Origin of the sequence: Nostocoides jenkinsii Ben 74 (assembly GCF_001046875.1) — a bacterium.
GTDB classification, from domain to species: Bacteria; Actinomycetota; Actinomycetes; order Actinomycetales; family Dermatophilaceae; genus Nostocoides_A; species Nostocoides_A jenkinsii.
This window is the reverse complement of the sequence record NZ_HF571038.1, coordinates 1,162,454-1,203,230: the sequence shown is the minus strand read 5'-3', so window position 1 is coordinate 1,203,230 and position 40,777 is coordinate 1,162,454. Positions and strand designations below refer to the sequence as shown.

36 protein-coding genes are annotated in these 40,777 nt (G+C 68.4%); 30 read left to right on the top strand and 6 right to left on the bottom strand.

The window, feature by feature from the left end:
* Positions 1 to 70 precede the first annotated feature (70 nt).
* The 5 genes from BN13_RS05520 to BN13_RS05500 all read left to right on the top strand — a co-directional run bounded on the left by BN13_RS05520 (position 71) and on the right by BN13_RS05500 (position 5,667).
* A complete protein-coding gene (locus BN13_RS05520; protein WP_048545106.1) occupies positions 71 to 1,765 on the top strand; it encodes a CTP synthase in 1,695 nt (564 codons plus the stop codon).
* The gene (locus BN13_RS05515) at positions 1,762 to 2,439 is read left to right on the top strand and encodes an NUDIX domain-containing protein (RefSeq protein WP_048545104.1); all 678 of its coding nucleotides are present in this window, start codon (positions 1,762 to 1,764) and stop codon (positions 2,437 to 2,439) included. The genes BN13_RS05520 and BN13_RS05515 overlap by 4 nt, the downstream gene beginning before the upstream one ends.
* Positions 2,440 to 3,152: 713 nt before the next feature.
* The gene (locus BN13_RS05510; protein ID WP_084733585.1) at positions 3,153 to 3,872 is read left to right on the top strand and encodes an ABC transporter ATP-binding protein; all 720 of its coding nucleotides are present in this window, start codon (positions 3,153 to 3,155) and stop codon (positions 3,870 to 3,872) included.
* Positions 3,869 to 5,056: a DUF7224 domain-containing protein gene (locus tag BN13_RS05505; RefSeq protein WP_048545102.1), complete on the top strand. Its 1,188-nt coding sequence runs from the start codon at positions 3,869 to 3,871 to the stop codon at positions 5,054 to 5,056. The genes BN13_RS05510 and BN13_RS05505 overlap by 4 nt, the downstream gene beginning before the upstream one ends.
* Complete coding sequence (locus tag BN13_RS05500; RefSeq protein WP_157038456.1) at positions 5,053 to 5,667, top strand: hypothetical protein; 615 nt, start codon at positions 5,053 to 5,055, stop codon at positions 5,665 to 5,667. Before BN13_RS05505 ends, BN13_RS05500 begins: the two co-directional genes overlap by 4 nt.
* Here BN13_RS05500 and cax read toward each other — a convergent pair.
* Together cax and BN13_RS05490 are read right to left on the bottom strand one after the other, a co-directional pair.
* The gene (gene cax / locus BN13_RS05495; protein ID WP_201329055.1) at positions 5,639 to 6,733 is read right to left on the bottom strand and encodes a calcium/proton exchanger; all 1,095 of its coding nucleotides are present in this window, start codon (positions 6,731 to 6,733) and stop codon (positions 5,639 to 5,641) included. The two genes, BN13_RS05500 and cax, sit on opposite strands and share 29 nt — an antisense overlap.
* A 123-nt stretch (positions 6,734 to 6,856) precedes the next feature.
* Positions 6,857 to 7,363 (bottom strand): hypothetical protein, encoded by a 507-nt coding sequence (locus BN13_RS05490; RefSeq protein ID WP_048545096.1) that lies wholly within the window; start codon positions 7,361 to 7,363, stop codon positions 6,857 to 6,859.
* A gap of 148 nt (positions 7,364 to 7,511) precedes the next feature.
* Between BN13_RS05490 and aspS the strand changes: the two genes are divergently transcribed.
* Genes aspS through BN13_RS05470 form a run of 4 tightly spaced genes read left to right on the top strand, consistent with a single transcriptional unit; the run spans position 7,512 to position 11,115 of the window.
* Positions 7,512 to 9,314, top strand: a complete 1,803-nt coding sequence (gene aspS / locus BN13_RS05485; RefSeq protein ID WP_048545094.1) for an aspartate--tRNA ligase — start codon at positions 7,512 to 7,514, stop codon at positions 9,312 to 9,314.
* A gap of 6 nt (positions 9,315 to 9,320) precedes the next feature.
* Positions 9,321 to 9,722, top strand: a complete 402-nt coding sequence (locus BN13_RS05480; protein ID WP_048545092.1) for a YchJ family protein — start codon at positions 9,321 to 9,323, stop codon at positions 9,720 to 9,722.
* Positions 9,719 to 10,201 (top strand): NUDIX domain-containing protein, encoded by a 483-nt coding sequence (locus BN13_RS05475; protein ID WP_048545091.1) that lies wholly within the window; start codon positions 9,719 to 9,721, stop codon positions 10,199 to 10,201. The genes BN13_RS05480 and BN13_RS05475 overlap by 4 nt, the downstream gene beginning before the upstream one ends.
* Positions 10,198 to 11,115 carry a phosphotransferase family protein gene (locus BN13_RS05470; protein ID WP_048545088.1) on the top strand — a complete coding sequence of 306 codons (918 nt, stop codon included), beginning with the start codon at positions 10,198 to 10,200 and terminating at the stop codon, positions 11,113 to 11,115. The genes BN13_RS05475 and BN13_RS05470 overlap by 4 nt, the downstream gene beginning before the upstream one ends.
* A 76-nt stretch (positions 11,116 to 11,191) precedes the next feature.
* Here the strand turns inward: BN13_RS05470 and BN13_RS05465 are convergent, their stop codons facing one another.
* Positions 11,192 to 13,384 carry an MMPL family transporter gene (locus BN13_RS05465; RefSeq protein WP_048545087.1) on the bottom strand — a complete coding sequence of 731 codons (2,193 nt, stop codon included), beginning with the start codon at positions 13,382 to 13,384 and terminating at the stop codon, positions 11,192 to 11,194.
* 33 nt (positions 13,385 to 13,417) lie between these two features.
* Here BN13_RS05465 and BN13_RS05460 point away from each other — a divergent pair, with 33 nt between their 5' ends.
* The 12 genes from BN13_RS05460 (at position 13,418) to aroB (ending at position 26,177) form a co-directional block, all read left to right on the top strand.
* Positions 13,418 to 14,653, top strand: a complete 1,236-nt coding sequence (locus tag BN13_RS05460; protein ID WP_048545084.1) for a DUF480 domain-containing protein — start codon at positions 13,418 to 13,420, stop codon at positions 14,651 to 14,653.
* Positions 14,650 to 16,035, top strand: a complete 1,386-nt coding sequence (locus BN13_RS05455) for a replication-associated recombination protein A (protein WP_048545081.1) — start codon at positions 14,650 to 14,652, stop codon at positions 16,033 to 16,035. The genes BN13_RS05460 and BN13_RS05455 overlap by 4 nt, the downstream gene beginning before the upstream one ends.
* A 102-nt stretch (positions 16,036 to 16,137) precedes the next feature.
* Positions 16,138 to 16,983, top strand: a complete 846-nt coding sequence (locus BN13_RS05450; protein WP_048545079.1) for a L,D-transpeptidase family protein — start codon at positions 16,138 to 16,140, stop codon at positions 16,981 to 16,983.
* 67 nt (positions 16,984 to 17,050) lie between these two features.
* Entirely contained in the window at positions 17,051 to 17,446 is a 396-nt protein-coding gene (locus BN13_RS05445; RefSeq protein ID WP_321162894.1) for a DUF948 domain-containing protein, read from the top strand.
* Between the two features lie 3 nt (positions 17,447 to 17,449).
* The gene (locus BN13_RS05440) at positions 17,450 to 17,803 is read left to right on the top strand and encodes a hypothetical protein (RefSeq protein WP_048545077.1); all 354 of its coding nucleotides are present in this window, start codon (positions 17,450 to 17,452) and stop codon (positions 17,801 to 17,803) included.
* Between the two features lie 106 nt (positions 17,804 to 17,909).
* Positions 17,910 to 20,606 (top strand): alanine--tRNA ligase, encoded by a 2,697-nt coding sequence (gene alaS, locus BN13_RS05435; protein WP_048545075.1) that lies wholly within the window; start codon positions 17,910 to 17,912, stop codon positions 20,604 to 20,606.
* Positions 20,607 to 20,650: 44 nt separating this feature from the next.
* Positions 20,651 to 21,115, top strand: coding sequence for a Holliday junction resolvase RuvX (gene ruvX, locus BN13_RS05430; protein WP_235433948.1), 465 nt, complete (start codon positions 20,651 to 20,653; stop codon positions 21,113 to 21,115).
* A gap of 1 nt (position 21,116) precedes the next feature.
* On the top strand, positions 21,117 to 22,259 hold the full coding sequence (gene mltG, locus BN13_RS05425) for an endolytic transglycosylase MltG (RefSeq protein ID WP_053079728.1): 1,143 nt from the start codon (positions 21,117 to 21,119) through the stop codon (positions 22,257 to 22,259).
* A 14-nt stretch (positions 22,260 to 22,273) separates the two neighbouring features.
* Complete coding sequence (locus tag BN13_RS05420) at positions 22,274 to 23,128, top strand: shikimate dehydrogenase (RefSeq protein ID WP_048545073.1); 855 nt, start codon at positions 22,274 to 22,276, stop codon at positions 23,126 to 23,128.
* Between the two features lie 222 nt (positions 23,129 to 23,350).
* Positions 23,351 to 24,577: a chorismate synthase gene (aroC, locus tag BN13_RS05415; RefSeq protein WP_048545071.1), complete on the top strand. Its 1,227-nt coding sequence runs from the start codon at positions 23,351 to 23,353 to the stop codon at positions 24,575 to 24,577.
* Entirely contained in the window at positions 24,574 to 25,089 is a 516-nt protein-coding gene (locus BN13_RS05410; RefSeq protein WP_048548905.1) for a shikimate kinase, read from the top strand. Before aroC ends, BN13_RS05410 begins: the two co-directional genes overlap by 4 nt.
* On the top strand, positions 25,086 to 26,177 hold the full coding sequence (aroB, locus tag BN13_RS05405; RefSeq protein WP_235433947.1) for a 3-dehydroquinate synthase: 1,092 nt from the start codon (positions 25,086 to 25,088) through the stop codon (positions 26,175 to 26,177). The genes BN13_RS05410 and aroB overlap by 4 nt, the downstream gene beginning before the upstream one ends.
* Positions 26,178 to 26,289: 112 nt before the next feature.
* Here the strand turns inward: aroB and BN13_RS05400 are convergent, their stop codons facing one another.
* A complete protein-coding gene (locus BN13_RS05400) occupies positions 26,290 to 27,855 on the bottom strand; it encodes an FMN-binding glutamate synthase family protein (RefSeq protein ID WP_048545068.1) in 1,566 nt (521 codons plus the stop codon).
* A 39-nt stretch (positions 27,856 to 27,894) separates the two neighbouring features.
* Entirely contained in the window at positions 27,895 to 29,397 is a 1,503-nt protein-coding gene (locus BN13_RS05395) for a WS/DGAT/MGAT family O-acyltransferase (protein ID WP_201329053.1), read from the bottom strand.
* 124 nt (positions 29,398 to 29,521) lie between these two features.
* On the opposite strand from BN13_RS05395, the gene efp reads away from it, so the two are divergent.
* Genes efp through BN13_RS05375 form a run of 4 tightly spaced genes read left to right on the top strand, consistent with a single transcriptional unit; the run spans position 29,522 to position 33,531 of the window.
* Positions 29,522 to 30,082, top strand: a complete 561-nt coding sequence (gene efp / locus BN13_RS05390; RefSeq protein WP_048545064.1) for an elongation factor P — start codon at positions 29,522 to 29,524, stop codon at positions 30,080 to 30,082.
* 22 nt (positions 30,083 to 30,104) lie between these two features.
* On the top strand, positions 30,105 to 30,518 hold the full coding sequence (gene nusB / locus BN13_RS05385) for a transcription antitermination factor NusB (RefSeq protein ID WP_048545062.1): 414 nt from the start codon (positions 30,105 to 30,107) through the stop codon (positions 30,516 to 30,518).
* A complete protein-coding gene (locus BN13_RS05380) occupies positions 30,515 to 31,654 on the top strand; it encodes a GNAT family N-acetyltransferase (protein ID WP_048545060.1) in 1,140 nt (379 codons plus the stop codon). Before nusB ends, BN13_RS05380 begins: the two co-directional genes overlap by 4 nt.
* Before the next feature lie 11 nt (positions 31,655 to 31,665).
* Positions 31,666 to 33,531 carry a Type 1 glutamine amidotransferase-like domain-containing protein gene (locus tag BN13_RS05375; RefSeq protein ID WP_048545058.1) on the top strand — a complete coding sequence of 622 codons (1,866 nt, stop codon included), beginning with the start codon at positions 31,666 to 31,668 and terminating at the stop codon, positions 33,529 to 33,531.
* Positions 33,532 to 33,539: 8 nt separating this feature from the next.
* On the opposite strand, the gene BN13_RS05370 is transcribed toward BN13_RS05375, so the two are convergent.
* Positions 33,540 to 35,447, bottom strand: a complete 1,908-nt coding sequence (locus BN13_RS05370; protein ID WP_157038455.1) for a hypothetical protein — start codon at positions 35,445 to 35,447, stop codon at positions 33,540 to 33,542.
* Between the two features lie 214 nt (positions 35,448 to 35,661).
* Here BN13_RS05370 and pyrR point away from each other — a divergent pair, with 214 nt between their 5' ends.
* The 5 genes from pyrR to carB form a co-directional block, all read left to right on the top strand.
* The gene (gene pyrR / locus BN13_RS05365; RefSeq protein WP_048545055.1) at positions 35,662 to 36,252 is read left to right on the top strand and encodes a bifunctional pyr operon transcriptional regulator/uracil phosphoribosyltransferase PyrR; all 591 of its coding nucleotides are present in this window, start codon (positions 35,662 to 35,664) and stop codon (positions 36,250 to 36,252) included.
* Complete coding sequence (locus BN13_RS05360) at positions 36,249 to 37,202, top strand: aspartate carbamoyltransferase catalytic subunit (RefSeq protein WP_048545053.1); 954 nt, start codon at positions 36,249 to 36,251, stop codon at positions 37,200 to 37,202. Before pyrR ends, BN13_RS05360 begins: the two co-directional genes overlap by 4 nt.
* On the top strand, positions 37,199 to 38,491 hold the full coding sequence (locus tag BN13_RS05355) for a dihydroorotase (protein ID WP_048545051.1): 1,293 nt from the start codon (positions 37,199 to 37,201) through the stop codon (positions 38,489 to 38,491). Before BN13_RS05360 ends, BN13_RS05355 begins: the two co-directional genes overlap by 4 nt.
* Positions 38,488 to 39,660, top strand: coding sequence for a glutamine-hydrolyzing carbamoyl-phosphate synthase small subunit (carA, locus tag BN13_RS05350; protein ID WP_048545048.1), 1,173 nt, complete (start codon positions 38,488 to 38,490; stop codon positions 39,658 to 39,660). Before BN13_RS05355 ends, carA begins: the two co-directional genes overlap by 4 nt.
* Positions 39,660 to 40,777: carbamoyl-phosphate synthase large subunit (gene carB / locus BN13_RS05345; protein WP_048545046.1), on the top strand; the 1,118-nt coding region annotated here is incomplete at its 3' end. The genes carA and carB, both read left to right, overlap by 1 nt.

Here is a 40,777-nt window from a genome sequence, read left to right as displayed (position 1 = left end):
GCGCGCAGACGGCGCGCCGGTGGCTGGAGAGGTACCGACAACTCGCGCCGGTGACGTACAGTTGAAGCCCGTGGCGGCTGCGACGAAACACATCTTTGTGACCGGAGGCGTGGCCTCATCCCTCGGCAAGGGCCTGACGGCCTCGAGCCTCGGCAACCTGCTCCGCGCGCGCGGGCTGCGGGTCACGATGCAGAAGCTCGATCCGTATCTCAACGTCGATCCCGGGACGATGAACCCGTTCCAGCACGGCGAGGTGTTCGTGACCGAGGACGGCGCCGAGACCGACCTCGACATCGGCCACTACGAGCGCTTCCTCGATGTCAATCTCAGCGCCGCCGCCAATGTCACCACCGGACAGGTCTACAGCGAGGTCATCGCCAAGGAGCGTCGCGGCGAGTATCTCGGCGACACCGTCCAGGTCATCCCGCACATCACCAACGAGATCACCCGGCGGATGCGGGCGCAAGCGGCCGGCTCGCCGGGGGTCGGCGACGCCGAGGCACCCGACGTCATCATCACCGAGATCGGTGGAACCGTTGGCGACATCGAGTCGCTGCCCTTCCTCGAGGCCGCCCGCCAGGTTCGGCACGAGATCGGCCGGGAGAACTCGATGTTCCTCCACGTCTCCCTCGTGCCCTACCTCGCGCCGAGCGGGGAGCTGAAGACGAAGCCGACGCAGCACTCGGTGGCGGCGCTGCGGCAGGTCGGCCTCCAGCCCGATGCCCTCGTCCTGCGCGCCGACCGGGAGATCCCCGACGGCATCAAGCGGAAAATCTCGCTCATGTGCGATGTCGACCTCGACGCCGTCGCGGCCTGCGTGGACGCTCCATCGATCTATGACATCCCCCGCGTCCTGCACCGTGAGGGCCTCGACGCCTATGTCATCCGCCGCCTCGGTCTCAACTTCCGGGACGTCGCCTGGAGTAAGTGGGACGAGCTGCTGCGCCGCGTCCACCACCCGGCCCACCATGTCGAGGTCGCCCTCGTCGGCAAGTACATCGACCTGCCGGACGCCTATCTGTCGGTGACCGAGGCTCTGCGCGCGGCCGGCTTCCACCACGACGCCAAGGTTGCGATCCGCTGGGTGGCCTCCGACACCTGCGAGTCCGAGGCCGGTGCCGCCAAGGCGCTCGGGGGCGTGGACGCGGTCCTCGTGCCCGGCGGCTTCGGGGTGCGCGGGATCGAAGGCAAGCTCGGGGCGCTGCGCTGGGCCCGGGAACGCCAGGTCCCCACGCTCGGCATCTGCCTCGGCCTCCAGTGCATGGTCATCGAATACGCCCGCACCGTCGCCGGCATCGCCGGCGCGAGCTCGAGCGAGTTCGAGCCGACCACGCCGGCCCCGGTCATCGCGACGATGGAGGAGCAGAAGGCCTTCGTCGAGGGCGCCGGCGATCTTGGTGGAACGATGCGGCTCGGCACCTATGAGGCGGTGCTCGCTGACGGCTCGGTTGTCGCCGAGGCGTATGGCGCCACTCGGGTCGATGAGCGCCACCGGCACCGTTATGAGGTCAACAATGCCTACCGGGAGCAGATCGCCGCGGCCGGCCTCGTCTTCAGTGGGACCTCGCCGAACGGGACGCTCGTGGAGTTCGCCGAGCTGCCTCGGGAAGTCCATCCCTATTACGTGGCGACGCAGGCGCACCCGGAGTTCAAGTCGCGCCCGCACCGGGCCCACCCGCTGTTCGCCGGCCTCGTCGCCGCTGCCTTGGACGCCCAGCGCGCCTCTCGACTGGTCGAGGTGGAGCCGGTCCCGGCCCACGCATGACCGCCGGACCCACGGGGCCGGATCCGCTGCCTGCGGTGATCGCCGATGTCATCGACCCGGCGCGCGTGCTCGCCGCCGAGACCGTCTATCACGGGCTGGTCTGGGATGTCCGCCGTGACCAGGTCGACCTCGGCCACGAGGTCGTCGCCCGCGATCTGATCGAGCATCCCGGTGCGGTGGCCGTTGTCGCCCTCGACGACACCGGCCGGATTGTGCTCGTCCAGCAGTACCGGCATCCGATCGGGATGCGGGACTGGGAGATTCCCGCCGGCCTGCTTGATCTCGACGGTGAGCCGCCGGTGGTTGCCGCCGCGCGGGAACTCGGTGAGGAGGCGGACCTGCGCGCCGACCGGTGGGATCTGCTGATCGACTATGTCACCTCGCCCGGCTACACCTCCGAGGCGATCCGCATCTTCCTGGCGCGCGACCTCAACGAGATCCCCGAAGGCGAGCGGCACCATCGCACCGGCGAGGAGCGGGACATGCCACGGGCTTGGGTGAGCCTCGACGATGCCTTCGCCGCGGCCACCAGCGGGAAGCTGGTCAATCCCCATACCCTCGTCGGCATTTTCGCCGCGCACGCGGCGCGGGCCGCCGATTGGACCACCCTGCGGCCGGCCGACAGCCCGTGGCTGCTCTGGGAGCGGCTTCGACGGCCTTCACGGTGCGGGTGAATTTTCGGCCGTGCCGCTTGTCGAGGCATAGGGACAACGACATGGCGGCGTGGGACTCCGGACGACAACGGTTGTGCGAGAACTCCGATCGTCACCGCCAGTCGCACGCCCACCACCAGCAACGCGCCGGTCAACCACGTCGTTACCGGAGGTCACAGCCCCACGAGGCCACTCTGCCGAGGCCCTGGCTCTCGTTCCGGTTGCAGATCTGCAGCCACAGTGTAGTCTCAATTGTGTCCACACAACTGTTAAGGAGAGACCCGTGCTCAAGCCCCCCCCCAACTCACGTCTGACGTCGTTCGCTAGAATCGGTGCCGTCGTGCTCGGCTGCTTACTGGCGTCATCCCCCGCCTGGTCTGAAGGCACATTCACCAGTCCGATCGAACACGCCAATAACGGTTTCGGCTCGCGGACGTGGACAGATCTCAACACGGACGGCGCAACCAATCGTGCTCGAATCACGGCGTGTACAAGTGTGGCCTCGATCGGAATTTACAAAGACCACCAATGGCCTATCCCGGACGAGAAGGTTGGAGGCGTGAGTAAGACGTGTGACTCGTGGGTGTCATACTCTGCCGGTACGAGGGGCGATATACACTTCACCATCAAAAGTGGGGCGGGAACAACCGGCACCTTCTATGGAACAGCGAAGGTCGAATACTGACCGGATGTGGCCGCATCGTTGCCCATTCTGCACATAGGCGCCTGATACGATGATCATGACGCTTCACTCCGTCACATTTCAGCGTGGTCGCAGAGTAATTCTTGACGACCTGACGTGGTCGCTCCCAGCGACGGGGCGGACGTTGCTCCTTGGCCGCAATGGTGCTGGGAAGACGACAACGTTGCGCCTACTTTCGGGGGCCATTGCGCCGAAGCGGGGGACGGTGAAAATCGACGGACATGACGCTGGCCCGAAGGAGTTGCGTCGACGGGTGGCGATGATGCCGCAGCACATCTCCAGCATGCCCCGGCTGAACGTAGTGGAACAGGTCGCCTTCGCTGCGTGGCTGAGTGGCCGGAGCGAGAGTTCGGCACGGTCAGCCGCCGTAAAGGCGATTGCCCAGGTCGACTTGAGCGAGAAGGGGCAAATGGATCCGGCCAGGCTGTCCGGTGGCGAACTCCGTCGGGTGGGCCTTGCGGAGGCACTCGCCCGCCCGTCGGAGCTACTTCTGTTGGACGAACCCACTGCCGGCCTCGATCCGACGCAACGGGCTCGCTTCCGGGACGTTGTTCTCAGCCTGGATCGGCCCACAGTCATCTCGACACACCAATTGGACGACGTCGATCAGCTTGTTGCCTCGGTGGTGGTGCTTGATGGTGGTCGCATCGTCTTCGACGGGCCCGTGGACGACTTCCTCCGCCGCGGCCAGGGCCCCGATGTGGCCCGCATGGCGGAGTCGGCCTTCACGTCGTTGACGAGTACCCTGTGAGTTTCCTGCGTGCGCTGCGTTGGTCGACCGGTTGGCTCTTCATTCCGCTCATTGCGGCGGCGACCTATGCCGGTTCCGTCGCGCAGCGCGAGTTCTTCGGGGATTACCCACTGGTCGCCCTGTCGCAGGCGGCAGTTTCCTTGGTTGTGGTCGCGCCGGTGTTTGCGGGCTGGGCCGCGTGGGACGCTGCGAGGGCGCGTCCATGGCTCGATGCCACGTTCGGGGGCGCTCATCGTGGCAAAGCACTCGGGAGGCTGATCGTTCCGGGGGTGGTCAGCGCCCTTGTGGTCGGACTTCTCGTCCTGGTCGACGTCACGGGATCGCCGCGTGGGCAGATCGCGGCCATGCTTGCGCTTGCACTCCTCTTGACGCAGGCAACTGCCGCCGCCTTCGGTGCCGCGATTGGGTCTCTGGCCTCGGGCTTGGTGGCGGTCCCCATCGCGGTGGGCTCGACGTATGCGGCCGCCGCGCTCGCCGTCGCCGACCCATCGAGCTTTCTAGGCCGGACGGTCGTGACAGGTATCGCGTCCCCGTGTTGCGACAACACTCAGCAGATCAGTGCCACCGACTTGACCCTGTGCCTGACTGTCTGCGTCGTTCTCCTGGCCGGTAGCTTGCGCGCCTGCATGGCGCAGCCTGAGGCGCCCGGCCGTTTGCTCACGTTGGCGGCGTCGCTCGCGGTGGCGCTGTTATTGGCGGCTATCGGGCAAACTTTCGTCGTCAAGGAGGGTCAGTTGACGGCTCGAGTCACTCACACCGCTTGTCAGCGGCTTCAGGGTCTCCAGATCTGTGTCTGGCCCGAGCACCGCCACCAACTTTCACAGGCCGCAGCCGGAATTACCCAAGTTCGGCAAGCCGCAGACTCGTTGGGAATTCATCTTCCCGATGCTTGGAGCGAGGACCCCCGCGCTGACGTGATGACATTCACGTGGCGGAATCAAGCCACCGCCGACCAGCTTCGATATGCCCTCGCAATCAGTGTTTCGCAGGGCGTCGGCTGCGCGGCGACGGATTATGAACGCCCGCTTGCGGCCGCGTTGACCCAGAAGATGGACCCCAACGCCGATGTGGGGGATCTCACCCAAGACGCGGAGATTTCCGACTTGCTGACCACGTTGCGAGGAATGTCCGCGACAGAGCAGGCGCAATGGGCCAGACAGACAATTCGGGCCTGTCACGCATGAGCCTTTATGGCGCTTCGCGGGGCGTGCGGTGGCTCGCCGTGGGTTCCGTGCTGGCCGCTATCGTTCCGGCGACAACCCACCTCGGGGTCAATGTGCCCGTGATCGTCGGGGATGGGAGCAGCGTCATCACGTGGTCCACATTCGCGCCCTATCTCTTGGCGCTGGCTTTCGCGAGGGCTTTGTCTGGTCGCCGCACACACCTCAGCGAATACGCCGTGCGGCGCATCGGACTCCGTGATGCTGCGGTGCTCCTTGGTGTGAATCTCATCGTCCTTGGCGGCACCCTAACCGTTCCCGAAGGTGACCTGACCGTTCCGCGCAACACGGCCTTTCTCACCGGATTGACCTCGGTTGTGCTGGGCCTTGCGTCACCCTCTGCCGCGTCCGCTGCCCTCACCGGGGTGACGCTCGCAATGGTGACCTACGGCCGCTACGCTCCGTGGGGCGACTACATCCGAGTTGTCCAAGCACCACCCTCACTGCCCACGGCGTTGGCCGCGGCGCTGGGTGCGCTCACCATCGGGGCACTGTGCCTGGTCCCTGACGTCGGTCTGTCGCGGTCGGAGTTGTGGATACGCCGGTTCAGCCCCACCAGAAGGACGCGGCGATAACGGCATACACCGCGATCAGTGAGACCCCCTCGGCCCAGGTCGACTCGCCGTCGAAGGTGATGAACGCGGTGAGGATGACCGCGATGACGAGGGAGATCACCAGCATCGGCGAGAACACGAGCGTCAGCGCGGTGAACCCGAACACGTGCGACAGGATCACGAGGGCTGGGGCCAGCACCAGGGCGATCTGCATGGGGGAGTTGATGACGACGGAGAAGGCGTACTCCGATCGTCCTGCGGCGGCGAGCTGAACCCCGACGACGTTCTCGATCGCGTTGCCGGCGATGGCCACGACGACAAGGCCGGCGAAGGCCTCGGAGATGTTCAGGGCGGTCATCGCCGGTTCGAGGGCCGCGACGAACCAGTCCGAGACGAAGGCGGCGAGGACCGCGGCGAGCGCGAGCAGGCCGACGGCCAGCCAGACCGGCCAACGCGGCTGCTCCTGCTGCATGTCGACCGTCTCCGCCTCGGATTCGGCACCGCGCTTGAGCGAGGCCGGCAGCGTCACCGCGAAGACGAGCAGCAGGATGACCGAGGTGAAGATCGAGAACGCGCTCTCGTGTTTGCTGACCGGGACGTGGACATAGTGGGCGATGCTCGGGACGACCATGGCCGCCACCGACAGCACCATCAGCACGATGATCGACTGGGCGCGCTTGGAGTCGAGATTCTGCGGTCCGTGCTTGAGCCCGCCGACGACGAACGCGAGTCCGAGGACGAGCAGAAGGTTGGCGAGGATCGATCCCACGAGCGCGGCCTGGACGACGCCGACCAGTCCCGCCTTGAGCGCGAACAGTGCGATGAAGAGTTCGGGGAGGTTGCCGAGGGCAGACTGGAGGACGCCGGTGGCTCCGGGTCCGAACCGGTCGCCGAGCTGCTCGACCGAGCGCCCGACCAGCGAGGCGAGCATCGTCACCGCGACGGCCGCGAAGACGAAGGGGAGAATCTCTCCAGCGCCCCGGTAATGCGTCAGGGCGGCGAGGACCACGGCGAGCGCCCCACCACCGAGGATGACGTAGTCGGAACGGACGAAGGTCGGGCCAGCGGCCGCCTCGGTGTGAGTCACGGCCACATCCTGGCACCGGCCCGCCCTTGGCGCCGGAGCGGCATCCGGTCATTCCTCACCGGCCGGCTGCCGTCCCCACGGTGGGAACCGGCCGGCGACACGGTCCGGTGAACGGCCTCAGCTCTAGGCGAGGAAGCCGCGAGCCTGGGTCCCAGTATCGACGAGGTGGTCGCCGACCCGGTCCAGCGCCCCCGCCACGCTGCCGAGGACGCCGGCGATGGTCGCCATCGACTGGGCGAGCTCGCCGAGAGCGGACGTCGACCGGCTCATCTCGCGGGACGCCTCCTCCAGTCGGCTTGCCGGGCCGTCCATGAGCGGGACCTTGTGAGCGGCTTCGGCGGCGGACGCGATCATGGCGATTCCCTTGGTCAACGAGTCAACGATCTCGTTCAAGGCCCCGGCAGCACCGCAGAGGGCTCCCTTCGCGCCGGTGGCGCCGTCGTTGCCGATCAGGGCGACGGCCGCGCCCTTTGCCTCCTGTCCGGCGCCATTCATCGACGTGCTCAGTGACCCGATGAACTCGGGCAGCTTGCCGAGATTGGCGATGACGTCACGATTCTTGGCGACGACCTCGACCACATCGGCCAGTTGCGAGGTGTCCAGGTTGCCGAACAGATCTGCCAGGTTCATGGCGGGCATCGTAGAGCGGGCCGGGGGCGGACGCGGCCAGCAGCCGACGCGGAAAGCCGGATGAAGCCGCCCGCCGATCCGGGGATAATGGACGGGTCCGCCGGCCGGCGCCGGCGGCATACGCCACCTCCACCGAAGGAAGAACTCCGTGCTTCGCACCCACCAGGCCGGTGCCCTCCGGGCCGACCACATCGACGACCTCGTCACGCTCACCGGATGGGTGGCCAAGCGGCGGGATCACGGGGGAGTGGCTTTCATCGATCTGCGGGACGCCTCGGGCGTGGTCCAGGTCGTTGCCCGCGACGAGGTGCTGACCGGGGCCGCACACGACCTGCGCAGCGAATACTGCATCAAGGTCGTCGGCACTGTGATCGCCCGCGGCGAGAAGAATGTCAACCCCGACCTGGCGACTGGCGCCATCGAGGTCGTCGCGAGCGAGATCACCGTGCTGGGTCCCAGCGAGCCGCTGCCCTTCCAGATCGACGAGCGGCTCACGGTCGGTGAGGAAGCGCGACTGAAGTACCGCTATCTCGACCTGCGCCGGCCGGGCGCGCACAACGCCGGGCACGGCATACGGCTGCGCTCCAAGGTCAGCCAGGCCGCGCGAAAGGTGTTGGGGGAGCGTGACTTCGTCGAGATCGAGACCCCGACGCTGACGCGCTCGACCCCCGAAGGTGCTCGCGACTTCCTCGTGCCCGCGCGCCTCGCGCCGGGGTCCTGGTATGCCCTGCCGCAGAGCCCGCAGTTGTTCAAGCAGCTTCTCATGGTGGCCGGGATGGAGCGCTACTACCAGATCGCGCGCTGCTATCGCGATGAGGACTTCCGCGCCGACCGGCAGCCGGAGTTCACTCAGCTCGACATCGAGATGTCCTTCGTCACCCAGGACGACATCATCGAGCTCGGCGAGGCGCTGGCGGTCGAGATTTGGAAGCTCATTGATGTCGAGTTGCCGACGCCTTTCCCGCGGCTGACGTATGCCGAGGCGATGGCGCGCTATGGCTCGGACAAGCCTGACTTGCGCTTCGGTGTCGAGCTGACCGAGTGCACGGACTTCTTCAAGGACACCACCTTCCGCGTCTTCCAGGCGCCCTATGTCGGTGCCGTCGTCATGCCCGGTGGGGCGTCCCAGCCGCGCAAGGTGCTCGACGGCTGGCAGGAGTTCGCCAAGCAGCGCGGACACAAGGGACTGGCCTACGTCCTGGTCCAGGAGGACGGCACGCTCACCGGGCCGGTGGCCAAGAACCTCACCGAGACCGAGACTGCGGGTCTCGCCGCCCATGTCGGTGCCGCCCCCGGCGACTGCATCTTCTTCGCGGCCGGCCCGGCCAAGGCCGCCCGCAGCCTGCTCGGCGCGACGCGTCTCGAGATCGGCAAGCGGGCCGGGCTGATCGACGAGAACGCGTGGTCCTTCCTGTGGGTCGTCGACGCGCCGCTCTTCGAGCCGACCGCTGACGCCGAGGCGGCGGGCGATGTCGCCGTCGGCGCGGGCGCCTGGACCGCTGTGCACCACGCCTTCACCAGCCCGAAGGACGAATTCCTCGACACCTTCGACACCGACCCCGGCCCCGCGCTGGCCTATGCCTACGACATGGTCTGCAATGGCAACGAGATCGGCGGTGGCTCGATTCGTATCAACCGCAAGGACATTCAAGAGCGCGTCTTCGCGGTGATGGGACTGAGCCAGGAGCAGGCGCAGGAGAAATTCGGCTTCCTGCTCGACGCCTTCAAGTTCGGCGCCCCGCCGCACGGCGGCATCGCGTTCGGCTGGGACCGGATCGTCATGCTGCTCGGCGGCTATGCCTCGATCCGCGATGTCATCGCCTTCCCGAAGTCCGGCGGCGGTTTCGACCCGCTGACCGAGGCGCCCGCGGCGATCTCCCCGGAGCAGCGCAAGGAAGCGGGCATCGACGCCAAGCCAGCCGCTCCCAAGGCTGATTCAGCCGGGGCCTGAACGCCGTTGTCCCTCAGCTCGATCGCGACGCCCGGTGCGTGCCCCTGTGGCACGGGCCGGGCGTTCGCGTCGTGCTGCGCGCCCTACGTCGTGGACGGCCTCGCGCCGCCGACGGCCGAGGCGACGATGCGCTCGCGGTATGCCGCCTACGCCCTCGGCGTGCCCGACCACCTCTTCCGCACCTGGCATCCGCAGACGCGGCCGGCCGAGGTGTCCGTCCCGGATGAGACCAGGTGGACAGGCCTGGACGTGCTCGCCGTGGTGGGTGGCGGCGCCGACGACGCCACCGGGGTCGTGGAGTTCGCGGCGCACTGGAGATCCGGTGATCAGCAGGGCGTCCTGCGCGAACGCAGCACTTTTGCTCGTCGCGGCGGCCGCTGGGTCTATGTCGACGGCGTCACCTCGTGAGCCCAGTCAGGCCACGGACCAGCGCCGGCCTCCTGCCGGTCCGGCTGGGTGCGGACGGGGCCATCGAGGTGCTGATCGCCCACATGGGCGGGCCGCTGTGGGCGCGCAAGGACGACCGGGCATGGAGCATCGTCAAGGGTGAGTTCGATCCCGCGGCCGAGGAGCCGCGGGCTGCGGCCGAGCGAGAGTGGCGCGAGGAGACGGGATCCGCCGTCCCGGAGGGGCAGGTGTTCGAACTCGGCACGGTCAAGCAGTCCGGCGGCAAGACCGTGCACGCCTTCGCTGTGCTCGTGGTTGGCGATATTGACGTGGACGTGGCTGCCGGAGATCAGGTGACGATGGAGTGGCCGCCCCGCTCCGGGCGCACGATCACTTTCCCGGAGATCGATCGCGTCGAGTGGTGCGTGGCCGAGGTTGCGGCCCGTCGGCTGGTGGCCGCTCAAGCCGGCTTCCTCGACCGGCTCGATCTGTCCTCGTGAAGCTGCCCCGGCGCACTGACTTCGATCTGGATGCCGTTCTCGCGGAACTGGATCCGAACCTCGACGGTGCCCGGCTGAGCGAGCTCGGGGAGGGTTGGGACAACATCGCGTATGCCGTGCATCCCCCTTCCGGGGGCCAGCAGCTGCTGCTGCGGGTCAGCAAATTCGCCGAAGACACGGAGCGCTTCGACACCACGACCAAGGACGCCGACCTGCTGCGGTTCGTCGCGCGGCGCTCACCGCTGGTGACCAACACCGTCCGCGCAGTCGATCCTCACGCCGGGATGTTGCTCCTGACGATGGTCCCGGGGATCGGTGCGGGAACAGCGCCGATCCGGGACCGTCCGGCCTTGGCCGAGTCGCTCGGCACTCTTCTCGCCCGCCTGCACAGGTCACGGGTCCCCAACGGACTCGTCGACGCCGCCACCCCGGCAGAGAGCTGGCGAGTCTCCACCGCCACGGCCTTCGCGCGAGTGACCGACCGATTTGGGGACGCTGACAGGTGCCTGATCGAGTCCTTCCTGACGGGCCCGGCACCGGATCGACCCCGGCATACGGTGTTCTGCCACAACGATCTCGGCGCAGAGCATCTCATCGTGGACCCCGAGAGCGGGGCGCTCTCCGGCGTCATCGACTGGAGTGACGCGGTCCACGACGACCCCGCTCGGGACTTCGCCCTGGTCTGGGCAGACCTTGGGTGGGAGATCGTCGAAGGGGCGCTCGCGGCATACGTCCGGCGTGGGGGAGTCGTGGATCCGGGACTGGTCGCGCGTGCTCGGTGGTTCGCCGCCCACTCCCTCGCGGCGACCCTGGCCGACGAGGCGGCCCGGAATGACCCGGCACTCGCCGGCAGCCTTGTCAGATTCCGTCGGGTACTCCAGGGCGGACGCAATAACCTGCCGCGGACGCAATAGCTTTTGCGTCCGCGGCAGGTTATTGCGTCCGCGGAGAGGGTGCGGCAGGTTATTGCGTCCGCGTAGAGGGTGCGGATTAGCCGGTGATGCCCCACCGGCGGTGCAACCGACGCATCGGTGCAGGGGCCCACCAATTCGCCTGTCCGAGAACGTACATCGTGGCCGGGACCAGCAGCATGCGCACGATGGTGGCGTCCAGGGCGATGGCCAGCGCCAACCCGAACCCCATCTGCTTCATCACCAGCAACTGGGCTGAGGCGAACCCGCCGAACACGATCACCATCAGCAGCGCCGCCGAGGTAATGATCCGGCCGGAGCGTTGCAAGCCGAGCGTGACGGCTTCGGTGGTCGACAGTCCCTGCTCGTGCAACTCCACGATGCGGGCGAGCAGGAACACCTCGTAGTCCATGGAGAGCCCGAACCCGAAGGCCGCCAGCAGCAGCGGCAGCGTGCTCTCGACGGCGCCAACCGAGCTGAAGCCCAGCAGGCCTTGGAGGTGGCCGTCTTGGAACACCCATACGACCACCCCGACGGTTGCCCCCAGCGACAGGAGGTTCATCAGCAGCGCCTTGATGGGTATGACGATGGACCCGGTCATCAGGAACAGCAGCGCCATCGTTGTCAGCCCGACGAGGGCAATCGCCGCCGGTGCGCGTGCCCGGATCGCGTCCTGATAGTCCGCGATGCCGGAGGCCTGGCCGGTGATCCAGTTCGGGAAGGGTGCTCGGTCCGTGCGGAGCGAGTGCGCCGCCGCCCTGCTGGCCGGGCCGCTGCCGCCGTCGCCGGTGTAGATGGCGACGGTCACCACGCCGCCGGGGCGCGCGACCACCGATCCGATCCGGGTGACGCCGGGGATCTGCCGCCCCGCCGTCCAGGCCCGCACCTGCGCAACGGGAGCCTTCGTGACCAGCGTCAACTCGGCGCCGGCGATGCCGGGGTAGTGCGCCTGGGTGCGCTCCACGAACACGCGCTCCGGTGTGCCCGTCGGCAGCAAGGCCGCTCCGGAGGAGGTGAGCCGGAGGTCTAGGGCCGGCAGGGCCATCGTTACCAGTGCCGCGCCCAGGAGGGCAATGACGACCCACGGGCGGGCGTGCACGCGGGTCGCCAACTGCGCGAACACTCCCGAGTCGCCGGTTACCTCAGTACGCCGCGCCCGCAGGATGCGCCGAGCCCCGAGCACGCAAAGTGCGGGGATGAGGGTCAGAGCGACCAGCAGTGCCACCACGACGATCGAGACTCCGGCCGCGGCCAGCGCCCGGACGAAGGGGACGTCGAAGACCAGCAGACCCGACAGCGAAATGGCCACGATCAGGCCCGAGAAGAGCACCGTGCGTCCCGCCCGATCCACCGCGAGACCGATCGCCCGGATCGCGTCCTCCCGGGTGATCTCGCGTGCCGGGCCCACCTCGGGCGCGATTCCCGGGGGGCGGGACGCGGCATACTCCTCCCGGAATCGACTGACGAGAAGAAGCCCGTAGTCGATGCACAGACCAAGCCCCAGCACCGTCACGACGTTGACCACGGTGGCGTCCAGGTCGAGCAGGTGGCTGAATCCCAGCAAGCATCCGAGAGCCCCGGCGATTGAGGCGACGGCGCCCACGACGGGAATCCCGGCGGCCACGAACCCGCCGAAGACGACGATCATGACCAGGAAACTCAGCGGCAGGGCGATGCCCTCACCGCGCTGCCCATCGATCTTGATCTGCTCCACGATGCGGTCCACCAGCGCCCGAATGCTTCCGCGCTGCGAGTCGTGTGCCCCGCTCGCGCGCACGAGTTCGTCGAACACCGCGTCGATGCGGTCGTGGGTCTCGTCCTCCGACGAGCGGCTGAGCCCCTGCTTCAGCAGGACGATCGTGGCGAAGCCACCGGAGTACTGACTGCGGTCGGCGAACATCGCCTGCGCGCCGGCGGAGTCGAGTCCGCTGGGAACGACATACGGATTCGCGGCGCGCTCCACCCCGGGGATCGCCAGGAGCTCAGTCACCGCCGTGCGGGCAGCAGCCGCGACGCGCGGTGCGGCCGGGTCGATGCCGGCCACCAGCAGCGTGTAGCTCCCGCCCAGGCCCTGCTCCCGAGTGGTGCCCCGCAGCAGGTCGCGGCCGATCAGATTTTCCCCGGGTGCCTCGATGTCACTGGCGTGCAGCCGCGGAAACAAGCCCTCCCCGACCACGCCGGTGGCGGCGAGGAAGGCAAGCGTCACCGCGACGAACCACACCCCGACGACAACGCGGGCGTGGCGACCGACCCAGCTGCCCCAGCCTCGCACGGACCGAGCCTAGGGCGTCGTAAGGTCGAGCACATGGACGGTGACTCTGCGGGTCTGCCCGTGCTCGACGCGGCCGAGCAGCGCATCCTCGGGGCGTTGCTGGAGAAGCAGGTGACCGTGCCGGCGAGTTATCCCCTCTCCCTCAACGCCCTCCAGACGGCCTGCAACCAGGCCACCAGCCGCGATCCGGTCACGGACTACGCCACCAACGACATTGAGGCCGTATGCCGCGCGCTCAAGGACCGCTCGCTGGTGCGGTTCGTCTGGGCGGGCACGGGCGCGCGGGTGGTCAAGTTCCATCAGCGCCTCGAGGAGGCGCTGGGCCTGGCCCCCGACGAACGCGCCCTCATCACCCTACTGCTCTTGCGCGGGGCCCAGGCCCCGGGTGAGCTGAAGACCCGGGCGGAGCGACTGCACTCCTTCGCCGATCGCGGGGAGGTCGAGGCCGTGCTGACCCGGTTGGCCGACCGACCGGCCCCCCTGGTGCGCGAACTCCCGCGCCGCCCCGGCCAGCATGACTCGCGGTGGATCCACCTCCTGGGGCCGGTCGCCACCGGCGACACGCCCGGCCCCGCCGAGCCGACAGTCGACCGCAACGCCGTCCTCGGCGATGGCCCTTCCGCGCGGGACAACCGGGTGCGTGCGGCCTACGACGCCTGCGCCCAGGCCTATGCCGAGGGCACCGCGCGGGACCTGCGCGACCAGCCGTTCGACCGGTGGTTGCTGGAGCGGATCGCCGCCGCCGCGGACGGCCCCGTCGTCGACATCGGCTCGGGGCCGGGGCACGTGGCCGCCCATCTGGCCGATTGCGGCGCCGAGGTCAGCGGTGTCGATCTGTCCACCGCGATGGTGGCGGTCGCGAGGGCCCGCTATCCGCAGATCGGCTTCGACGTCGGGGACTTCTCCCGGCTCCTGCGCCCGCCGCATGCCTCGGCCTGGGGTGCGGTCACGGCGTGGTACGCCTTTGTCCACCTGGCCGAGTCGGAGTTGGCCGACACCCTGGCCGGGCTGGCCCGGATCATCGCCCCGGATGGGGTCATCGCTTTCGCCGTCCACATCGGCGCGGAGATCCGGCATGAGCGGGAGGTATTCGGGGTCCCCGTGGACCTTGACGTCGTCCTGCATGATCGCCACGTCGCCCTCGAGGCGACCCGGCAGGCCGGGCTGACCGACATCGAGTCGTATCTCCGCTCCCCGATGCCGGGGGAGGTGCCCACCGACCGGCTGTATGTCCTCGCGCGGCCGGGCACCGACCGGGGGAACGCGTGAGCGGGCTCGACCTCTTCGGCGCTGCCGCCGCCGACGATGCGCCCAGTGAAGCCACCCTGCCGCCGCTGGCGGTGCGGATGCGGCCACGAAGCCTTGCCGAGGTCCGGGGACAGGCCGATGTGCTCCGGGTTGGTTCGCCCCTGCGTCGCCTCATCGAGGGCAGCGGCGGGCGGGCCGGCCCGATCTCGGCCATCCTGTGGGGCCCACCGGGGACTGGCAAGACGACGCTCGCCCACCTCGTGGCCAGCGCGGCCGGCCGGGAGTTCATCGAGTTATCCGCCATCACCGCCGGAGTCAAGGACGTCCGGGCGGTCATGGAGCAGGCCGCCCGCAACCGTGATCTCTACGACCGGCAGACCGTGCTCTTTCTCGATGAGATCCACCGCTTCACTAAGGCTCAACAGGATGCGTTGTTGCCGGGCGTCGAGAACCGCCAGGTCATCCTCGTCGCTGCCACGACCGAGAATCCGTCCTTCTCGGTCATCGCCCCGCTCCTGTCACGGTCGGTGCTGATCACGCTGACATCGTTGTCCGACAACGACATTCGCGAGGTGATCGAGGCGGCGGTGACGTCCGAGGGCGGGCTGGCCGCGGCATACACCTTGGGGGAGGAGGCCCGCGAGCATCTGGTGCGGGTCAGCGGTGGTGACGCCAGGCGGGCCTTGACCGCTTTGGAAGCCGCGGCCGGCGTGGCCGAGGATCTGCGGGGTGTCCGCGGGGACGACGCCCCCACCGAGATCACGCTCGCTGCCGTTGAGCAGGCGATGGCCCAGGCGGCGGTGCGCTACGACCGCACCGGTGACCAGCACTATGACGTCGCCTCGGCGCTGATCAAGTCAATGCGCGGGTCTGATGTCGACGCCGCGCTGCACTACCTCGCCCGCATGTTGGAGGCAGGGGAGGACCCCCGCTTCATCGCCCGCCGCATCGTGATCGCCGCCTCCGAGGACGTGGGGATGGCCGACCCGACCGCGCTGCAGACGGCGGTCGCCGCGCTGCACGCCGTAGCGCAGATCGGCATGCCCGAGGCCAGGATCATCCTCGCCCAGGCCGTCGTCCACAACGCGCTCGCCCCCAAATCCAATGCCGCCTATGTGGGCATCAATGCCGCCATCGCCGACATCCGTGCTGGCAAGGGGAGTGCTGTCCCGGCGCATCTGCGCGGCAGTGGGTATGCCGGAGCCGACCGCCTCGGTCATGGCGCCGGCTATGTCTACGCTCACGACGAGCCGGATGCTGTTGCCGCGCAGCAATATCTGCCGGACGACCTCCATGGCCGCACGGACTACTACCGCCCGACGGACCGCGGCTTCGAGACGCGGCTACAGACGCGCTGGGAGTGGCTCAAAGCCCGGTTGGGCCGCGGCGCTCCCACTGACTGAGCCGTCAATTCTCGCTGTCGGACAACCAAACGCGGCCCCGACGCGTCGGTAGTCTTGACGGGCCCGACAACCGGGCTTGGGGGACAACTGAGGGAGATCACGATGAAGTCCGTGCGAATCGGCGCCATCCTGGCCGCCACCATCGCGGTGGTGGGGGCCGCCGGGGCCAGTAGCGCCACCGCGCAAGATGCCGCCCGAGACACCGCCCACGTCACCGCCCAAGCCAAGCCGAGGCCGGGCATCGCCGCGGCCGTCGGACCCGACTTGGTCGCTCCGCCGGCCGGCGCGACCGCGCGCGATGACGAGGCCGATCCCAAGGTCCGGAAGGCCCAAGAGATCCTGACGAAGTTCGGCATCCCGACCGGCGCGGTCGACGGGCACTTCGGCGGCGAGACCGCGCGGGGACTCTGCGCGTTCCGCCGCATCGCCGGAATCGGCACCACCCGCGCCCCGCTCGATGCGCGCACGCTCACCACGCTCAAGGCCTACGACGCCAAATACCGGAATCTGCGGGAGATCCCGGCCGAGACCTATGCGGGCAAGAGCACCTACTTGGTCGCGCATCAGACCTGCCAGGTCCTGTTCTATGTCGAGGGCAAGCAGTATCGCCGGGTCTTCGCCAGCTCGATGGGGGTTTACGGGCACGGCACGCCCAATGGCTCCTACAGCCTCGGCAACACCCTCAAGGGGTGGTACTGCAGCACGCTGTATCCGGAGTCCTGCACCAACCACTCCGAGGGCTGGTTCGCCTCCGTCTCGCGCTACGGCAATATGTACAACCCGCGGCAGGTAGTCGGCGCGATCTACGTCCACGGCTCGACCTCCGTGCCGCCGTACCCGGCCAGCCACGGCTGCATCCGCACGACGGTCAAGGATGCGGACTGGATGTACAAGTACGTCGGCACGAACGCGCGCGCACCGATCTTCGTCACAGGCAAGTTCGCCTGACCCGCCCCCGCCTGACCAACCACGGCCCTACCCGGGCACAACACTGCGCGCCGGGTAGGGTCGGCCCATGCTTTCGGACGTGACGCTCGGCGATATCGCCCTGCTCATCCTCGCGATCTCGGTCGCCTATCTCGTCTATCGGATCGGCGCTCTCGTCGGGAAGGCGGGCAAGATCCTGGATGAGACCCAGGTGTCGTTGCGCACGACCACCGACAATGTGCAGCCGACCCTGGTCAAGCTGACCGACACGGTCAGCCTCACCAATGACCAACTCGCCCGCGTCGACGGCATCACCAGCAATGTCGGCGCGATGACGACCAATGCGAGTGCGTTGACCAGCCTTTTTGCGGCGACGCTCGGTCAGCCGCTGGTCAAGGTGGCCGCGCTGTCGTATGGCGTGCGTGCCGCCCTCGCCGGTGCCAAGGACGGCGATCTCACCCCCGGCAAGCACCGGAAGGATTGAGCCGTGCGCCGCCGCCTTCTTCTTGCCGTCGCCGTGACCGGCACGGCCGCCCTCGCCTATGCGGCCTACCGCATTGGCTCGGCGTATGACCGTGACGACCCGATCGCCGGTCTCGCCGCCTTCGCGCGTACCGCCAAGGCGGGCGCCGCCGAGCGCGAGCGCGACCTGCGTGACGCCCTCGGGATGGAGGCGACCGCTGCCGCCCAGGGGACGACTGCCGCACAGGGGACGACTGCCGCGGGGGGGACCACGCGGCATACGGTCGAGGCGCGCAGCCTGGACGTCGACGAAGCCCGCGCCCTCCTGCGCGACCCCGCGGGTCCGGACCCGCGCCGGCTGGACGACGACGCGCGCTGAGCGGCCCGGAGCGGCGTCCCGGAACATCTGCCCCGGATAACCGGGAGAAGCGCTGCCGACCGCTCACCTAAACTTGACTTTCCAACTTCGAGACGAGTGTGCACTGATGGAAACCGCTGAGATCCGGCGACGCTGGCTGTCCTTCTTCGAGAGCAAGGGCCATCTCGTGGTGCCCTCGGCTCCGTTGCTCCACGACGACCCGAACCTGCTTTTCGTCAACGCCGGCATGGTGCCCTTCAAGCCCTACTTCCTCGGGCAGGAGACACCGCCGTCCCTGCGCGCGACCTCGGTGCAAAAATGCGTGCGCACCCAGGACATCGAGGAAGTCGGCAAGACCTCGCGCCACGGCACCTTCTTCCAGATGAATGGCAACTTCTCGTTCGGGGACTACTTCAAAGAGGGGGCGATCCAGTTCGCGTGGGAGCTGGTGACGTCTTCGGTTGAGTCGGGCGGGTTCGGCCTGGACGGCGAGAAGTTGTGGGCGACGGTCTACGAGGACGACGACGAGGCGATCGAGCTGTGGCGTGGCCTCACGGGCATACCGATGGAGCGCATCGTGCGCCGCGGCAAGGCCGACAACTATTGGCACATGGGTGTCCCGGGTCCGGGCGGTCCGTGCTCGGAGATCTACTACGACCGCGGCCCGGCCTATGGCCCCGAGGGTGGCCCGGCGGTTGACGAAGACCGGTTCATGGAGTTCTGGAATCTCGTCTTCATGCAATACGAGCTGTCGGCGGTCCGCTCCAAGGAAGACTTCGACGTCGCCGGCGAACTGCCGAAGAAGAATATCGACACCGGGATGGGGCTCGAGCGCATCGCCTCGATCCTGCAGGGCGTCGACAATATGTACGAGATCGATGAGGTCAAGCCGGTCCTGACCCGGGCGGCCGAGATGACCGGCAAGGCCTATGGCATCCACTCCGGCCACTCCGCGGGCGAGTCCCACCCCGACGACGTGCGGTTGCGGGTGGTCGCCGACCACGTTCGGTCCTCGCTGATGCTCATCGGGGACGGCGTCACCCCCGGCAACGAGGGCCGCGGTTATGTCCTGCGCCGGATGTTGCGTCGCGCGGTCCGCTCGATGCGCCTGCTCGGGTATGACGATCCCTGCCTCCCTGAGCTCCTCCCGGTCTCGCTGGAGCGGATGAAGCAGTCCTATCCGGAACTGGAATCGGGCTTCGGCCGGATCAGCGCGATTGCGTACGCCGAGGAGGAGGCGTTCCGGCGCACCCTCGCGGCGGGCACGACCATCCTGGACACGGCGGTGACGCGGACCAAGTCCAGCGGCGCGACAACGCTGTCGGGCAGCGATGCGTTCGCCCTGCACGACACCTACGGGTTCCCGATCGACCTCACGCTGGAGATGGCGCAGGAGCAGGGGCTCGAGGTCGACCGCGACGGATTCACGCGGTTGATGACCGAGCAGCGCCAGCGCGCCAAGGCGGACGCGAAGGCGAAGAAGTCCGGGCACGGCGACACCACGGCATACCGGGGGATCGCGGACGGGATCGGCCGCGACGTTGAGTTCACGGGCTACAGCGAGGTCGTCTCGGAGGGCCGGGTCGCGGGCCTGCTGGTCGACGGCCACGCGGTGGGGTCGGCGACGCCGGGCACCGAGATCGAGTTGGTCTTGGACCGGACGCCGTTCTATGCCGAGGGCGGTGGCCAACTCGCGGACGCGGGCCGGATCGTGCTCGACACGGGCGCGGTCGTGGAGGTCCGCGACGTGCAGAAGCCGATCAACGGTCTGATCGTGCACCGCGGTGTCGTGCTGGAGGGCGAGATTGCCGCGGGGGCGGTCGCGCAGGCGCAGGTGGACATCGCTCGACGCAAGGCGATCTCGCGCGCGCACACGGCAACGCACATGGTGCACAAGGCGATTCGCGAGGCGCTCGGCGAGACCGCGACGCAGGCGGGCTCGGAAAATGCGCCGGGCCGGTTCCGGTTCGACTTCAACGCCTCGGCTCAGGTGCCGGTCTCGGTGCTACGCGATGTTGAGGCGCGCGTCAACGCGGTGCTTCTCGACGACCTACCGGTTCAGGCGGACGTCATGACCCAGGTGGAGGCGCGCGAGGCCGGCGCGATGGCGTTGTTCGGGGAGAAGTATGGCGATGCCGTGCGCGTTATCTCCGTCGGTGACTGGGCGCGGGAACTGTGCGGCGGCACGCACGCCGAGCGCACGACCCAGCTGGGCACCGTCACCTTGCTCGGGGAGTCCTCGATCGGCTCCGGCGTTCGCCGGGTGGAGGCGTTGGTCGGGACCGACGCGCATGCCTTCTTAGCGCGCGAGCACGCGATCGTCGGCCAGCTCACCGAGATGATCAAGGCCCGACCCGAAGAGTTGCCCGAGCGCATCTCCGGGATGCTGGCGCGCATCCGCGACGCCGAGCGCGAGATCGACAAGATGCGCGCCGAGGCGCTGCGCGCGGCGGCCGGCTCGCTGACCGACACCGCGAAGGATCTCGCCGGGATCACCTTTGTCGGCCACCACGCCGCCGGGGCGAGCGGGGACGAGGCGCGCACGATGGCGCTGGACACCCGCGGGAAGCTCGGCACCGAGCGGCCGGCGGTCGTGGCGATCGCGGCGGACGCCGGCGGGAAGCCGGCACTGGTCATCGCGACCAACGAGGCCGCGCGGGCGCTGGGCGTCAAGGCGGGCGCGCTCGTGCGCGTCGGCGCGCAGATTCTCGGTGGCGGAGGCGGCGGCAAGGACGACATCGCCCAGGGTGGTGGCCAGGACGCGAGCCAGATCGGCGCGGCGCTCGCCGCGATCGAAGCGGCCGTGGCCGGAGCGGCCCGCTGACCACGATCCGGCCGGGCGTTCGGCTCGGCATCGACGTCGGATCCGTGCGGGTCGGGCTCGCCGCGTGCGACCCGCACGGCATCCTGGCGTATCCGGTCGCCACGCTCGCCCGGGCCGGCGACGGTGACAGTGAGGTGCCCGCGGACCTGCGGGAGATCGGGCATACGGCTGCGGAGCTCGGCGCCATCGAGATCGTCGTCGGGCTGCCGCGCTCGCTTGACGGCAGCGAAGGTCCCGCGGCGGCGAGCGCCCGCGGTTATGCTCAGCAGGTTGCGCGTGTGTGCGCCCCGGTGCCGGTGCGGCTCGTCGACGAGCGGCTGACCACTGTGGATGCCCACCGCGGACTTCGGTCCAGCGGCGTCTCCGGACGCGGTCAGCGCCGAGTCGTCGATCAGGCGGCCGCGGTCCTGATCCTACAAAGCGCCCTGGATGCGGAGCGAGCGACCGGGCGGCCCCCAGGCCTCGCGGCCACGGCAGGTCGGCGCAAGCCGCGACGGAAAGGCAGTTGAGATGCAGCAGCACCTCGAAGAGGAGATCTTCGGGTCCGGCGACACTCCCGGCGGCCCGCACGAGCCCAACCGCCGCACCATGCAGAGCTTCGCCGCCCTGATCGTGAGCCTGGCCGTCCTCGTGGGGGGCGGGTTCGCGGCATACCACTTCATTGGCCCGGCGATCGAGAAGTTCGTCGCCACCGACGACTTCCCGGGCCCGGGCACGGGCTCCGTCGACTTCGAGGTGGCCTCCGGCGCTTCGGGATCGGAGATCGGCGCAGCCCTTGTCAAGGCCGGTGTCGTCAAGTCCACGTCGGCGTTCATCAGCGCCGCCAGCGACAACCCGGAGCAGTCGAAGGCGATCCAGCCCGGGACCTACACGATGAAGAAGGAGATGTCCGCCAAGGATGCCTTGGCTTATCTCGCCGATCCGGCGCACCGCAGCGCCAAGCGCGTGACCATCCCCGAAGGTTTGTGGGCCAGCCAGATCTATTCGATCTTGTCCAAGGCCAGCGGGATTCCGGTCAAGGATTATCAAAAGGCCGCCAAGGACACCAAGGCTCTCGGCCTGCCGTCCGCGGCGAAGGGCAATGTCGAGGGCTGGCTGTTCCCCTCGACCTATGAATTCGACAAGAAGTCGACCGCGGCGGACCAATTGGCGATCCTCGTCAAGCAATCCGTCAAGGTCATGACAGATGAAGGCATAGCCAAGGCCAAGTGGGAGGAGACGATGATTCTCGCCTCCATCATCGAGTCCGAGGCCGGGTCGAGCAATGACCGCCGCAAGGTCTCGCGGGTCTTCTGGAACCGGCTGGAGCAGCCCACGGCCGAGACGGTCGGCTTCTTGCAGTCCGATGCGACGGTCTCCTATGGCGTGGGCAAGCGCGCGGTCGCGCCGACCGAGGAACAGAAGAAGGACGACAGCAACCTCTACAACACCTTCACGCACAAGGGGCTGCCCCCGGGGCCGATCGCCAATCCCGGCAAGGACTCCATCGACGCGGCGGCCCACCCGGCGAAGGGGCCGTGGCTCTACTTCGTCACGGTCAACCCGTCGACGGGGGAGACGAAGTTCGCGGAGACCCTCGCCGAGCACGACCGCTACACCCAGGAGTTCTTTGCGTGGTGCAAGGAGCACCCCGAGGCGAAGTGCTTCGGCTGAGCTGACGACGTCGTATGCCGCGTGCTCTCGTCCTCGGCTCACCCATCGGGCACTCGCTCTCCCCGGTCCTCCACCGCGCCGCCTACGCCTCGCTCGGGTTGACCGATTGGGCGTATGCCGCGCATGACGTCGACGAGGCGGCCTTCCCGGCGTTCGTGGCGGGGTTGGGGCCGCAGGTGCGCGGATTGTCGTTGACCATGCCGTTGAAGGAGATCGCGTTCACCGTTGCCGACCCGGTGTCGGATCGGGCGCGGGGGGCCGGGGCGATCAATACCTTTGTCCGCACCGAGTCCGGCTGGAGCGGGGACAACACGGATATCGCCGGGATCGTGGCTGCCCTGAGGGGGGCCGACCTGGAGGTTGGTCCGGCCCCGGTGGGCCTCGTCCTGGGGGCCGGGGCGACGGCGCGCTCGGCCTTGGTCGCGCTGCGCGAGCTGGGGAGCCGCGAGATCACGGCGTGTGCGCGGCATACGGATCGGGCGTGGGATTCGCTGGAGGAGCTCGCCGAATCCCTCGATGTCCAGTTGACGGTGCGACCTCTGATCGAGTGGTTCGACGTGTCCGCGGACCTCGCGGTCTCGACGCTGCCGGGCGCCGGTGGGCTGGCGGCCGCGGAGTCCCTGGCTCGCTCCGGCTCGCGGCTCGCCGGAGTCCGGCTCCTCGACGTGGCGTATGCCGATTGGCCCACCCCCCTCGCCTCCGCGGCGGCGGTGGCCGGGGCTCAGGTCGTCAGTGGGCTGCACATGCTCGTCCACCAGGCCGTTGAACAGGTCGAACAGATGACCGGGCACCGGCCTGACTGGCGAACCCTGCTTGCGGCCGGCGAGGACGAACTGGCTCGACGAGTGCGGGCGCTCGGGCAGGACTGAGCATGCCTACTCCGTGCCGAGGCGGCGCAGGTCACGGGCGCAGGCAGCGAGCGGCGAAGAGGTCACGGGCAGGATCCTCTATCAAACTGGCGTCGCCACGGACTGCCCACGCGTCACCGCTGAACGGGCGATCGGGCGGCGTCGGCGTGAGTCGTCGAGGTCGCCGTGCGTGTGCGCGGACGTCGGGCTCGAGTTCAGAGCCAGCGTGCGAGGATTTCGGACATGTTGCGCTGGTTGACTGCGGGTGAGTCACATGGTCAGGCGCTGGTGGCCACGATCGAGGGGCTCCCGGCGGGTGTCGAGGTGACGACGGCGGACGTCGGGGCGGCGTTGGCGCGCCGCCGCCTCGGGTTCGGGCGCGGTGCCCGGATGGCCTTCGAGCAGGATGCCGTGACCTTCCTCGGCGGTGTTCGCCACGGTTCGAGCCTTGGTTCGCCGCTGGCAATCATGATCGGCAACAGTGAGTGGCCGAAGTGGCAGACCGTGATGTCCGCCGATCCCGTCTCCGAGGATGCGTATGCCGCGTCCGACGACATCAACGCCCCCCAGGAGATCGGTCGCAACCGACCGCTCACCCGTCCCCGGCCCGGACACGCCGATCTCGTCGGAATGCAGAAGTACGCCTTCGGGGATGCCCGGCCGATCCTGGAGCGAGCCTCGGCCCGGGAGACCGCGGCGCGCGTCGCGCTCGGTGAGGTGGCCGCGCGGCTGTTGGCGCAGGCATACGGCATCAAAGTGGTGAGCCACACGATCTCAATCGGGACCGCGTCGGTAGGTGCTGACGCGATCCTGCCCACGCCGGACGATGTTGCGGCGTTGGACGCCGATCCCGTGCGCACGCTCGATGCGGCGGGCTCGGCGGCGATGGTCGCCGAGGTCGAGGCGGCGAAAAAGGATGGCGACACGCTCGGCGGGATTGTCGAAGTCATTGCGTATGACGTGCCGCCCGGCCTCGGCTCGCACGTGCACTGGGACCGGCGCCTCGACGCGCGGCTCGGTGCGGCGCTTATGTCGATCCAGGCCATCAAGGGGGTCGAAGTCGGTGACGGCTTCGAAACGACTCGCCGCCGCGGCTCACAGGCGCACGACGAGATGGAGCGGGACGCCGACGGGGTGATCCGGCGCCGGACGGGGCGCGCCGGGGGCACCGAGGGCGGCATGTCGAGCGGCGGGATGCTCCGCGTCCGCGCGGCGATGAAGCCGATCTCGACGGTGCCGCGATCGCTGGACACGGTCGACGTTGCCGACCCGGATGCCGAGGCCAAGGCCATTCACCAGCGCTCCGACGTCTGCGCGGTCCCCGCGGCCGGCGTCGTGGCCGAGGCTATGGTGGCGCTGGTGCTCGCCGAGGCGTGCCTGGAGAAGTTTGGCGGGGACTCGGTGGCCGAGACGCGCCGGAATTTCGAGGCTTATCTGGCCGCGATTCCCGCGGAGATGCGCTCGTGGTGACGCCGGTCGCCGTCCTGATCGGTCCGCCCGGTGCGGGGAAGACGACAGTCGGTCGCCGGCTTGCGACGCTGCTCGATGTCTCCTTCGACGACACCGACGCCATCATCGAGCGCCGCGAAGCGCGTGCGATCGCCGACATCTTCGTCGACGACGGTGAGCCCTACTTCCGCGAGGTGGAGCGGAGCGTGGTGCTCGACGCCATCGACGCGCACGGGGGCGTGCTGGCGCTTGGGGGCGGGGCAGCGCTGGACTCACTCGTGCAGGAGGCGCTGTCTGACCATGCTGTTGTCTTCCTCGACGTCGGTATCGCCGATGCCGCCAAACGCGTCGGCTTCGACCAGAGTCGGCCGCTGTTGTCGGTCAATCCGCGGGCGAGTTGGGTGGCGCTGATGAATGCTCGCCGACCGGTGTATGAGCGGCTCGCCCGCCACCGCGTGGACACTGCCGGGCGCGAGGTGGATGACATCGCCGACGAGATCGTTCGGTTGTTGGCGGGCGGGAGCGAGTCATGAGCCAGGGCGGTATGCCGTGGCCCGGCGAGCGCGCTCGGGTGCCGGTGGGCGCGGCATACGACGTGGTGATTGGGCATGACCTGCTCGGTGCGGTGGGGGAGTTGCTGCCGCCCACGGCGGCACGCGCATTGCTCGTGCATACGGGACGACTCCCCGGGGTCGTCGCGGCTGTGCGGGAGTCGTTGGTGGGCAAGGGGATTCGGGTCGTTGACGGGCTCGTCCCCGATGCCGAGGCGGCCAAGACGATCGAGGTCGCGGCGCGGCTCTGGGAGGTGCTCGGACGGGAGTCCTTCACCCGCACGGATGTCGTCGTGGGTGTCGGGGGTGGCACCGTGACGGATCTTGCCGGCTGGGTGGCCGCCGCGTGGTTGCGCGGGGTTGGGTTCATCAATGTGCCGACGACCGTGCTCGCGATGGTCGATGCCGCGGTCGGCGGGAAGACGGGCATCAACACCGCCGAAGGCAAGAACCTCGTCGGCGCGTTCCACGAGCCCCTCGGGGTTGTGTGTGATCTCGATGTCCTGGGCGGGCTGCCGGAGGTCGACTTCGCGGCCGGGATGGCCGAGGTGATCAAGGCGGGGTTCATCGACGACCCCCTCATCCTGGAGATCATCGAGGCCGATCCGGGGGCGGCTCGTCGGGTGGGCTCCCAGACAGTGGAGTTGATCGAGCGCGCCGTGGCAATGAAGGCGCGCGTGGTCAGCGCCGACCTGCGTGAAGCGGGCCTGCGGGAGATCCTGAACTACGGGCACACGCTCGGGCACGCGATCGAGCAGCACGCGGCATACGCGATGCGGCACGGGGAGGCGGTGTCGATCGGAATGGTGTTCGCCGCCGAACTCGCCCATCGCTCGGGTCTTATCGATGACGTCCTCCTGCAACGGCATCGGGACGTTCTCGGGTCGGCCGGACTGCCCACGCGGTATGCCGATGCTTCCCTGGAGGAGTTGCTCGTGGCCATGAGCCGGGACAAGAAGACGCGGGGTTCGACGCTGCGTTTTGTCGTCCTGGAGGGGCTGGCGCAACCCACTCGGCTGATCGGGCCGAGCTCTGAGCTGTTGTCCGCGGCGTATGCCGGGCTGGGCTAGGCGACCGCGTTCCTCCCGAACTTGAGCACGCCTTACGGACTTGAGCACGCACTCCAAGGCGGGCTCAAGTGCGTAAGGCGTGCTCAAGTTCGATGGGGAGAGCGCCCGGTCGTCAGTGAGCCCCGGCCGACGGCGGCGCGGAGCCGCCGTGCGGGCCCGCCGCGGACATTGCGGCGACGATTTCGTCGCGGATCCGGCCGGAAAGCCCGCCCCAGGTGGGTTCATAGCCGTAGACCTCCCGCAGGGGCCGGCCCGAGCGGTTTCCGTCCATGATCTCGACGTCGTCCGCATCCAGCATCGCCGGGTGCCACACGCCGCAGGCCTCCGAGACCTTGAGCAAGTCCCGGCGGAGCGTGCGGATGTAGTTCGCGACGCGCACTGACTTCAGCTCCGGGTCCAAGCCCCGGGACAACCACTTGCTCTGCGTGGCGACGCCCGTGGGGCAGCGGTCGGTGTGGCACTTCTGCGCCTGAATGCACCCGAGCGACAGCATGGCCTCGCGGGCGACATTGACCATGTCAGCGCCGAGCGCGAAGGCCACCAGGGCGTTGTCCGGCAACCCGAGCTTGCCAGCCCCGATGAAGGTGACATTGTCCTGAATGCCGGCCTCAGCGAACAGCTTGTAGACGCGCGCGAATCCGACCCGGAAGGGGAGCGACACCGCGTCGGAGAAGACGAGCGGCGCGGCCCCCGTGCCGCCCTCACCGCCGTCGATCGTCACGAAATCCACTCCGCGCGAACCCGATCGCATTTCCTCGACCAGCCGCTCCCAGAAGTGCAGGTCGCCGACGGCCGACTTGATGCCGACCGGCTTCCCCGTCGCCTGCGCGATCTTTTCGATGAAGTCGAGCATTCCGTCCACGCCGCTGAATTCAGCGTGCCGGGACGGGCTCGCGCAGTCCTTGTCCATCGGTATGCCGCGGATCTCGGCGATCTCCTTGGTGATCTTCGCGGCCGGCAGCATGCCCCCGAGACCCGGCTTGGCACCTTGACTCAACTTGATCTCGATCGCCCGCACCGGCGCCGACTCGACGACCTTCATGAGCTTGTCCAGGTTGAAGCGGCCGGTGTCGTCGCGGCAGCCGAAGTAGGCCGTGCCGATCTGCAGGGTGAGGTCGCCACCCTGGCGGTGGTGCTGCGACAGTCCGCCCTCACCGGTGTTGTGCAGGCAACCAGCCAGCTTCGCGCCGGCATTCAGGGCCGCGATCGCGTTGCCGGACAACGAGCCGAAGCTCATCGCGCTGATGTTGACGCAGGAGTTGGGCCGGAACGCATCGCGCCGCCCGCGCGGGCCACCCAAAACCTTCGGGCTCGGCACCCATACGTGCTCGCCGGCGTGAATCGCGGTGGGCGGGACGGCATCCGAGAAGGTGTGCTGCTTGAAGATGACGTACTCGGAGTTCTCGATGTCGTTGTCGGTGCCGAAACCCGTGTAGTTGTTCTCCAGCTTCGAACTCGCATAGATCCACGAGCGTTGGTCGCGACTGAACGGTCGCTCCTCGTCATTGCCGGTGACGATGTACTGCCGCAACTCCGGGCCGATCTCCTCCAGCGCGAAGCGCGCATGCGCCAGAACCGGGAAGTTGCGCATCAAACTGTGCTTCTTCTGAGTGAGATCGTGAGCCGCGACGGCTCCGAGGGCAGCAGCAGTGGCCGTGAGCACAACCTTGGGCTTCATGGGCACATAATCCCCCTTTTCCCCCACGTATGGGGTGGCCTAGGTTTTCGGAGACGTCCGCTTCCGCGGTGCTCGCTTGGCCGACGGCTTGGCCGCCGGCTTGGCCGCCGACTTGGCCGGCTTAACCGGATCTGGCGTGGCCAACCCGAGGGCCGCCTCAAGACGGGCGAGTTCCTCGCCGGTGTAGACCGCGAGGCGCTGCAGGCTGGGCAGGGCGTCACGGTCGCCGATGAAGCCGAAGCACAGCGTGCCGGCATAACTGAGGCAGGTGATGTTGAGCGCCATACCGTGAATGGGAATGGAGACGGGGTAGTCGGCCTCCAGCCGGGCGCCCCGGAAGTAGAGCGGCTGGCGCGGACCGGGAACGTTGGACACGCAAAGGTTGAAGGTGAAGGGCATAGGGGTCTTGACCCCGGTCATCGCGGACAGGATCTGCGTCCCGGCTGGGGCCATTAGCAGGGCGCTGTAGGCCAGCACGGACTCCTGGGGCAGGCGGACCAGGGCCCCCTTGGCCTGCGCCGTGGACCGGCGGATCGCCTCCAGGCGCTCGACAGGATCATCGATGTCCGTTCCCATCGTCGACAGGATCGCGCCGACCGCATTGCCGCCCCCGACGTCGCCGCTCGGTCGCACGTTGACCGGGAGGAAGCCCACCAACGGCTTGTCGCCCAACTCCCCGAGTTCGCCGAGAAAGCGCCGCAACCCGCCACCACAGATCGCGAGGACGACGTCGTTGAGGGTCGCGCCGGACGTGCGCGCGATGTCGGTCAGGCGGGAAAGGTCGTACTGCTGCGTCGCGAACCGGCGGTTGCGGCCGATGCGGGAGTTCAGGATGGAGTGGGGGGCCTCATACGACGACACGAGTTCCTTGAAGTCCCCGTCACGCCGCAACTGGAGGTTGACCAGCGACTTGGCCAGGTCCGGAACAGACTTGGTGACGTTGAGCGCGCGCCCCAGCACGGTGCCGACATCGGCCAAGGGGGACCGGCGCACCGGCTCCGCCTTCGGTCTGCGTCGAGGGGGGACCGCGAAGAACAGCACTTCGCGTCGCGAGTCCGGGTCGGGGGAGAGTGTGTTGGCGAGCATCTGGACGGCTGTGTAGCCGTCGACAAGGGCGTGGTGCACCTTGATGTAGATCGCCCACCGATTGCCGGCGAGGCCCTCGATGAAATGCATCTCCCACGGGGGCCGGGTCAGGTCCAAGGGGTGGGAGTGCAGCCGGGAGACAAGGATGCCGAGTTCGCGCTCGTCACCGGGAGCCGGGAGCGCCGAGCGCCGGACGTGATAGTCGATGTCGAAGTTGTCGTCGTCCACCCACTGGTGGATCGGATTCATCAGGAAGCCGGGAGTCTTGAGCTTCTGGTTCCACGGGCGCTGGACGACCATCGAGGTGCGGACCTCGTCCATCAGGCGCCGCAGGAAGTCATCCGGGGCATCCGGGGCCGCGGTGAACGGCAACAATCCACCGACGTGCATCATCGTCTGGGGGGTCTCCCCATACAGAAACATCGAGTCCATCGGGGTGAGATAGCGCGCCGTCATAGCTCTCATTGTCGCGCACACAGGGCCGGGTGCCGCCGCGATAGGATGGTTGCCGATCCAATCAATCCTCCATCGGTGACGCGCGTCCGGCGCCGGCCGAACGGCATACGAAAGCAGTGCACGCGTGGCGACCACGAACGACCTGAAGAACGGCCTTGTCCTCAACATCGACGGCCAGTTGTGGACCGTTATCGAGTTCCAGCACGTCAAGCCCGGCAAGGGGCCGGCCTTCGTGCGCACCAAGTTGAAGAACGTCCTGAGCGGCAAGGTCGTCGACAAGACCTTCAATGCCGGCGTCAAGGTCGAGACCGCCAACGTCGACAAGCGCACGATGCAGTACCTCTACAACGACGGCACGGACTTCGTGTTCATGGACCCCGACACCTACGACCAGATCTCGGTCAGCCCGGAGACGGTTGGGGACGCGGCGAAGTACATGCTGGAGAACCAGGACGCGATCGTCGCGCGCAATGACGGCAATGTGCTCTACATCGAGTTGCCGGCCTCGGTCGTGCTGGAGATCTCGTACACCGAGCCGGGCCAGCAGGGTGACCGCTCCACCGGCGGCACCAAGCCGGCGACGCTGGAGACGGGCGCGGAGATTCAGGTGCCGTTGTTCCTGGAGACCGGCACCAAGGTGAAGGTGGACACCCGCGACGGGTCCTACCTCGGCCGCGTCAACTGACTTCTGCCCGAACGGATTTCGTATGTCGGCTCGAACCAAGGCGCGTAAGCGCGCGCTCGACCTGCTGTTCGAGGCCGAGGCGCGCGGGGTCAACGCCGGCGACTTGCTGCGGGACCGGGTCGCCGTCCCGGCGACGCCGGCACCGTTGAATCCCTACACGGCGACCCTGGTCGAGGGCGTGATCGCGCACTGGCGCGACATCAACGAGTTGTTGGCGACCTACAGCCAGGGCTGGTCGTTGGATCGGATGCCGGCGGTGGATCGCGCGATCCTGCGGGTCGGCGCCTTCGAGGTGCTGTATGGCGCGGAGGTCCCCGAGGCGGTCGCCATCAGTGAAGCGGTGGCCCTAGCCACCGACCTCTCTACGGACGAGTCGCCGAAGTTCATCAACGGACTCCTCGGGCGACTGGCGCAGGTCAAACCGACACTGGCGTGAGCCGGTTGCGGGTCACCTCGGTGCGTCCCGCCGAACATGCCGACGTGGTCGCGCTGGCGGCAATGGAGGACCGCGCGGGGCGACGCTTCGACTCGGTGATGGACACCTCATGGTGGCCTTCCGCGCCCGACGGGCGTGCCCGCGCCAACGACGGCACGGTGTTGGTTGTGGGCCAACCCATCGTCGGATTTGTCCACCTCACCCACGGGATCGGTCGCTCGCACATCGAGGAGCTCTCGGTGCTGCCCGAGTTCGGGCGGCACGGGATCGGGACGATGTTGCTGCGGGCCGCTCTCGGCGTCGCGCTCGATCGTGGCGACGACGTGATCACCCTGACCACCTTCGCCGACGTGCCCTGGAACGGCCGCTGGTATGCCGCGCACGGCTTCACTCCGTGGGCTGGCGCTGTGCCCGCCGACCTCGCCGAGCGGCGAATGGGCGAGCGGGCGCTTGAGCGCGGTGGGCGCCGGGTCCTGATGCTTCGGGAACTCCGCGACGACCCCAGACCCATCCCCGCCGTGAGCGTCATCCCGCTCCGCGACGGCCCCCGTGGCCTCGAGGGATTCGTCCAATACCGCGTCGCAACAATGGATTTCGCAGCTAATGCCGTCGTGTTCCCGGGTGGCCGGATCGACGCGGGCGACCGGGAGTCGGCGGCGCCGCTCCCGGCTGAGGTGAGCGCGCGGCATACGGCAGCCTGGCGAGACACCGCCGCCGCCGACGTCGGCGGACCGGCGACGCTCGTCGCGACGGGACGGCGGGAGGTGGGGGAGGAAGCGGCGGCGGACGTTGACGCGTCCGAGCTGGTGCCCTGGGACAACTGGATCACCCCGATCGACACGCCGAAACGCTTCGACGTCTACTTCTTCGTGGCGCCGGTGCGGGGCGCGGCGGCGGCGACGTGGCGGCATACGACCTCCGAGGCGCACGACTCACGCTGGGAGCGACTCGTCGACGTGGCGCGCGCGGCCGAGACCGGAGAGCTATTGCTGCTGCCGCCGACCCGGACGATTGTCGATGAGTTGGTAGCGCTGGGTTCGCTGGCAGCGGTGCTGACCGCCGACCCGAGAATCCGGCCGGTCCGCCACGATCTTGAGGGCCCCCGGCCCCGGGCAAAGGGCTCCGCCGCGCGCTAGGTTCTTGGAGCATGGGTGAGCCAAGGGGTACCACGTCCGTCCGTCGCCGCCGCGTCCTCCGCCTCGCACCGGCGGGTCTCGCGCTGATCGCCTTGGCCGTGCCCGGCCACTCTGCCGTCGCCGCGTCCGGCCCGGACGCGCCGAAGTCCGCGCCGGCGATGGTGATGATGCCGACCGGTGGGGGATACGAGCCTGAGACGCTCGAAGCGTTCGGCGCGGCCGCGGCGAAGCGCAGCCCGGACGCCACCGTCGTCATCGCCGTCGTGCCGTCGGCCTATGGCGATGACCTTCCCAGCCGGCCGGAAAACATCGCCCTGGCCAAGGAGCGGACCGCCGAGATCGCGGCGACGTGCCAGGCTGTCGTGCCCGCGGGCAAGCGCTGCGTGGGCAAGCTGTCCATTCTCCTGAATCGCGCCGACGCGATGAATCCGAAGCAGTCGGTGGCCCTGCGGGACGCGTCCCTCGACGGGGTCTACATCCTCGGCGGCGACCAAGGGATCGCCATGCAGGTCCTCGCGAATTCGCCGGCCGAGCGGTCGATGACCGCGGCATACCGCTCCGGGGTCGTGATCGCGGGGACGAGCGCCGGGGCTGCGGTCGAGTCCCGGACGATGATCAACGGCTACACCGGGCCGAATGGCGCAGCCCAAGGCTTGCAGAAGGACGCCACGCTGATCTGGTGGGGCAACGACGGCGACACGGAGCGGGGCCTGGCGTTCGGGTCGCACAAGGCGATCTATGACCAGCACTTCTATCAGCGCGGCCGCTTTGGGCGGACGCTGGCGACGATCGCCCAGGCCGACGAGCGGTTCGGCGGAAAGAGCCCGCTCGGCGTCGGCACCGACTATGCGACCGGAGTCGTCAACACCGGTGACCGCACGCTCAGCGGCATGTTCGGTCAGGGATCCGTGGCGCTCATCGACTACGAGACCTTCGCGGCGACCCATCGATGGATCGGCGATCAGGGCTACCTGTCCGCTCGCAGGATCCTCACCTCTCTCATGACCGACCGGGTTAGGTATGACCTCAATGAGCGGACTCTGGCCTTGGGCGGGGCCATGCCCACGATCTCGGTACCGCAGCCCTACACCTTCCCGAGCAGCGCCAACGCGGGGACTCTCTTCCTCGGCGGGGGGAACGGGTACGGCCCGGACGTCGTCACCCCAGCCTTCGTCAAGCAAACCATCGGTGTGACCACGGATCCGGCCAATGCGCGGATGGTGATCCTGTCCGGCGACTACGCGGGCACCGCGGCCGAGGTCGGTGACAAAGTCAAGTCGGTTGGCTGGTCCGGACGGATCGACACCTATACGTATGGCCGTCCCGGCTGGTCTACGGCCGACGTCGCCAACGCCGATGCCGTTGTCCTGGTTGCGAACTCGCCGAAACGGCTGGCCACAGCCATGGCGGATCCCCGCTTCCGGGCCATGGCCGCCGCGGCGACCAAGCACGCCCCGGTGGTCCTCACCCAGGGCGCGATGACCGCGACGCTCGGGAGCAGATGGTCACCGGTACCGCGCCCCACCTCCGACAACTACGAGGACGTCGCGGTCCAGACGTTCAAAGTGGGCGAGGCGAAGTGGCGCCCGGGTCTCGGCATCATCCCGGCGACGCTGGTCCCGACCCTCAACAACGACTACCTCTGGGGGCGTCTGTATGCCGGTGTGCGCGCCGACTCCCGAGAACTCGCCTTCGGGCTGACGGCGGGGTCCGCTATCCGGGTCCCGTCGGGCGGAGACGCTCGCGTCATCGGTGGCTCAGTTGTGTCGCTCGATAGTCGCGGTGGGCAAAGCTGGACTGGAGCCAACAAGAGCATGGGCGCCACGGGCGCGATCATGGACGTATTCGCCCCGGGTGAGCTGGTCGGCCGACGCTAGCCGGGACGCTACCGTCGCGCGGAGAAGCCCCACGCGGCGACATTGAGGGTGTTCTCGAAGCCGAGGAACGGCTCGTCCGGCATGAACCGGTCGGTGACGAGGTCGGTGTCGGTGTCGTCGGCATTGCCCCCGATCTGGTCGGGTCCGGTGCCGAAGAGGCGCCAGAAGCCCGCTCCGCCCGCGTCCATAAGTGAGGTCGTCTGGTTGTTGTTGTCGGTGTGGTAGTTGCCGATCAAATGGCCGATCTCGTGAGAGACCACATTGCCAATCGCGGTGCCCACGAAGGCAACTCGGTTGCTGCCGGGCTTGAGGTAGGTGTTGAGCGAGGCGTCCCCGTCGATGGCCGGTGAACTCAGGTGATCGAGCAAGATGATCGCCTGGTCCTCCTGGCTGAAGTTGCCGGGGTCAATGAACTCCGAGATGCCGACCGTGTCGAGGCCGAGCTGCGCCACTGTGCCGCCGACGACGGCCTTGGCGACGTTGGGCTGACCGAAGGTGTCGGCGGCGCGCTGGCCGTTGACGATCTTCAAGGCAACCCGGGGATTGCCGCCGCGGGCGATGACGTCGTCGCGGAGGTTCTCGGTGACCGTCTGCGTGATCTTGTCCGTGAGGGCCGGCAGGTCACTGGCCTTCAACCCCCACTTCGACAGGAACGCCGACAACGGGGAGGCCTTCACCGCGCCCGGCGTCCCACCGAATTTGCCCGGGTCGACCGTGGCCCCGTCGAAGTCCAGCACGACGGTTTGCACGGCCGCGGAACCGTCGGTCTCCGGGCCGGGGCGATAGACCTCAAGGTCGAGGTCGTAGCGCCCGACACCGTTCTCGACCGTCACGGCATACACGGCGTCCCGCTCGGCCACATAGGCCACGGCGGCATTGCCGCCACCGGGCAGCGGGGAGGAGGGTGGGTAGGAGCCGGAGAGGTCGGCGTCGGTCGTCTTGGTCATATAGCTGAGGTTGCTCTGCTGCACGCCGAGGGTGTGCGCCGCACCCGAGAGGGAGGCGCCCAGCACGTCGCCTTTGGCCAGCCGCACGAGATAGGTGTCGCGATCAGCGGTGTAGGACCCCAGGGTCAGCAGATAGCGGCCCTCCTCGCCGACCCCGCTTCCCGATCCCGAGTCGAAGGGGTCGTTCTGCCAGGAACTCATGCCCTCGATGAGGACGAAGAAGGTGCCCCCCTTCGCCGTCAGGAAGCGAGCGGTGGTGACCGGGAAGTTGTCGGCGCCGAAGGACATCCCGACCGAGAGCACATTGCCGCGCGCGTCCGTGATCATCGCGAAGCTCGGCACCCGCGAGCCGGTCAGGTCGGCAGTGATCGTCTCGCCGGCCCGCGCGGAGAGGCGGAACCAATCGAAGTCGCCGGAGCCGTCCCCCTTGGATCCGTGCGGCCCATCGCCGATCAGGCCGGGCAACCTGATCGCGGCGCCCCCCCGGAGACCGGTGTCGGTGGCCCTGGGAATCGAGCCGTTGTCCTCCGGGACGCGCAGGCTCGGGCGCACCGCGGGACGCGTGTCGGCGAGGTGACCGCTGACCACGGCGCGGTTGCTCGTGCCGGACACGCCGAAACCGGTGATCGTCTCGCCGGTGGCATAGGTCTCGTTGGCTCCGGCGGAGCCCGGTGGCTCAAGCTCGGTGTGGGAGAGCGGGGGTGCCAGCCGGCCACCCGGGCTCTGCGCGGCCTTCACGCCCACGAGGTCCGCGCGTTGCGCCCGGGCCCGGGCCAGGCCGAGCGCGTGTTGCTTCCAGGCGGCATAGTCGACGCCGGCCGTGCTGGCGAGCAGGCCGCGGAACGGATCTGCACCCGAGGCGAGGGGAGTGATCCCCGGATCGGCGCCGGCCGAGATGGACCCGGCAACGGGTGCGCCAACGAACACGGCTAGGCCGGCGCTCGCGGCCAGCAGCCTTCGACATCGCATCGCGGGGTCCCCAATCAGATGCACACCCTTGGCGCACGTTCCAGCGCGCCCGGCACCTAGGTTAAGCGCACCCGCTGACAGACACAGTCCTCGTGGTGGAGGACACGTCGCAAAGCGTGGACCGCGTCGAGGTGGGCAGCGCGGGAGCGATAGGCTCCAAAGCGAGTCACCGTCCTTTAACGACCTGTCCGGTGAGGCAGGGAAGGAGCTGCCGATGGCAACCGCTGGGCTGCCCGAGCCGACGTCACCCCCGTTGGACCCCGCCGGGAAGACGGTGATGGGGGCATCCGATATTGCACGGTGCCTGCGCCGGATGGCGCACGAAATCCTCGAGCGCAACAAGGGCGCGGATGACCTGGTGGTTCTCGGCATACCCAGTCGGGGGGTCGAGCTCGGCAACCGTCTCGCGGCGATGCTGGAGCAGGTGGAGGGTCGCGGCATACCGGCCGGGTCGTTGGACATCACGATGCATCGCGACGACCTACGTCATCAGCCCACGCGGGCACCGATGCGCACCCACATCCCACCCCCTGGGATCGACGGCAAGGTCGTCATCCTGGTGGACGACGTCCTCTATTCCGGTCGGACCATCCGCGCCGCGCTCGATGCCCTCGCCGACCTCGGGCGCCCGCGCGCCGTGCGGCTGGCCGTGCTGGTCGATCGGGGTCACCGCGAGCTCCCGATCCGCGCCGACCACGTGGGCAAGAACCTGCCGACATCGGTCAGCGAGAAGGTCCAGGTCCGCCTGGTCGGACATGACGGCATCGACGATGTCGTGAATATCGCCGGAGGAGAGTCGCGTTGAGGAAACATCTCGTCTCCAGCGCGGACCTGACACGGGCCGACATCGAGTCCATCCTGGCGACGGCCGCCTCGATGCACGACGTCCAGCGCCGGGAGGTCAAGAAGCTGCCCACTCTGCGCGGACGGACCATCATCAATTTCTTCTTCGAGGACTCCACGCGGACGCGCTCCAGCTTCGAGATCGCCGGCAAGTGGATGTCGGCGGACACGATCAACCTCTCGGCGAAGGGGTCCTCGACGTCCAAGGGGGAGTCCCTGCGCGACAGCGTCCAGACCATCAACGCCATGGCCGTCGACGCCCTGGTCATCCGCCACAACCAGAGCGGCGCCTGTCAGCAGGTGGCCGGGTGGGTCGACGCCTCGGTGATCAACGCCGGTGACGGGACGCACGAGCACCCGACCCAGGCGCTGCTGGACGCCTACACCTTGCGATCCCGCCTGGGCGACCTGGACGGCAAGCACGTCGTGATCGTCGGTGATCTCACCCACAGCCGGGTCTTTCGCAGCAACGTCCTGACCCTGACGACCCTCGGCGCGCGTGTCACCGTCGTTGCGCCACCGACGCTGATGCCGGCCGGGATTGCCTCGTGGGCCGAGCGGGACGGCTTTGCCACCGGCTGGGACCTGGACGCGGTCTTGGCCGGTGACGACATTCCGGACGCGGTCATGATGCTGCGGGTTCAGCGCGAGCGGATGAGCGGTGGCTTCTTCCCGACGCCCCGCGAATACACCGTGGGTTATGGCCTCACCCGGCCGCGCGTGGAGGCGCTGCGGGCGCGCAAGGACGGCGTGCTGATCATGCACCCCGGCCCGATGAACCGCGGCCTCGAAATCAGCGCGGACGCCGCGGAGTCGCCGAACTCGGTGATCCTCGATCAGGTGTCCAGCGGTCTGGCCGTCCGGATGGCCGTGCTCTATCACCTGCTCGCGGGCGAGGAGACGGCGGCGTGACCGAGCTGCTCATCACCGGCGCCCGGCTCAGCGGCACCCCCGGCGATGTCTTGATCCGGGGCGGCACCATCGTCGAGATCGGGCGGGTGGACGCTCCGGCGGGCATCGAGCGTCTCGACGCCGACGGACTCGACCTCCTCCCCGGATTCGTCGACCTGCACACCCACCTTCGCGAGCCGGGGCGCGAAGACGCCGAGACGATCGCCAGTGGTTCGGCCGCTGCGGCCGTGGGTGGTTTCACGGCGGTGCTGGCCATGGCCAACACCGATCCGCCTACCGATACGGCCGAGGCGGCGGAATTGATCCTCGATCGAGGCCGGGCCGTCGGGATCGTCGAGGTGATCCCGGTCGGAGCGGTCACCAAGGCGCTGGCGGGCCAGGAACTGGCCGAGCTCGGGCTGATGGCACGCTCGCGGGCCCGCGTTCGGCTGTTCTCCGACGACGGGCACTGCGTCCAGGACGCCCGGGTCATGCGACGAGCCCTGGAATACCTCAAGCCGTTCGGCGGAGTGATCTCCCAGCACGCTCAGGACAGCAACCTCGCCGGGCCGGCCGCCTGCTGCCACGAGGGTGAGACGTCCGGCCGCCTGGGGCTTCCGGGTTGGCCCGGTGCCGCGGAGTCGGTGATCGTGGCACGCGATGTCCAGTTGGCGCGCCATACGGCATCGCGGGTGCATATCGCGCACGTCTCCACCGCCGAGTCCGTCGAGATCATCCGGTGGGCCAAGGCCAAGGGCATCGCCGTGACGGCCGAGGTGACCCCGCACCACCTCGCGTTGGGTACGGAGCTGGTCGCCGGCTACGACCCGACGTTCAAGGTCAACCCGCCGCTGCGGCCGACGACGGACCAGGAGTCCTTGCGGGCGGCGTTGGCGGACGGCACGATCGATGCCGTCGCCACGGACCACGCACCGCATGCCCGCCACGACAAGGAGCACACCTTCGAGGCCGCAGCCTTCGGGATGCTCGGTCTGGAGACAGCCTTCAGCGTCGTCCACGACCTCATGGTGACCAGCGGCCGGATGACGATGACGGACCTGGTGCACCGAATGTCCGTCAATCCGGCGCGGATCGCCGGGCTCGACGAGCACGGTCGGGGACTTGACGTCGGCGCGCCGGCCAACCTCGTTTTGGTCGACCCGGCTCGGCGCGTGACCGTCGATCGAGCGGCTTCGTGGTCACTCTCGCGCAACAACCCCTGGCACGGCATGAGCTTCACCGGCGCCGTGCATACAACGATTCTTCGCGGGCGGCCCACCGCCCACGACCGGAAGGTGATCCACGCGTGACCACTCAGCTCACGCCCGAAGACGTGGCTCTGGAGAGTGCCGTGCTCGTCCTGGAAGACGGCCGCAGCTTCCGCGGCAGGGCGTATGGCGCACGCGGCGTCGCCGTCGGGGAGGCGGTCTTCTCGACCGGAATGTCGGGCTACCAGGAGACTCTGACCGACCCGTCGTATCACCGCCAGATCGTCATCATGACCGCGCCGCACATCGGCAACACCGGGTGGAACGACGAGGACGACGAATCCGGTCAGATTTGGGTGTCCGGCTACGTCGTGCGCGATCCCGCGCCGCGGCCGTCCAACTGGCGCTCCCGGCGATCCTTGGACGACGAACTTCGCGCCCAAGGGGTCGTAGGGATCAGCGACATCGACACGCGGGCCCTCACCCGACACCTGCGCGAACACGGCGCCATGCGCGTCGGGATCTTTAGCGGCGACGCGGCGGCCGCGAGCCTGCCCGACCAACTCGCGACCGTTGTCTCGACCCCGGCCATGAGCGGCAGCCAGTTGGCGCCCGAGGTCTCCACGGCCGAGCCCTATGTCGTTGCGGCACAAGGAGATAAGCAGTTCGTCGTTGCAGCGCTCGACCTCGGGATCAAGGCGATGACGCCGGCCCTGATGGCCGCGCGCGGCATCGAGGTGCACGTCCTGCCCGCGACCGCGACCTTCGCCGAGATCGCCGCGCTGCAGCCGGATGGCGTCTTCTTCTCCAACGGCCCCGGTGATCCGGGGACGGCCGAGCACGAGATGACCGTGCTGCGGGAGGTGCTCGCCGCCCGCATCCCCTTCTTCGGCATCTGCTTCGGCAACCAAATCCTCGGTCGCGCACTGGGATTCGGCACCTACAAACTGCGCTACGGCCATCGAGGTATCAACCAACCCGTCAAGGACCTGACCACGGGCAAGGTCGAGGTGACCGCCCACAACCATGGGTTCGCCGTGGATGCCCCCGTCGGTGAGCCGGTGACGGCGCCGGCGGACGCGGCATACGGTCGGGTGCGGGTCTCGCATGTCAATCTCAACGACGACGTCGTCGAGGGCCTGGAATGCCTTGACCTGCCGGCCTTTTCGGTGCAGTACCACCCCGAGGCGGCGGCCGGCCCGCACGACGCCGGCTATCTATTCGATCGGTTCGTCACGTTGATGCGCGAGCACAAGGAGGCCCGGGCCTGATGCCCAAGCGCGAAGACATTGCCAGCGTTCTGGTCATTGGCTCCGGTCCGATTGTGATCGGACAGGCATGCGAGTTCGACTACTCGGGCACGCAGGCCTGCCGGGTGCTGCGCGAAGAGGGCATCCGGGTCATCCTCGTCAACTCCAACCCGGCGACGATCATGACCGACCCGGAGTTCGCGGATGCGACCTATGTCGAGCCGATCACCCCCGAGGTTATCGAAAAGATCATCGCCAAGGAGCGGCCGGATGCCGTCCTGGCGACTCTCGGCGGCCAGACCGCGCTGAATGCGGCGATGGCCTTGCACGAGCGCGGCATTCTGGAGCGCTATGACTGCCCGCTCATCGGCGCGAACGTCGATGCCATCCAACTGGGCGAGGACCGCGAGAAGTTCAAGGGCGTCGTCGAGCGCTGCGGCGCCGAGTCGGCCCGCTCCATTATCTGCCATACGATGGACGAATGCCTCGCTGCGGCAACGGAACTCAACTATCCCGTGGTCGTCCGACCGTCCTTCACCATGGGGGGACTCGGCTCCGGCTTCGCGTATGACGAGTCCGACCTCCGCCGGATCGCCGGCGCCGGGCTGCACTACTCCCCGGTGACGGAGGTGCTCCTGGAGGAATCCATCCTCGGGTGGAAGGAATACGAACTCGAGGTCATGCGCGACCGCGCCGACAATGTCGTGGTCGTCTGCTCCATCGAGAACCTCGACCCGATGGGGGTGCACACGGGCGACTCGATCACGGTCGCGCCCGCGCTGACGCTCACGGACCGCGAATACCAGCGGCTGCGCGACATTGGCATCGACATCATTCGTGAAGTCGGCGTCGACACCGGCGGCTGCAATATCCAGTTCGCGGTTAACCCTGCCGACGGCCGTGTCATCGTCATCGAGATGAACCCACGCGTCTCCCGATCCAGCGCGCTGGCGTCCAAGGCGACCGGCTTCCCGATCGCCAAGATCGCGGCGAAAATGGCGATCGGCTACACCCTCGACGAGGTCCCCAACGACATCACGTCCGGGGGGCTTCGCCCCCCGGATGCCCCCCACAGCGAGGCGCTCGCTTCGCTCGCAGACCCTGATGTTCCGGATGATCAGGCTCGCTCCGCTCGCGA

Excerpts from the sequence above, each read along its gene's own strand:
- BN13_RS05515 (WP_048545104.1), top strand. The coding sequence starts at position 1,762 with ATGACCGCCGGACCCACGGGGCCGGATCCGCTGCCTGCGGTGATCGCC.
- BN13_RS05510 (WP_084733585.1), top strand. The coding sequence starts at position 3,153 with ATGATCATGACGCTTCACTCCGTCACATTTCAGCGTGGTCGCAGAGTA.
- BN13_RS05500 (WP_157038456.1), top strand. The coding sequence starts at position 5,053 with ATGAGCCTTTATGGCGCTTCGCGGGGCGTGCGGTGGCTCGCCGTGGGT.
- BN13_RS05490 (WP_048545096.1), bottom strand. The coding sequence starts at position 7,363 with ATGAACCTGGCAGATCTGTTCGGCAACCTGGACACCTCGCAACTGGCC.
- BN13_RS05460 (WP_048545084.1), top strand. The coding sequence starts at position 13,418 with ATGGACGGTGACTCTGCGGGTCTGCCCGTGCTCGACGCGGCCGAGCAG.
- BN13_RS05450 (WP_048545079.1), top strand. The coding sequence starts at position 16,138 with ATGAAGTCCGTGCGAATCGGCGCCATCCTGGCCGCCACCATCGCGGTG.
- BN13_RS05445 (WP_321162894.1), top strand. The coding sequence starts at position 17,051 with ATGCTTTCGGACGTGACGCTCGGCGATATCGCCCTGCTCATCCTCGCG.
- alaS (WP_048545075.1), top strand. The coding sequence starts at position 17,910 with ATGGAAACCGCTGAGATCCGGCGACGCTGGCTGTCCTTCTTCGAGAGC.
- mltG (WP_053079728.1), top strand. The coding sequence starts at position 21,117 with ATGCAGCAGCACCTCGAAGAGGAGATCTTCGGGTCCGGCGACACTCCC.
- BN13_RS05420 (WP_048545073.1), top strand. The coding sequence starts at position 22,274 with ATGCCGCGTGCTCTCGTCCTCGGCTCACCCATCGGGCACTCGCTCTCC.
- aroC (WP_048545071.1), top strand. The coding sequence starts at position 23,351 with ATGTTGCGCTGGTTGACTGCGGGTGAGTCACATGGTCAGGCGCTGGTG.
- aroB (WP_235433947.1), top strand. The coding sequence starts at position 25,086 with ATGAGCCAGGGCGGTATGCCGTGGCCCGGCGAGCGCGCTCGGGTGCCG.
- BN13_RS05400 (WP_048545068.1), bottom strand. The coding sequence starts at position 27,855 with ATGAAGCCCAAGGTTGTGCTCACGGCCACTGCTGCTGCCCTCGGAGCC.
- BN13_RS05395 (WP_201329053.1), bottom strand. The coding sequence starts at position 29,397 with ATGACGGCGCGCTATCTCACCCCGATGGACTCGATGTTTCTGTATGGG.
- nusB (WP_048545062.1), top strand. The coding sequence starts at position 30,105 with ATGTCGGCTCGAACCAAGGCGCGTAAGCGCGCGCTCGACCTGCTGTTC.
- BN13_RS05375 (WP_048545058.1), top strand. The coding sequence starts at position 31,666 with ATGGGTGAGCCAAGGGGTACCACGTCCGTCCGTCGCCGCCGCGTCCTC.
- BN13_RS05370 (WP_157038455.1), bottom strand. The coding sequence starts at position 35,447 with ATGCGATGTCGAAGGCTGCTGGCCGCGAGCGCCGGCCTAGCCGTGTTC.
- pyrR (WP_048545055.1), top strand. The coding sequence starts at position 35,662 with ATGGCAACCGCTGGGCTGCCCGAGCCGACGTCACCCCCGTTGGACCCC.